This is a genomic window from Janthinobacterium sp. SUN176 (genome assembly GCF_030587335.1).
Classification (GTDB): domain Bacteria; phylum Pseudomonadota; class Gammaproteobacteria; order Burkholderiales; family Burkholderiaceae_D; genus Janthinobacterium; species Janthinobacterium kumbetense.
On the sequence record NZ_JAPWIA010000003.1, the window covers coordinates 113,527 to 171,197 of the forward strand.

Sequence of the window (57,671 nt, forward strand, 5' to 3'; positions counted from 1 at the left end):
GCACGACCAGGTTGTTGGCGCGCACGTTGTAGCCGCCCGACTTGAAGCCGCGCGACAGGTTGCTGTAGAAATTCGTCGTCTTCGACGCTTCATAGCGCACGGACAGTTTTGGCGAGGTATTGCTGACCGACAAAGACTTGTCGAAATCGGCCGCCGTCTGGATCGGCCGCGTAAAGCTCACGTCGGCAAAAGCACGGTTGAGCACGATGGCGCGCTTTTCCTCGCGCGTGTGGCGCAAGCCCGCATTGATGCTCCATGCCTTGCCCACGGGCCAGGTCCAGTCCGTGTACAGCGCCGTGCTGTCCGTCTCCACCGTGCTGACGGCGGCCTGGAACTGGCGGCCCAGGAAATTGTTGTAGATGCCGCCGCCGGCCGTGCCTTCGAAACGGTACAGGCCGATCACGCCGGCGCCATAGTCGCCGCTGTAGGACGCCTGCAATTCCAGGCTTTTCTGCTCGTCGCGCGAATCGCCGAACACGTCGGCGATGGGCTGCGGCAAGCCGTCGAAGTCGATGGTTTGCTCGGACGTGCTGCGCCGCTTGGCGCCGATCACTTTCACGGACCAGTCGTTCGACAAGGTGTAGTTGGCCACCAGCGAACCGCCCCGGTTGTGCGTGAAGTTATTGCCCGGCATGCCGCTCTGGATGTCATACGCATCCGTGCTGGCGGGCCGCTTGAGCGGGTCGAAGGCGCTCACGCCCATGCGCTGGAAACCGCGCACGCCCGATTTGTCGTCCGTGGCGTCCAGGCTCAGCACGACGGTCAAGGGGATGTCCTGCGGGAAGTAACCGACGGACAGGCGCGCGGCCGTGCTGTCCTGGTCGCTGACCTGTTCGCCGTTAAACGTGTTGCGGCCGAAACCGTCACGGTCCAGCTTGGCAGCCGCCAGGCGCGCGCGCCACGTGCCGTTCCCATTGGCTACATTGAAGGCGGCCTTGAAGTTGCGCTGGTTGTAATTGCCGATGCCCACTTCCGCCGAAGCGCCGTTTTCCTTCGCCAGCGGACGCGAAATGTATTTGATGGCGCCGCCGATGGTGTTCTTGCCGTACAGGGTACCTTGCGGACCGCGCAGCACTTCGATGCGCTGCACGTCGAACACGTCGAGCAGCGCGCCTTGCGGACGGGCCATGTAGACGTCGTCGAAATAAATGCCCACGCCCGGGTCCACGCCCCAGACGGGGTCGGCCTGGCCGACGCCGCGGATAAACGCCGTCAGGGTGGTATTCGTGCCGCGCGAAGCGTACACGGTCAGGTTCGGCACGCGTTCCTGCAAGTCGGCCAGGTTCTGGATATTCGCCCGTTCCAGGGCCTTGGCGGAGAACGCCGTGACGGCCAGCGGCACGTCCTGCAGGCGCTCTTCGCGGCGGCGGGCGGAGACCGTCACGGTTTCCATGCGTTCCTTCGCATCGCTGGCTTCCTGGGCGCTGACGGCAGTTGCCGGGTTGGCTTCCTGCGCCTGGGCCTGGGTGGCAAACGCGCCGGCAACGGCGAGGGCGGCGGGCATCAATTTCAAAGCAAGTTTCATAGCGTCTCCAATGTCAGGCTTGCTTACCGCCAGGAAAAACGGCCGGATTCCAGAATCGCAAGACGTAACGGTACCCGCGCGCAAAAAGCGTGCACCTGCCCTGCGATGACTGTGTTCCGGCCCTCGGCCCGTGCGGCGAGTGGCCTGTTTATTTTGAATTTATGGTAAGGAAGGACTGCAACAAGGTATTCACACGCTGCGCCTGGTCCAGGGGCGTGGCGTGGCGCGAGTTCGCGATGATCTCGATCTCGCACTGCTGAAACTGTGCGGCAAAAGCCCGCTTGCTGGCGACCGGCGTGTAATCCTGGTCCGCCGCCATGATCAGGACGGGCATGGCCAGGGCCTGGAAATGGATGTCGATATCCCAGTGGAAAATGGCGTCCAGCGCGGCCAGGTAGGCGCGCTTGTCCATGCCCGCCATCTGCGTGGCAAAGCGCTCGACGAGGGCTTGCTGTTCAGGATCGGGAAACAGTTTTTTGCCGATGATCTTGCCCATGGCTTTCAAGCCGAAGGTGGCGATCACCGTGCGGCGCAGCCAGTAGGCAAACAGCAGCGCGGCCGGTTTGCTGCCCTGGAACGGCTGGGAATTGATCAGGCACAAACTGGCGACCCGGCCGGGGGCGCGGTTGGCCATTTCCAGGCCCACCATGCCGCCCAGCGAAAAGCCGACGATGTGCGCGCGCGCCACGTCGAGCTGGTCCATCAGGTTGAAGAGGTCGTTGGCGAAGTCGCCGATCTGCCAGTCGCCGTTGGGCGCGGGACTGGCGCCATGGCCGCGCAGGTCGGGCACGATCAGGCGATGGCTGCTGCCGAGGGCGTCGATTTGCGGGCGCCAGTCTTCGGCGCAGGAACCGAGGCCGTGCAACAAAAACACGGGATCGCCCTGCCCTGCCTGTGTGCCGGGACCGAGGTCGAGATAATGCAATGGAACATCGGATGTCGTGTGACGCCGCATTCTGTCTCCTTGCTGTTGAACATGCTTTGTGTTCAGGTGCAGGAATATATTTTCCTGCTGTTGGAAAACATAATACGGAATCCGAATTCCGATTTCAAGTTAAATCGGTAAATATCTCAAGTCAGGTAATTTAAAGCAACACGTACCAGCTCGTCTTCCAGCGCGGCCGCCGACAGGAAGGACAGCGAACCCGACAACACGTGCTGGTTCAGGATGCCCAGCAGCACGGGCGGCACCACCATCATCGCCTGCGTGGGATTCGGATGGCGGATGCTGGCCGACTTGCTGGCCAGCACGGCGACCGTGCGCTGCGAGATCAGATGGTTGATCTGGTGCACCTTGTCGCGGAACTGCGCATCCTGCGAGCAGCGCGTGATCAGGGCGCGCAGCACGCCGCGCCGGCCCATGTTGACGGCCACGAACATGGCCACCATGGCGCGGATGAAGTCTTCCAGGCTGCGCCCTTCCCACTGGCGCAGCTCCGTCAGGGTTTCGACCTTTTCCACCATGTCGGAAAAAAAGCGCTGCAGCAGCAAGCGGCTCAAGGTGTCCTTGTCGCCCAATAAACGGTAAAACGTGCCCACCGAGGTTTCCGCCAGTTTTGCCAGGTCGGCCACGCCGATTTCATCGAAACGGTTTTCCGCCAGCAACTGTTCCCCTACCAGCAGCAAGCGCTCGAAGGCCAGCTTGCTGCGCGCCTGGGTGGGCTCGGGTGGAACGATCAACTGCGGGAAGGGCATCGGGAAGGAAGGCATGCGGCGTCGGCGTCTCGGAATAGTGGAACCTAAGTTCCGTTATGGATGCGCGTATTGTAACGCGGGAGACGGCCGATGGGGAGCGCCGCGTGACGCCCTGGCGTGCGCTAGCGGCCCTGCCACTCCATGTAGACGTCGGCGCGCTGGTAATGGGCGTCGCCGGCCGGCCGCGCCACGTGCGTAAAACCGCTGCTTTCATACAGGCGGATGGCGGGCGCCAGCTTGCTGTTCGATTCCAGGAACAGCAATTGCGCGCCGCTGGCCTCGAAGGCGTCGAAGGCCCGTTCGATCAGGCGGCGCGCGATGCCCAGGCCCTGGCACTCGGGGGTGACGGCCATCTTCGACAGCTCGATACTGGCGTCGCCGGCGCGGATCAGGGCGCAGGTGCCGACGATGCGGCCATCGAGGCGCGCAAGGAATATCTGCCCGCCAGCGTCGAGAATCGAGCGTTGCGGATCGGACAGCACCTTGTCGTCCAGCGCCTCGACATAGAAATACCGCTCCAGCCAGGCGATGTTCAGCCGCTTGAAGTCTGCCGCGTATTGCGGCTGGTAATCGATGATTTCCACGGCCGCCCGCTCGCGCTGGCGCCGGCAGGCGGCGATCGTTTCGCCGAAGCCTTGCGCCTGCAGGCGCGCTTCGGCCCGGTCCAGGCTGGCCATCAGCTGCGGCGTACCGTGCTCGAAGACGCTATCGACGGCCGCGCGTACATCGTCCCACAGGGGCGCCATGTTGCGCAGCAACGCTTGCCCGGCGTCGGACAGCGCCAGCAGCCGGCGCCGCTCATCCTTGGCGTCCGGCATCTCCGCCACCACGCCGGCATCGAGCAGCTTGCGCCCCAGCTGCACCACCACCGGATGCGTCTGCCCGATCTGCGCGGCCAGGGCCGTGATCGCCGTCGGGCCGTTGTCGCGCAGCAGCAATAACAAAGGGAAACAGCGCGACGTCAGCTCGACGCCGGCGGCCAGATAGCTGGTGTCGACGCCCGCATACAGTTGATCGGAAAGACGGCGCAGGCGGCTGGCCAGCATCAGGGAGCCGTAGGTTTGCAAGTTCGAAGACATGTTGGGCGGGATATATGTAAGTAGTTACGTATACCCTAACGTAAACGGGCTTTCCAAGTCAAGGGCAGGCTTGCTTAGTCCTCATCTTCCGCCAGCGCCTCCTGCAGCCTGGCTTGAAACACGGTCTCGACCAGCTCTTCCAGTCCCGGCCACACCTGCGTCAGCCAGCGCTTGCCCTCTGCGCTCACCGCCACATACGGCGCGTCGCGCGTGGCGCAGGCCAGGCCGATGGCGATGACTTGCCCCGCATCGTCCAGGCCGCCCGCGATCATGGCGTCGATCGGCAAGGCGATCAGCTCGGCGGTCAGATGCGGACGCAGCAGGCAGGCGGGCGCGATGATGGCGAACGATGCTTCCACGTAACTCCAGCAGTTGGTGGGCCAGTGGGCGGCTTTGACGGCGCCGAGGAAGGCCGCGTCGCCGATGGCATCCGGATGGGCTTGCGCCTGCGCATAAAAGGCGGCCAGGGCGACGAGTTGGGGCGGGGAAGTCCAGGTGGGCATGGGGTAGGAGGCAAGGTGGGCTGGCGAACGCGGAACCGAAGCCCGGCATTCGCCATATTACATCACTGGGTTACATCATTTAGTTACATCACTGAGTTACATCACTTAGTTTGACGTGAAGTCGGCGTTATAAACGAAAGACTGGCCCGTTTCCGCCACAAAGAACTTGTAGCTCAGTTTAGCCGTTGCGCCATTCGTCTTGGGCGACACCAGCGAGAAGGTGGCGCTGCTGCCGGCAGGAATGACCTGGCCCGACACCAGACCGACGATGGCCGGAACGACCTTGCCGGTACTGTCGACGGCCGTCACATTGGTAATCATGAAGCTCGTCCCGGCGGCGGCCACCTTGAAGGTATCGACCGTAAAGTTGGCCGCACACGATCCCGAGCACGACCTCTGTACCGTCGCATTGGCGAGGTAAGGCAAGCCGGTCTTCGTCTCGACCGGACCGGCCCCATTGTCCTGCACCTGGTATAAATTGAGCAGATTCGGCGTCGCCGTTACCGTGACATTATCTTCGCCACTATTGACCGAGCCATCGTTGACGATTAATGTCGCGACATAATCACCGGCCATATCTGCGACAAATGTCGGCTGCGCGTCAGTCAGCGACGACAGCACGGCCGCACTGCCAGCAGGCTTGCTCTTCAACTGCCAGCGGTATGTCAAGACATCGCGTTCTACATCTGTACTGCCAAGTCCCGTCAAACGCACGGTCGTTCCTGGCGCGACAACCTGGTCCATGCCCGCATTGGCCATCGGCTCCGCATTGGTCGAGCTTGCAGTCGCAATAATGGTGGCGGTTGATGGTGCACTGTCGACCGTACCGTCATTGACGACAAGGCTGACGACATAGGTTCCCGGCACATTCGCCCAAAATCTGCTGACTGCCTGGCTGCGGTACAATTCGCCGGGAAACGGTTGCAGCATGCTATTTGGCGGCACGGAGATGAACGTCCATTTATAGCTGAGATTGTCGCCGTCCGCATCCGAACTGCCCCTGCCATCGAGGGTCACGATATCCGCACCTGCCAGCACACGCTGATCCACCCCGGCATTCGCCACCGGAGCGGCATTCGTGGACGTCGCCGTAATCGTGACGCTCATTGAATCGCTCGATGTCGTTGCGTCCCACACACGCAACGTGGCGACGTACGTGCCAGCCTTGTCGGCGATAAAAGAGGGTTTCACCAGCGTTGCGGACGACAACGTGGCAGTACTCCCCGCAGGACGGTAAGTCAGGGTCCAGTAATACGTCAGGGCATCGCCATTCGCATCGGAACTTGCGCTGCCATCAAGAATGACGGTGTTCCCCTTGAGCACGTTCTGCGCCACGCCCGCATTGGCCAATGGCCGGGCATTGCCGACAACCGCCGTCGTCGTCACGAAAGCCGGCGCACTATCGACCTTGCCATCGTTGACAACCAGGCTCAGTTCATAGGCACCCGGCAAATCCACGCCGACATACGGACGCACGGAGTTTGCATCCACGATCCGTACAGTACTGCCGGCAGGTTTCGATACCAGGCTCCATTTATAGGTGAGGATATCGCCATTCGCATCGCTGCTTGCGCTACCATCCAACATGATACCCATACCCGCAACAATGGTCATCGACTGCCCCGCGTTAGCGACAGGCGGGGCATTGGCTACCGACGCGGCAACCGTCACCGACGACAGCTCGCTGCTGATCTTGCCATCATTGACCATCAGCGTGGCCACGTACACGCCCTCCACATCAGCGGTAAAAGTCGGTTTCACGGCAGATAAGGAATCCAGGACAGCGGCGCTGGATGCAGGTTTGGAGCTGATCACCCATTTGTAGGTCAAGGCATCGCCATTCGCATCGGAGCTGGTACTCGCATCCAAGGTCACGACGCTGCCGACCACCACGCTTTGGGCCGGCCCGGCCTGCGCGACGGGCGCCGTATTCGCCACCGGAATGGAAGGGGTAACGGGTGGCACGACTGCGCCGCCATTGTCCGCCGAGTTATTACTTCCGCCGCCACAGGCCGACAAGGCAGCAAAAGCCAGCGCACAAAATAAAATTCTACTATTCACGTGATATTCCGATCAGGTTAATGATATTTCACTCGACCCGAATTATTCACGATAAGTAAAAAATATGATAGGCAACCGCTGAATTGAACGGCATAAAAATATATTAATTCCAGCGCCGCCTTCGTATTGTCCATTTCAAGCAGAGGAAAATATCGCACCACAACCATCTAATAAAATTCATTTGTAACGATGAGTCACCACAGGAAGCCGAATTAATAAACACGAAAACAAGGACGATGCATTTTGATCGAAAAGAAATCTGCCACCATCAATAAAATCACGGGCGGCACAGGTCATAATGGCAGCTCGTCGCGATCATTTCATTCATTCCATGCCATCCTCATTCGAACACTGGAAAGCCGAACTTTTAATTTTGGGCAACATCATCCAGGACGACGACAGCACCACGCCGCCCGATGAAGCCCAGCAGCGCTTCCAGCGCTATTGCGCCATGCTCGATGCGCTGACGGGCAAGGAAGGCGCGCAATACGCACTGGCCATCTTTCAATCCGTGCAAGCCGAACACGATTACGGCGCCTACCAGATAGCCAACCGCGCCGCCTGGCGCTACGGCGAGACGGCGTATTGCATGGCACTGCTGCATGAACTGCCGCGCCTGATCGCCACCTTGCCCGACTGGGCGGGCGAGTTTCTCGTCGGTATCGCCAATGGCGCCGGCACGCCCCACGCCTCGGCCATCAATTGCTTCAACTCCCTGCTGGCCGGCGCGCCGCCCGCGCCTCAGGCGCTGATCGCGGCCTTTATTGCCGAGGAAGAAGACGATGGCTGGTTCGAGCATTGCCCTGGCGTGCTGGGCGCCGTTGCCGGCGAGCGCTACGCGGGCATCATGCCTGGCCACGCTGGCGCCCCCGGCTACCAGCTGTTCCTGCTGCCCGGCGAAGGCGGCGCCCTGCCCTGGCAAGCCGCGCTCGACTGGGCCGCGGCGCGCGGCGCCTGCCTGCCCACGCGCAGCGAACTGGCCTTGCTGCACGCCAACTTGCGCGACGCCTTTCCGGATGCCTGGTACTGGTCGTCGGAAGCGGACGCCATCCTGCCCCGCCTGGCCTGGAGCCACGATTTCGATAACGGCACCCAATACAACTTTCGCAAGACCTATAGCGGCCGCGCCTGCGCCGTGCGCCGGGTCGAATTGGCGCCAGCGGCGGCCGCCCCCGTCCCCTTGCGGCAGGGCGAGCGCTATGCCGGCCTGATTCTCGGCAAGGATGGCGCGCCCGACTACCATCTGCTATTGCAGCCGGACAAGCTCGAGCCGGAGTACGACTCGTGGCAAGCCACGTCGGACTGGGCCGCCAGCCTCGGCCACAGCTTGCCGAATCGACGCGAGCAGACCTTGCTGTATGCGACATTGAAAGAGGCATTCCGGCCAAACTGGCACTGGTCGAGCGAGCCGGGCGACATCGAGGACGAAGCCTGGTGCAAGGACTTTGACACGGGCGTCGCCTATCAGACTTTGCGCGAGTTCGACGGCTACGCGCTCTGCGTGCGCCGGGTGCTTGTATAGTGCGCGTTTGCTCAGCCGAGCTGTCCCATCAAGGAAAACCATGCTGTTATCACTCGACGATCCCCTCTGGCCCACCCTGGAAGGCGGCTACCGCGTACCTTACGACGTGGCCGAGGCGCTCAAGGCCATGCAGGCGGGCGAAGACGTCTGGCATGAGCTGTGGGAAGAGCTGCACCACCAGGGCGACGTGGGCGTCGCCTCGTATGCGGCCGTACCCCAGCTCGTCGCCATGCTGGGCGGCGCGCAAGCGCGCGAAGAAGATTTCTATGCGCTCATCGCCCTGATTGAAATCGAGCGCCACCGCAAACACAATCCGCCTCTGCCGGACTGGCTGGCCGACAGCTACCGCGATGCCTGGGCGCAACTGCCCGCCATCGCCGCGCGCGACTTGCAGGGCCAGCTCGACCCCGTCATGCTGCAATCCGTGTTCGCCGTGCTGGCCCTGGCCAAGGGCAACTTGCGCCTGGGCGCCCTGCTGCTGCAGATGGACTCATCCGAAGCGGACGAGTGGCTGGAAGAGCGTCTCGGCTGGTCCGAGGTCTACGGCAAGGACGCGTAAGAGTCAGAAACGCTCGTCGCGCAGCGCGGGCATCACCAGTTCGCGCACGAACGAGGCGTTCGACAGGTTCAGCAGCATGCGCACGACGGCAACGACGTCATGCACGGGTATCAGCTCGCCTTCGCCGCGCGCGCTAGCGTCCGCCAGCGGCACGGACAAGCCATCGTAGGTATTCAGGTAACCCAGCTGCAGCGCCGTCACGGCCAACCCCTGTTCGCGGAAACCTTCGCGCAAGGCGTCGGCGATGCCGTTCAGGGCGAATTTCGACGCGCTGAACGTCACCTCCGGGCGGCCGCTCTGGCGCAGGCCGGACGTCGACCCCGTGAGTATCAGCTGCGGCTTGTTGCTGGTCAGCAAGCGTGGCACCAGGCGCTTGAGCAGCAAGATCGTCGCCGTGATATTCGTATTGACCATGTCGACGATGGCGTCGTCCGCATCGCCGAGAAAAGCGTAGTCATCGCTGAACGCCTTTTCTTCCCACACGCCCAGGTTGTAGATCACCGCGTCCAGCGCGGCCGGCGCTGCACGCGCGATGCGTTCGACCGCCTCGGCGGGTGCGGCCAGGTCCGCCGCGATCCATTGCAGCTGCGTGCCCTGGCCGGCGGGCAAGTCGGCAGGTTGCTGGCGCGATACGCCGATGACGGCATGCCCGTCAGCGAGCAAACCGTCCACCAGCGCGCGTCCCAGGCCCCGGCTGGCGCCCACGATCATGATGTGCATACTGTGTCCTTTGCAATGAAGTCAACGCCGATGATAGCGGCGTTGTATTAAGCACAGCTGAGGCGGCTCCCCCTCCCCCCCGCATTTACTCACGCGGCGGAAATGCGTATGCTAGGTCTGGCAATCTCCCATAACACACAAGAACGAGACACATGCCTACCTCCGACACCGCCGCAAGCAACGCCGCAAGCCGTCCCCTCACCCAGCAAGACTACAAGACCCTGTCGCTGGCCGCCCTGGGCGGCGCGCTGGAATTCTACGACTTCATCATCTTCGTCTTCTTTGCCAACGCCATCGGCCAATTGTTCTTCCCGCCGGAAATGCCGGAATGGCTGCGCCTGCTGCAAACCTTCGGCATCTTCGCCGCCGGCTACGTCGTGCGCCCGCTGGGCGGCATCGTCATGGCCCACTTCGGCGACTTGCTCGGCCGCAAGCGCATGTTCACCCTCTCCATCCTGATGATGGCCGTGCCGACCTTGCTGATCGGCCTGCTGCCCACGTATGCCACCATCGGCCTGGCCGCCCCGCTGCTGCTGCTGTTGATGCGCATCTTCCAGGGCGCGGCCGTGGGCGGCGAAGTGCCGGGCGCCTGGGTGTTTGTGTCCGAACATGTGCCCAGCCGTTTCACGGGCTTTGCCTGCGGCGTGCTGACGGCCGGCCTGACTGTCGGTATTTTGTTGGGTTCGCTCGTGGCGACGGGCTTGAACACTGCCTACACGCCGGCGGAAATCACCGATGGCGCCTGGCGCTATCCGTTCTTGCTGGGTGGTATCTTCGGCTTCGGCGCCATGTATCTGCGCCGTTGGCTGCATGAAACGCCCGTCTTCGCGGAAATGCAGCAGCGCAAGGCGCTGGCGACGGAAATGCCCTTGAAATCCGTGCTGCGCAACCACCGCGGCGCCGTCGTCGTGTCGATGCTGCTGACGTGGATGTTGTCGGCCGGCATCGTCGTCGTCATCCTGATGACGCCTGCCCTGCTGCAAAAGATCCACCACATCGCGCCGCGCACCACGTTGGTGGCCAATACCGTGGCGACCCTGTGCCTGGCTTTCGGTTGCATCATCGCCGGCATGCTGGCCGACCGCCTGGGCGGCAAGCGCGTGATCTTCGTCGGTTCCGTGCTGCTGGCCATTTCCACGTACCTCTTCTACACCACCGTCGGCACCCGCCCCGACCTGCTGCTGCCCCTGTACGCCATGACGGGTTTATTTGTCGGCGTCGTCGGCGCCGTGCCCTACGTGCTGGTGCAAGCGTTTCCGGCCCAGGTACGCTTCTCGGGACTGTCGTTTTCCTACAACTTGTCGTATGCGATTTTCGGCGGCCTGACGCCCGTGGTCGTGACCCTGATGCTGAAGAACAACGTGCTGGGCCCCGCCTATTACGTGATCGGCGTGTGCGTGGTCGGCATGCTGACGGCCCTGTTCATCAAGGACCAGCGGCAGACGGTGGGACGCTAGATTTGGGCAGCGCACGGGCTTGCCTCGTGCGCTGCAGCAGTTGCCCCGGCAAGCGATCAGGAAAATAGCGATAGAAAGTCTGCAAAGGAGTTTGAAATCTTCCGCCAGTAATCATCGTCCCACAAGATGACGGATGGTGCGCCCCGGGCGCCCCTGAAATCGAGACAGAATGGACTCCCGTCACCGGCCATGCCGAAACAAATGACTTCTGTAAAATCAACGATGTCCGGCATGGCTCCCGGGCCAGCACTGCCGCTTCCAGGCTCCCCATAGCAGCCATCGCCGACGAAATACGCCCCAAGCTGCACTGTCCGGGCAGTCAATTCGACGGCATCCGTATAGATGTGCGCCAATTCCGTCTGCAGGACGCGACCGAAAGAATCGAGTTCCTCCTTCAGCCTCAAATTGCAGAATCCTGCCGCATCCCGATATCTTGCCGCAAAAGCAATATACTCGACGGGTAAATCCATACCGTTAATCTGCATCGCTGACGTTACCTTTCACAAGCGGAGCATGATATTAAAACAAATGTACCGCTACGCCACCTTCGGGTGGCTCCTTTCGCCCCGATTTGTCGCGCTGCACCAAAATCTGAAAAGGCGTTTCACATCGCGGGATTTCAAACGGCAGACTCATCCATTAATGCTCTCACTTTTTGAAAATTCATTTCACATCCTGAAAAATCATAATTAAGTCGTTGAAAAAGAACGATTAAATTTAAGTTATATGTCTTATATAAGACTTGAAGATCGGCGCGAATCGGCCTACTATTTAGTCATGCAGTTTGCTTCGACAAGACGTTGTGGCGCACTCGGCGATTTTCTCAAACATAGCTTTTCTTTTTAGGAGATTCACATGTCCCAATATCAAGACGACATCAAGGCTGTTGCTGGTTTGAAAGACCAACAAGGTAGCGCCTGGAACGCCATCAATCCCGAGTCCGCCGCCCGCATGCGCGCCCAGAACAAGTTCAAGACTGGCCTGGACATCGCCAAGTACACGGCGAAGATCATGCGCAACGACATGGCCGCCTACGATGCGGACCCATCGAAGTACACCCAGTCGCTCGGTTGCTGGCATGGTTTCATCGGTCAACAGAAGATGATCTCGATCAAGAAGCACTTCAACAGCACCGACCGCCGCTACCTCTACCTGTCCGGCTGGATGGTCGCCGCCCTGCGCTCCGAGTTCGGCCCGCTGCCGGACCAGTCGATGCATGAAAAAACCGCCGTCTCCGCCCTGATCAAGGAACTGTACACCTTCCTGCGCCAGGCCGATGCGCGCGAACTGGGCGGCCTGTTCCGCCAATTGGACGCGGCCCAGGGCGATGCCAAGCAAGCCATCCAGGCCAAGATCGACGGCCACGTGACCCACGTCGTGCCCATCATCGCCGACATCGACGCCGGTTTCGGCAATGCGGAAGCGACTTACCTGCTGGCGAAGCAGTTCATCGAAGCGGGCGCCTGCTGCATCCAGATCGAAAACCAGGTATCCGACGAGAAACAATGCGGCCACCAGGACGGTAAAGTCACGGTGCCGCACGAAGACTTCCTGGCCAAGATCCGCGCCATCCGCTACGCCTTCCTGGAACTGGGCGTGGACGACGGCATCATCGTCGCCCGCACGGACTCGCTGGGCGCCGGCCTGACCAAGCAGATCGCCGTCACCAACGAACCAGGCGACCTGGGCGACCAATACAATTCCTTCCTCGACTGCGAAGAAGTGTCGGCTGACGCGCTGGGCAATGGCGACGTCATCATCAAGCGCGAAGGCAAGCTGCTGCGTCCGAAACGCCTGCCGAGCAACCTGTTCCAGTTCCGCGCCGGTTCCGGCGAAGAGCGTTGCGTGCTCGACTGCATCACCTCCTTGCAAAACGGCGCCGACCTGCTGTGGATCGAAACGGAAAAACCGCATATCGCGCAAATCGGCGGCATGGTCAGCGAAATCCGCAAGGTCATCCCGAATGCCAAGCTGGTGTACAACAACAGCCCGTCGTTCAACTGGACCCTGAACTTCCGCCAGCAAATCTTCGACGGCATGAAAGCGGCAGGCAAGGACGTGTCCGCCTACGACCGCGCCCAGCTGATGAGCGTGGAATACGACCAGACGGAACTGGCGATCGCCGCCGACGAGAAGATCCGCACCTTCCAGGCCGACTCGGCCCGCGAAGCCGGCATCTTCCACCACCTGATCACCCTGCCGACCTACCACACGGCAGCCTTGTCGACGGACAACCTGGCCAAGGAATACTTCGGCGACCAGGGCATGCTGGGCTACGTGGCCGGCGTGCAGCGCAAGGAAATCCGCCAGGGCATCGCCTGCGTGAAACATCAAAACATGTCCGGCTCGGACATCGGCGACGACCACAAGGATTACTTCAGCGGCGAAGCGGCGCTGAAGGCGGCTGGTAAAGACAACACCATGAATCAGTTCTGAGCTTTTGGTTTGGTTGTAGAGTAAGAAGGCCCGCTTTGGCGGGCTTTTTTGCGTCTGAAGGTTGCGTAGCGTCAGACCAGGAATACACACTGATACACATTATGCGTATGCTTGCAGAGAGCAACATTTCTCCTCCGCGTTGCCGAGTTCAACAGATAGTGCATGAGGGAACAGCCATGAATATCCCCGTTATCATTTTTAAAGATGCCGATAGTGTGTACGGTGTGAATGTCCCCGACATCAAAGGCGTCCACTCGTGGGGAGATAGCGTGGAAGACGCGCTCAACAACGTCCGCTCAGCCATCACCAGCCACATCGAGACACTGCTGGAGCTGGACGAGCCAGTGGAAATCACGCAAAGCAAGATCGAAGCCCTGCAGGCCAATCTTGAGCATGCGGGTGGCATCTGGGCATTGGTCCACCTCGACCTTGAAAAGCTCGACAGCAAGCCCGAACGCATCAACATCAGCCTGCCGCGTTTTGTGTTGAGCAAGATCGACCGCTATGCGGCGGCGCGGCACGAGACGCGCAGCGGCCTGCTGTCGCGTGCGGCGCTCAGCTTGATCGAGGCCGAAGCCAAGGGCGGTGGAGTGCGGTGATGCCAATGACTTAACGGCAATCGATATCGATCTCGTTCTGCCCGGCCTTGCTACCCTTCCTGTAGGTGAATTCACAAAGGCTGACGCTGTCGTCCATTCTCCGAGACAGCGTGACTTCGCCATGCGCGCCGTAACTGCATTGCAACCACTTGCCGTCTGGATAGGGGCCTTCCAGGCGGTAGCTGAGTATCGTACGCCCTTTCTTCGTGCGCTCCCCGCCGGGCACGAGCTGCCCCCTGCGCTCCGGTGCGCCGTCGATCGGCGCTGCGGCACTGAGGTAGAGCGAGCTGCCGATATATGGCGTCCAGCCGGCAGGCACGGCGTTCAGGCTGATCGAAGTCGCAGGCACGCTCTGCGGGCAGGCATATGAGGCGGTCACGGCAGCCTGCGTGAACACAGGGAAAATGCAGCCGGCGGCGCAAATCGACAAACGTTTATGTCGCATGGATGCTCCTCTATTCGATGACAAAAAAAGCATCGGCATTGTTGCTGGGATCGATATGCAAGCCATTTTTGTACTGGCCTTTGGAACGCAAGGTTCGCGAAGTCACGATGCCCAGGCGCTTGCCCGTCCACTGATCCATGACAATGATGCCGTCCAGCGTCTGCCCCATATACAAGGCCGCGTGATTGCCTTGTTGATGATTCGCATACTTCCCGTTGATAAACGTGGCAATGGCCGTGCCCTTGCGCAGCAAACGATTTCCCAGCACGGCTTCCCCCTGCTTCCAGGCCAATGTGGCAGGCGCACCCGCGTAGTGGCGGACCAGCGCAACGCATTGATGGTTGCCGACCATGGTGGTTTTTTCCAGGTCGTCGACTTTGCTGTAGGTGTAGGACATGGGACTCTCCGGTGTTAGTGGGAGAGGATTACGATACATGGGGGAATCTGTGGGGGAGTTGAGAAGCGACAAGGTTTGCGGGGGAATAAGGCTTATGCAAAGTTGATTGCGTATCTGTATTCAAATGAATACAGTTATCTCAGAAGATGATCACAAAAAGCCAAACACTTCAGCAACTGGTTGTCCCAGATCAAGGACGACAAGACAAATGCAATCATCGCTCAGCACATCGTCCGCCTGGAAAACGGGCTGGGTGACGTGAAGGCAGTTAGCCGCGGCACAAGTTTGTGTTCAGCGGCTGAAACCCAACGGGCGGTAGAAATTGGATACAAAAAAGCCCGCAATACGGCGGGCTCATTTCGACATAAAAATCTTCTTACAAATCTAACGGAGCAATCCAGGTGCCGGTAATTACGATTCCTTGCGCCCCTGGTATAGGGGCAGGTGCCGCAAGATGGAAGTTGGCGTCACTTGCAGTTCCTTTTGCATGCAACACAAACTTACCACCAGTGCCCCCAAAGACTGATTTAGCAGCGCCTGACAGCGCGGAAACAGTGATCGTTGACGCTACAGCTGAAGAATCCCCAGTTGCCTTACCACTGTAAAGAAACTGGCTATCACCACCATAAACCGCATCATCCTTTGCAACGACAAGGCCGCCCTCGCCAGGAAGTCCAGCCGCGAAAGCAACTTTGTAGAAACCGTCTTTAATAATCGACATAAAGGCTCCAATACATTGCCTGGCATTATTGCCATAGCTCGACGGATAGTAGCCGGATTAATTCCAATAGTCGATAAAAACCCGCGTCAAGAAAAAGGCTGGCTTTCATGCAGGCGCGACAAGACATCAACACTGCGACGCGGGATCATGTTCGTCATTTGGGCACGGATTGATGCTTTGGGTGCAGTGGAAGCCTTTAGGTCTTCGCCGGCATGTTCATAGCCTATCGAAGATTCGAAGGGTCGGACCTGCCCATCGAATCGACCAGTTGCTGCCCGCTACGCGGGCGCGAGCAGCTTCGCGCGCCGAGGGCGTATGTTCGTAGCTCTGACTGAGCTGGCTTCTGCTGTGTTCAATGCATCAGCCCGTGCCGGATAGCAGACCTGACCCCACGTCGCTAGCGAGAGCGAGCGTAATTGGTTAGGAATATATTTTTCCGTTGGCGGTACACAACATGCACCTAAGCAACAGCACTAACATCGCAGGCGTTCTGGTTGACGTGGCATAACGGACAGATGACTTGGGTGCCCCATATTTTCTCAATAGTGCAATTTAACAACATATATTATCCATTGGCAACATCTTCATTTGAACCAAAAGTCTCTAGATCTTTTGGCTCTTATCGATTGAGCCTAGTTCCTCACGAACAGCGGTGTGCAACGAGAAACTTACCGTGTCTACACTTTTTCGCTTCGTACATCCATCAGACCATACTTGCTCTCCTATTGCTGCTAGTGGAATAATCGGTTAAAACATTCACAGACTAGATAACCCAGTGAATAAACGAAATTTATAACGCTATCGCTAGACAATCTGATTGCAGTGCTGCATCCTAGGTGTGTAAATACAGTGTTGTATCCTAGTTGCATATAATTTTTTGCATGAAGGCCGATCGATGTATCGAAAAAGAACCTCAAATGACACTAACATTTCAGACGCAAACAGTGGATGCAACCTGGGGATGCGCATACCAACAGGTGGTCGATACGCCTGGTTTGCAAAACGTGAAATTATGCTTTGTGGAAGTCACTAATCTTGCTACCTTCGCTGCAGTCATCACCCGAGGGGTTCTAGACAAGTCATGGATGACAAGTCTAGATCCAATCGACTACATGTCCTACGACATGACCGTAACTGAGACTGCAAACAAACTCGTCGGAATTTTCCAAGCTACTAGCGCCACAGGAACGCTTGGCGCAGACTTTGGCGAGTTGATGGTGACGATGAGTTCTGCATATGCGCTGGAAAAAATATTCTCACATCTGAGGCTTCCCATCGCCGAATTATGGAAGCCAAAACTGAGTGGAAACGAAGGGTTTGATTTTCACACAACCTGCCCTGCCGATCTTGTTAATTTTGGTGAGGCAAAATATTCTAGTAACACGAATCCATATACATTGGCGATATCGCAAGCAGAAGACTTTATCGACCACGAGAAACATTTCCGTGATGGAGTTCATCTCAAGAGCCTCGTTAGTCCGAATTGCGTAAAAAACCTAACAGGCAAACAGTTTGGGATGGTTGCAGCATTTTCTATCCAAGGAAAAAACCCAGATTTGATTTTTGCAAACGCAGCCAAATCTGCCGCCGCATTAGCAGCAAAAAATAAAGTGAATAGTATTTATTTGGTTGGGGTGAAATAATGGCGAAATCGAAAATCACTTCGATTAAGGAGTCAAAAACCGTCTTGCGTGATCTTTCAAACCTTTTAGAGCAGCTTCACATTAATGGACCAATAAGCTCTAACATACTTGAAGACGTTGCGTTATACAAAGAATTTCACCCAAAATTATTTTCCTCTGTCGAACAGCGGATTATTTCCACAATGGGTCTTTTTTATAAAATTCAGAAACCAGAAGACCTATATTCGCTGATGATGTCTGCGGTTGGTGATGGCTACAAAAAACAGTATGGGAAATCGTTAACTCCTGTCCAAGTCAGCGTGCGCAGAGCTGTCGATGACAATCAGTTCATTTCTATCTCAGCGCCAACTAGCGCTGGCAAGTCATATTCCATACGGGACTTTATTTCACAACAGAATGGCGACGCTGTAGTGATTGTGCCATCTAGAGCGTTGATAGCGGAGTATATTTCGTCAATCCGCCGTGGCTTTGGAGCATCAAAGAATGTGTTCGTTTCTCCTTTCGTTGACAAGGTATTTAAAAAAAGAAATTTGCGATATATTTTTGTTCTTACACCAGAGCGTGCGCGTGAACTTTTTCTGCAAAGTGATGCTTTTAATATTTCTGTATTTTTCCTTGACGAAGCTCAGATCTCAGAGGAAAAGGATCGAGGTGTTATTTTTGATATCCTAGTCAGACGGGTACAGAAGCATTTTCCAAAAGCAAAAATAATTTTCGCCCATCCATTTGTGGACAATCCAGAAGCTCAATTAAAAAAGCACAATATTGATGAGTCAAAAAGCTATGCCAGATCATATACTCACGGCACCGTCGGAAAAATAAGTGTTTACAAACACAGTAACGGACGCGATTTTTATTTCTCTCCGTTTATTAAGAAGGGGCACCTTCTATCAAATTGCGCAGAATTCGATGGGGGTTTCGCGCGCTTCGCATTTAATGGCACGCACTCAATACTAATTTTTGTTTCTAAAGCCTCAATCTACAATGGAAATTTTTTACATCCATTCAAAGAGTATATCGATGCGTTCCCGGATGTCATCGATACACATGCATTAAACATAATAAAGGAAGTTGAGCACGCGTTAGGTGCGGATCAAAGCGGCCACCGTTCAAAACTAGTCGCACTACTCAAGAAAGGCGTCGTTATCCATCACGGTTAAGTACCGTTGGACGTGCGGTTCCTGGTCGAAGAATTTATCAGGCAGAAATACGCTCGCGTATGCTTTGCAACGAACACTTTGGCACAAGGTGTAAATATGCCATTTGACATCGTCTGGCTACATAGCATGCGAATTAACGGCGACGAGTCAGCTGATAAATCGTTATCATTCAAAAATTTGACTGGTCGTGCAGGGCGATTGTCATCAGAACAGATATTTGACTTCGGCTACGTTTTTACCTCTAATCCGATTCTTTACACGGATAGAATTAACGACACATATATTTTAAGCGAAATTTCAGTGCTCGATGAAGATTTCTCGGAAGCGTCTTATGATTTCCAAGAATTGATTGAGTCAATTCGCACTGATTCCTTCGATGATGAACACAACCTCCCCCGAACAAAAGTTGAGCGCCTTTCCCAGCCACACATTTTTACCGCTTGCCGCCAAATCCTAGATTTGCTTTACACTAAAGAAACGATTCGCGCAAGCATTGAGGGTGAAGAAAAACGTGAAATTCGCGAAACTATCAAGAATCAGTTAAAGACTATATTCGAAGAGGCAATAAATCGTGAGCTTTTTTATGGAGAAGAAGCAGTCTTCCGTACAGCTATTACAATTTTCTTGTTAGCGATTGGAGGCCGCACCTTCCGGGAGATCGCCGGCATTCGGTATAGTAAGATTTCGCGGAGGAATTTCGGTCATCAAGGAGAAGCTGAATTCGCTCAACCAGCGGAAAGTCTTCCAAACAGTCAGCTAAAACGACGATTCCCCTTATTTGCGGGAGTGCAAGCAAATGACGTTAGTTACGATGCTGTCGTGTTTGACACGTATGACTATATGGACAAAGTTGTGTCTTTCTCGCTGTCTGATGTGTTTATGGCGGCCTTTAAACTCTATGGCGACGTAACCCACGACTCTCGATCAATCAAGATGTCAGGCCTGCTACGCTACGGGACCGATAATGTAGAGCATATTTTGTTAATGCGATATGGTTTCGCACCAGAAAGCGTTGCCGAAATTATTCCCTATATTCGGCTTGTTACTGAGAATGAGATTGTATTTTTACCTGGGATTTACTCAGCACCTCAGAACATTCGCGATATTGTGGAATGGTATCTCCCTGAAACGACTGGAATTTAGGCGTAGTGTAAGGACTTTCGAGAATATCGGGAGCTGAATGCTGTCCAGTTAGCATTCTTCTCAAATCGCTCAGCAACGATTTTCAAAAATCGCCCTAATTAATCAATGAAGGGCATGAAGCAGCGCCTTCTCCTAAGATAGGCAACCGTCTTTCCTGCTCGATATTTCAGCAGTTGATGCAAACGACAAGCCCAGTTTGACCACTCGTTCCATCTCCGTTGATAACATTCGGCCAAGGTTCGCACGCACCGGTGTCAGGTCTGCCATTCTGACACGGACTGATACATTGGGCGTCGTAGAGGCTGGCTCAGTCAAAAACCTGATTAGAACCACGAACGCGCGCCGCAGGCGCGCGGGGCTGCCGCGCAGCGGCAGCAGTTGGTCGATTCGGAGAGGGCCGGGCCGTTAGGCCCGACCCTTCGAATCCCCCGCGCAGGGCGCGCAGGCGCCCTGCTTCTCTCCGCGTACAGACGAAAAAAAAGCTACCCGAGGGTAGCTTTTTCTTTTTCGTCTGTGGCGGAGAGAGGGGGATTCGAACCCCCGATAGGCTATGAACCTATACACGCTTTCCAGGCGTGCGACTTCAACCACTCATCCACCTCTCCTGCAGGCAATGCGTCTACTGGCTCGCATTGCGTACTATTTCTCGCTTGTCGCGAAGCCGCAGATTATAGCAAAGATTCTACGGACTGCCAAAGTTATTTACCGTGGGGTAAAAGTTAAAGCTGGCAACGACAAGCAGCAGCCCAATACAGGCCGTGGTCGGCCCCCGCAGGGACCGACCTTTCATTACGACGCTTCCTTCAACTGCTCCAGGATGGCCGGGTTTTCCAGGGTCGAGACGTCTTGCGTGATCGTCTCGCCCTTGGCCAGCACGCGCAGCAGGCGGCGCATGATTTTGCCGGAGCGGGTTTTCGGCAGGTTGTCGCCGAAACGGATTTCCTTCGGTTTGGCGATCGGGCCGATTTCCTTGCCGACCCAGTTGCGCAGCTCCAGGGCCAGTTTCTTCGCTTCCTCGCCTGTCGGACGCGCTTGCTTGAGCACGACGAAGGCGCAGATCGATTCACCCGTCGTGTCGTCCGGACGGCCCACCACGGCCGCTTCGGCCACCAGCGGGTTGGCCACCAGGGCCGATTCGATTTCCATCGTGCCCATGCGGTGGCCCGACACGTTCAGCACGTCATCGATGCGGCCCGTGATGGTGAAGTAGCCCGTATCCTTGTTGCGGATGGCGCCGTCGCCTGCCAGGTACATCTTGCCGCCCAGTTCTTCCGGGAAATAGCTGGACTTGAAACGCTCGGGGTTGTTCCAGATCGTGCGGATCATCGATGGCCATGGGCGCTTCACGACCAGGATGCCGCCCTGGCCGTTCGGCACGTCCTGGCCCGCTTCGTCGACGATGGCGGCCATGATGCCCGGCAATGGCAGGGTGCAGGAACCGGGGACCATCGGCGTCGCGCCCGGCAACGGGGTGATCATGTGGCCGCCCGTCTCCGTTTGCCAGAAGGTATCGACGATCGGGCATTTCTCGCCGCCGATATGCTTGTAGTACCACATCCACGCTTCCGGATTGATCGGCTCGCCGACCGTGCCCAGCAAACGCAGGCTGGTCAGGTCGTAGTTGCCTGGATGGACTTTCGGGTCCACGTCGGCCGCCTTGATCAGCGAACGGATGGCCGTTGGCGCCGTGTAGAAGATGCTGACGTTGTGCTTCTTGATGGTTTCCCAGAAACGGCCCGCGTTCGGGTAGGTCGGGATGCCTTCGAACACCACTTGCGTGGCGCCTACGGCCATCGGGCCATACGCGATGTAGCTGTGGCCCGTCACCCAGCCGATGTCGGCCGTGCACCAGAACACGTCGTCGGGCTTGATGTCGAAGCTCCACTTCATCGTCAGCGCGGCCCACAGCAGGTAGCCGCCGCTCGAATGCTGCACGCCCTTCGGCGTGCCCGTCGAACCGGATGTGTACAAGATGAACAGTGGATGCTCGGCATCGACCCATTCCGGTTCGCATTGCGCCGACTGGCCTGCGACCAGGTCGTGCAGCCACGTGTCACGGCCCGCCACCATCGGCAAGTCGCTGCCCGTGCGCTTGTAGACGATGACGTTTTTCACGGTATCGCAGCCGCCCAGCGCCAGCGCTTCGTCGACGATGGATTTCAATGGCAGCTTCTTGCCCCCGCGCAATTGCTCGTCGCCCGTGATGACGGCCACGGCGCCCGCGTCGATGATGCGCTCCTGCAAGGATTTCGCGGAAAAGCCGCCGAACACGACGGAGTGGGTGGCGCCGATGCGCGCGCAGGCTTGCATGGCGGCAACGCCTTCGACGGACATCGACATATAGATGATGACGCGGTCGCCCTTGGCGATGCCCTTGGATTTCAGGCCGTTGGCGAGCTTGCAGACTTTTTCGTGCAGTTCTTTATAGGTGGCCTTGGTAACGGTGCCGTCGTCCGCTTCGAAAATGATGGCCGTCTTGTCGCCCAGGCCGTTTTCGATGTTGCGGTCCAGGCAGTTGTACGACACGTTCAGCTGGCCGTCTTCGAACCATTTGTAGAACGGGGCATTGTCTTCGTTCAGGGTGCGGGTGAACGGCTTTTTCCAGCTCAGGTTTTCGCGCGCCAGCCTGGCCCAGAAGCCTTCGTAATCGGTTTCCGCCTCTTTCACCATGGCCTGGTACGCGGCCATGCCGGAAATGGTGGCTTGTGCGGCAAAGGCCGCCGATGGTTCAAATACGCGCGACTCTTCTGGTCCTTGCTGCTGCGTGCCCTGTCCTTGGTTTTCTGTAGCGGCCATGCTTGTCTCCAGTGTAGTAATTGTTTGCTAACACGATAAGCGCCATGTCTTACGGACGCCTTACATTGCGCATTTTCTGCAGCGTTTTCCTCCGTCAAGGCTAACCATAAGCGCCTTCGGCGATGGGCGTCAAGGGGACGCCGTACAGTATTTTCACTGGGAAAATGCCTGGCGCGCCGAAGCTTCAATACCACTTTGTGTTTCATCAAACCCAATAATACAGAGCAAGGCCATGCGCAGTAATCGACAGCAAGTGTAAAATGTCGGGCATGCCAAAAATTGGTATTTACTCCCCCCAGGAACCCCTACATGATCGACCACCTACCACCGTCTGCCAAACATACCAAGCTGCATCCATTGTCCGCCTTCATCTTCATGTCGCGCTGGCTGCAGTTGCCGCTGTACCTGGGCCTGATCCTCGCACAATGCGTGTATGTCTTCCATTTCTGGGTGGAATTATCCGACCTGATCGGCGCCGTGTTCGGCAATGATGCAGCCTTGCAGCACGTACTGACGGCCGTCGCCGTGCCCGGCAGCGCCCTGCCGACCAAGCTGAACGAAGCGACCATCATGCTGGTGGTATTAGGCCTGATCGACGTGGTCATGATTTCGAACCTGTTGATCATGGTCATTATTGGCGGCTACGAAACCTTCGTTTCGCGCATGCATCTCGATGACCACCCAGACCAGCCGGAATGGTTGTCGCATGTAAATGCTTCCGTACTGAAGACGAAATTGGCGATGGCCATCATCGGTATCTCGTCCATCCACCTGCTGAAGACTTTCATCAATGCCAACTCCTACAAGATGGAAGTGATCATTGCGCAGACGGTGATCCACATGGTCTTCATCATTTCCGCCATGGCGATCGCGTACACGGACCGCATCATGACGGTGACACAGAACCAGGCACGACCGCATTAAACCCGAAGCCCATGGCTGCCAGCAGCGGCCATGGGCTTTGTCATTCCAATGCAGTAACTAGTATTAGTAAAGAGTCTTACCCTTCTTATCTACCGCGAGAACACCATGACTGTCATAAAGCAAGAAGACCTGATCGAATCCGTCGCCGCAGCGTTGCAGTACATTAGCTACTACCACCCTGCTGATTACATCGAACACCTGGCGCGCGCCTATGCGGCCGAGCAAAGCCCGGCGGCAAAAGATGCGATCGCGCAAATCCTGACCAACTCGCGCATGTGCGCGGAAGGCAAACGTCCGATTTGCCAGGACACGGGTATCGTCAACGTCTTCCTGAAAATCGGCATGGGTGTGCGCTTCGAAGGCTTCAGCGGCACGGTTACCGACGCCGTCAACGAAGGCGTGCGCCGCGCGTACAACTTCGACGACAACAAGCTGCGCGCCTCCATCGTGGCCGACCCGCATTTCGACCGCAAGAACACCAAGGACAACACGCCAGCCGTCGTGCACATGGAATTGGTTGAAGGCAATACCGTCGACGTGAAAGTGGCTGCCAAGGGCGGCGGTTCGGAAAACAAGTCGAAGATGATCATGATGAACCCATCCGACTCGCTGGTGGACTGGGTCATGAAGACCGTGCCGACCATGGGCGCCGGCTGGTGCCCGCCTGGCATGCTGGGCATCGGCATCGGCGGCACGGCCGAAAAAGCCATGCTGATGGCAAAAGAAGTGTTAATGGAAGACATCGACATGTTTGAGCTGAAACAACGCGGCCCGCAAAATAAACTGGAAGAATTGCGTATCGAGCTGTGCGACAAGATCAACTCGCTGGGCATCGGCGCGCAGGGCCTGGGCGGCCTGACGACCGTGCTCGACGTCAAGATCATGATGCACCCGACGCACGCCGCGTCGAAGCCTGTCGCCATGATCCCGAACTGCGCCGCCACGCGCCACGGCCACTTCGTGCTCGACGGCTCGGGCCCTGCCTACATGGAACCGCCATCGCTGTCGTCGTGGCCGGAAGTGCACTGGACGCCGGACACGGAAAAATCCAAGCGCGTCGACCTGAACACCCTGACGAAGGAAGAAGTCGCTTCGTGGACGCCGGGCCAGACCTTGCTGTTGAACGGCAAGATGCTGACGGGCCGCGACGCCGCGCACAAGCGCATCCAGGACATGCTGGCCAAGGGCGAAGAGTTGCCGGTCGACTTCAAGAACCGCGTGATCTATTACGTCGGCCCGGTCGACCCGGTGCGCGACGAAGTGGTCGGCCCGGCCGGCCCGACGACCGCCACCCGCATGGACAAGTTCACCGACATGATGCTGGAACAGACGGGCTTGATCGCCATGATCGGCAAGGCCGAACGCGGTCCCATCGCCATCGAATCGATCCAGAAACACCAGTCGGCCTACCTGATGGCCGTGGGCGGTTCCGCCTACCTGGTGTCGAAAGCCATCAAGGGCGCGAAAGTGCTGGGCTTTGCCGACATGGGCATGGAAGCCATCTACGAATTCGACGTCGTCGACATGCCGGTGACGGTGGCCGTGGACTCGAAAGGCACCTCCGTGCACAACACGGGCCCGAAAGAGTGGCAGGCGAAGATCGAGCAACTCAATAGCGTCAGCAAGATTCCCGTGACGGTCGCTTAAACAAGCACTACCATTAACGCCGCGCGGCAACACAGCGCGGCGTTTTTTTATCTTCTTCGGCTTTATATGACTTCTATTGCAAGCAATGCCCGCCCGGACGCCCCCATCGGCATTTTTGACTCCGGCGTGGGCGGCCTGTCGGTACTGCGCCATATCCGCGCGCAGCTGCCGCAGGAAGACCTGATCTACTTTGCCGATTCCGGCTATGCGCCGTATGGCGACAAGACGGAACAGCAAGTGATCGACCGTTCGCTGGCGATCACCGCCTTTTTATTGCAGCAAGGCGCGAAGGCGCTGGTCGTGGCCTGCAACACGGCCACCATCGCCGCCATCAAGGCGCTGCGCGCGCGCTACCCCGACCTGCCCATCGTCGGCGTCGAACCGGGCTTGAAACCGGCGGCAGGCATCAGCCGCAACGGCAAGATCGCCGTGCTGGCCACGGAACGCGCCTTGCGCGGCGACAAACTGCTGGCCTTGCGCGAGCAGGTGAGCGCCGCCACGGGCGCCACGTTCATCTTGCAGCCCTGCATCGGCCTGGCCGACCGCATCGAGCAATGCGAGCTGGGCACCGATCCGCTGGACGCCACCAGCGCCATGCTGGAACGCTACATCGCCCCCATGCTGGAACAAGGCGTCGACACGCTGGTGCTGGGCTGCACGCACTACCTGTTCGTGCAGGACGCCATCGAACGCACGGTGCGCGCCCACACGCAGGAACAGATCACCCTGGTGGACACGGGCGACGCCGTGGCGCGCCAGCTGGCCCGCCTGCTCGATGCGGCAAGCTTGCGCCGCATCAACAACGACGCGCCACGACTGCAAGGCTACACGACGGCCAAGGTCGAGTCCCTGGCGAAAGCCTTCGCCGGTTTGCTGGACTTGCACCCGCCCGTCGAACACCTGTCCGTGTGAGCTGGGTGAGCAAAAGCGACCGTTTTCATGCAATCTTTCGATTCTTTAAAAAAGACTGCATTTAGATTTGCCACTTTGCCGAGTTCTTTGTATAATTCGGCACCTGTTCAGCAAAACAGCTAAACAGGTAAGTAAGACAGTGGTGGCTGTAGCTCAGTTGGTAGAGTCCAGGATTGTGATTCCTGTTGTCGTGGGTTCGAGCCCCATCAGCCACCCCACAGAATAAAGAAGAGCCCGGTTTTCGAACCGGGCTTTTTCTATTCCGGCGCCGCTTTCTGCCTTCACCGATATCGGCCCCGGTATCGCTTCCTGCAAAAAATTCATTAGTGCAAATTTGACCATCGCCCTACTCTGGGGTGCGGCCTGGACCGCCCCATAAAAACAGTACGGAGACAACGATGAAGCAAATCCTGGCAGCACTCTGCCTGATGTTCTGCGCCCATGCGCAGGCGATCACCCTGACGGGCGTACCGAATGCGCACGACCCCGGTACCCTGACAAAAGACGGCGACACGTATTTCAATTTCACCACGGGCGACGGCATCTGGTATTCCACCTCGACGGACCTGCTGAAATGGTCGGCCGGCCCTGCGCCCGTGTTCAGCACGCCGCCGGCCTGGATCGCCAATAAAATCCCCAACTTCAGCGGCTCGTACTGGGCGCCGGACGTGATCCACATGAATGGCTACTATTATCTGTATTACTCGGTGTCCACCTTCGGCACCTCCGTGTCGGCCATCGGCGTGGCCCGCTCGGCTTCGCTGAAAAATCCCAGCTGGACGGACCTGGGCATCGTCGTGCAATCGTATGGGGGCGGTGCGGAAATCAATGCCATCGACCCGGCCCTGTTCCGCGACTACGACGGCAAGGTCTATATGTCCTACGGCTCGTTTTTCGGCGGCATCGGCGTGACGGAAATCAACCAGGCGACAGGCAAGACGAGCGGCAACGTCACCACCATCCTCGGTGGCAGCGGCAAGGATATCGAAGCGCCCTACATCACGCGCGACGGCGAGTATTACTATCTGTTCGTCAACCGCGGCAAATGCTGCCAGGGCGCCGCCAGCACATACTATGTGGAAGTGCAACGCGCCAGCAGCGTGACGGGGCCGTACAGCGGCACGCGCACGGTGCTGCCCAACCTCGACGGCAAGTACAAGGGACCGGGCCATATCGGCGTGCTCAAGCAGGATGGCTGCAACTACACCTCGGTCCACTACTACGACGTCAACGACAATGGCGCGGCCAAGCTCGACATATTAAAGATGACGTACGGCGATGGCTGGCCCAGCCTGACGCGCAATTTTACGGTCGCCAGCTGCGGCGGCATCTCGGACGGCCCCACGGTGCTGCGCTCGCGCCTGAGCGGCAAAGCGCTGGCCGTGGCCGGCGCCGGCACGGCGAATGGCGCGCTGGTGCAGCAGCAAACCTATACGGGAGGGAAACACCAGCAATGGTATGTGGTGGGGCATGGCGACGGGTACTATAGCCTGATCAATGCGAACAGCCTGCTGGGCCTGGACGACTACAACAACTCGACCACGGCGGGCACGAATATCGCCCAATGGAGCTACTGGGGCGGACTGGGCCAGCAATGGCGCTTCGCCAGCCCCGCGTCCGGCTACCAGACAATTACCAACCGCTACAGCAACCTGACCCTGGACGTCCTGAACCTGAGCACGTTGGAAAACGCGCAAATTATCCAGTGGAACCTGACCAATGCGAATAATCAGCAGTGGTCGCTGAGCCGGCCCTAACAGACGAACGGTATCCCGGCGGCATGGCACTGCCGGGGCGTCCTCTCAGCGGGCGGGGAGCAGGCCCAGCAAAAACTCGCGCGCCCGCGCTGAACTTGGCGAGCGCGACGAAGGATGCTGGATGCGGTAGCAATCCCTGTGATCCAGCGGGAACTGCCACAATTGCGCATTCGGTATGCCATCCTCGACGTAATCGCAACCCAGCGCCTTGTCCTGCGCATCGCGGGCCAGCGGAAAGAAATCGCGCCGGTGCCCGGCGGTGGCGCTGCCATTGGCAAAGATGATGATCTCGGGCTGGAAGAAATCGATTTGTACATCCAGCAGCAGTTTGGAGTACTTCTTGATGACCTCAAAATGCCGACATTTGACGGGACTACCTTTATTCCACGCCATGCACAGCAGATTGGCATAGATCAAGCCATCGCTGCCGGAACGCCGGGCCACCGCGCGCGTGAAATTATGAAAGGCACGGCCCTTGATATCCGCGCGTGACAATTGCTGCGCAAAGTAAGCCTGGTGCACGGCCATCGACCGCTCAACATAGTACTCCAGGGAACTAAAACGCTCCCCTACCGGCAACACATTCCATTGCCGCGTTTCGCAGCCCACGATCATGATGCGCTGCCGGGCGCCAAGCCAGTTGGGCGGCACGCTGGGGAGAAAGAGACCCGAGAGCTTTTCCGCATCGGCATGCGGCGCATGGCGGTCCAGCAAGGCCGTATCAAAATCGGCCAGTACGCCCAGATAGCGGCTGGCCAGGTCGGTACTTGCAGCTTGCTGCGGGGAATGCATGGTCATTGCGTGCCTGTATCCGGATGCCCGGGGATGGGCCGCAAACCATAGCACACATTTCAGCCCGCCAGCACCGACTGCACCGTCGTCGCCAGGTCGTCCAGACGCACAGGTTTCACGAGGAAGTGGCGAAAGCCCACGGCCAGCGCGTCGTCCATGTACATGGGCAGGCTGTGGCCGGTGACGGCGATCAGCACGGCGTTGGCCGTTTCGGGGTTGTGGTGCAGGCGGCGGCCGATTTCGATGCCGCTGATGCCGGGCATTTCGATGTCGAGGTAGACGGCGTCGGGCACGCACAGCTTGACTTGCTCGACGGCCATCTGCCAGTTGCGCACCACCACCGCGTGGTGACCCAGCGCTTCGAGCAGCATGGCCAGCGATTCGCCCACTTCCTGGTTGTCGTCGACCACCAGCAGATTCAATTTGCGCGCAGCACTTGCCGGCTGGTCGCCCTGGCGGCGTTCCACGGGGGGATTGCCTGGTGTCGTTTCAGTTGTCTGGCTCATTGTACGTTCACGTCTGACGGCTGCAAAAACGGGAGTATACAAGAAGCGCGCACAATGCCGCCGCACCCGAGCACTGGTGCCAAGCGGCAATCAAGACCGCCCGCTGTACCGCGCCAGCAACACTTCCCCACCCTGCGGGCAGGCATACCGCCACTACGCAATATTCGCAATTGACGGATAAAATGAGAATCATTATCATTCTTATCCCCTTGCGCAGGATGCCCACGCCACGATGTTGTCGCGCCGCCAAAAATGCCCGCGCAACCATTGTCCCTACGGAGATCCATGCATGGCCGCCACACTTTCCCCACTGCCTTTTTCGCTGCGCCCGTGCGCGCTGGCCATCGCCCTCGCTTGCCTGGGCGCGTCCCTTGCCGCGCAGGCACAGGACGCCAATACGGCCAGTACCGCCAATGACGCCGGTCCCATCCTGGAATCCATCCAGGTCAGCAGCAACCTGCTGGGCACCAGCATGGCCGCCAGCACGAAAAATTTCGCGGGCGCCCGCACGGTGGTGCAAAAGGATGACATCGAAAACTCGGGCGCGACCAGCCTCAGCGACGTGATGCGCCGCATTCCCGGCGTGCAGATCAGCGACAACTCGGGCAGCGCCGGCAGCGCCATTTCCCTGAATATCGGCGTGCGCGGCCTGGCCGGACGCTATTCGCCGCGCAGCACGGTCTTGCTCGATGGCATTCCGATGTCGGTCGCGCCGTATGGCCAGCCGCAACTGTCGTTCGCACCCGTCAGCCTGGCCAATGTCGAAACGGTCGACGTGGTGCGCGGCGGCGGCGCCGTGCGCTTCGGCCCGCAAAACGTGGGCGGCATCATCAACTTCAAGACGCGCCGCGTGCCCACCACGCCAGGCATCACGGGCGACGCCACCGTGCGCTACAACTCATACAGCGAAGTGGGCCACAACACGCAGGCCAGCGTGTTTGCCGGTACCCAGCTCGACAGCGGCCTGGGCCTGGCCGTGCTGTATTCCGGCATCCGCGGCAGCGACTGGCGCGTGGGCAGCGATGAGAAGGTCAACGACTTCGCCCTCAAATTCCGCTACGACCTGAGCCCGACGGCCGAGGTGTACGGCAAGCTGTCCTACTATGACGTGACGTCGCGCACGCCGGGCGGCCTGACTGCCGCGCAATACAAGCAGGACCCGTTCCAGAACACGCGCCCCACCGACTTCTGGAGCGGCGAGCGCAAGGCCTTCGACATCGGCTACCTGAATGCCATTTCCGGCACGCAAGAATTCGAGGTGCGCGCCTATTACAATAAGAGCTCGCGCGAAAGCACGCTGATCAGCGGAAACAACCTGGGCCACCAGCCGCGCAACTATGAAACGACGGCCATCGAACCGCGCTACACGCAGCGCTTCACGACCGGCAAGGTGTCGCAGGACGTCACCGTCGGCTACCGCTACCTGGTTGAACGGGCCGATGAAAGCATCTACAGCGTCGCCATCGCCAGCGGCGTGCAACAAACGACGAACTTCGCCAACAACTCCACCGATGCGCAAGCCGTGTATATCGACGACAAGATCGCCATCGACGCCTGGCGCATCACGCCGGGCGTGCGCTACGAGCACATCAAGACGGTGCGCTTCAACCACTTGCCGACCGACCAAAAGATCGAGTTGCTCAACAACAAAGCCCTGCCCTCGCTGAACGTGGCCTATTTGCTCAACAACAACGTCACCCTGTTCGGCAACTACAACAGCTCGTTTGGCGCCGTGCAAAATACGCAGCTCAATGCACAGTCGAGCAAGAACGCGCTGCAGCCGGAACTGGCGAAAACCGCCGAGCTGGGCGCGCGCTGGAAGAGCGGCCAGCTGTCGGCCGAGGCGACCTTGTTCAACATCAAGTTCGACAACCAGATCCAGTCCGTCGGCAGCGGCAAGAACGCTATTTTCTACAACGTGGGCGCCACGCATCACCGGGGCCTGGAATCGGCCGTCGACTACCACTTCGACCAGTCCGGCCCGCTGGCCGGCTTAAACGCCTACGCCACCTACACCTACACCAAGGCCACCTTGCAGGATGGCGTGAACGCGGGCAATGACGTGCCCTTCTATTCGCGCACCACGGACACCGTCGGCGCCCACTACCAGCTGGGCGCCTGGGGCTTCGACCTGTCGAGCAGCCACCAGAGCCGCCAGTTCGCCGACGAGGCCAACACCGTGGCGGAAAACCTGGCCGGCAGCGTGGGCGTCATTCCCGGCTTCCGTACGTGGAACACGCAAGTGAAATGGAAAGTACCGGGCCAGAACGGCCTGGAACTGGTTGCCGGCGTCAACAACCTCACCGACAAGCGCTACTTCACGCGCACCTCGGACGGCAACCTGGGCAAGCTGGTGGGCGCGCCGCGCATGGTTTACCTGCAAGGACGGCTGGCGTTCTAGTCCCGCGCACGTCCCGGCTATGGCATCAATAGCCGGGCGCGCACGCGGGCGGCACGCAAAAAACCTGCATCGTTGTTGTTTCGATGCAGGTTTTTTTACGTCCCGATGTCACAAAAATACTCCGGGGCAAGCAGCCTCAGGGCCGCGCTCACCCTGCGCCAGCACTGCAATTGGTTCACCATGGAAATTAATGCAATTTTGAACATGAATGATTTCACAATTACAAATATTTTTATCGTGCAGCAGTTTTTTTCGTGAGTTTTAGTGATATTCTTTAAATGTCATTTAGGAAATGAAATTAACTTTTAAATAATAGAACGGACCCACATGAAAATGCCTGCTACCCTCTTCAAGATCGCCGCACTGGCCTCCCTGATCACTGCCGGCGGCGCCAACGCCGCGACCGAACTGGTCGTCAACGGCAGCTTCGAAAGCAACGCCATCACCACCCCATTCGCACAATTGAGCGCCGTGACGGGCTGGACCTCATCCGTCAGCGGCAATACGGCCTTTGAAATCCAGAAGGGCGCCACGCAAGGCGGCCAGAGCGGCTTCAACCCCGTCGCTGCCGCCGGCACGCAATACCTGGAACTCAACGCCGAGCGCCTGACGTCCGTGTCGCAATCGCTCGCCACCACGGCCGGCGGCACGTATGCGCTGTCGTTTGCCTACTCGGGCCGCCCGAATACGCCAGGCGGCGCAAGCAGCCTGATGAACGTCTACTGGGGTTCGACCCTGCTGACGCCAACGGCCCTGGTCGGCAACACCACCGGCGTGTGGCAAACCTACAGCCAGAACGTGACCGCGCTCGGTTCGTCCACCTTGCTGCGTTTCGAATCGATCGGCCCGGCCTCCGCGCCAACCTATGGTTCCTACCTGGACAACGTCTCGGTGACGACGGCCGTGCCGGAACCGGAAAGCTACGCCATGATGCTGCTGGGCCTGGGCTTGCTGGGTTTCATGGCACGCCGCAAGACTGCCGCCTGAGTCTGAAGTCGTCGTGCAACAGCCGCTCCGCCACCAGGCCGGGCGGCTTTTTTTATGGCCCAAACGGAAGCATAATTCCCAGGAAATGTTGCCAAAAAGAATTAAATTGACGCTACAATAGCGGGGTATCAAGCAATGCCAAGCATCGCTCCGCCAGGGCCACTACCCCGCCCTGATCATCAGCACGCATTTTTTGAACAGGATGACTGGCGCTGCCGGGCCCGATCGCGCTCCCGGCACGGCCACCACACGCACCATGTCTGCAGAAAAAACCATTACCGAAACGAGTTCCTACGGCAAGGAAACGCCCGTGGGACGTCCCGACATCGATGGCCGCGCCGGCATTTTCGTGCCCACGGCGGAATTTGACATCGACAACACCACCACCATCCGCAAGGGCGCGGGCATTGTCGGCTTCGGCAACCTCGATGGCACCCTGACCGTGTATTTCGAAGCGAACCGCTTCGACGAAAGCAATCTGCACAAGTGGGAACACAAGGCGCGCAAGGCATATGACCGCATGGTCATGGGCGCGCCCACGGTGTCGAAGGCGAAAATCGATGCGCGCATGCTGGAACAGGTCGGCATCATCGATGGCATGGGCATCAATCTCAAGCATCCGGAACGCCTGACGCACTGGCTGGCGATCTCGAACGTGCCGGACACGGCGCCGGAAGAGCCTGTAGTGCGCTGGAAAAACCGCTAAACGGCCGGAGAGCGAGGCGGGGCGCCAGGCACGAGGTATTGTCCTACATCGTGGCGGACGTTCATCCGATGCCCAAAGGCATCGAGTCATCCTATGATGAAAGCCTGACCACACCTCACACTACTCAGGAGTACGACATGTCCCGCCTCATCCCGATCAGCTTTGGCGCCTTGCAAATAGGTCTGGCAGCGGCGGCGATGTACATCCTGTGCTCGGCGGACGTGCTGCACCAGAGTTCCGTATATTTCCACTGAGTTCATATTACGTCACAACTCTCACCAAATTGTAGCGAGCGGCAGTGAGTCGTGGGGGAGAAGCGCAGCTGTACTTTAGTACAGCGAGCATCGCAGCCCGCGAATCGCGACGCGCAGTAAATTTAGTGGGATGTTGACTAGCGGCGGCCGTAATAACGTCCGTGCCCACCCCAACCGCCGCGGTGTCCACCGTAGCGCCCAAAGCCAAACACGAAGTCCAGCCCGATCGATACGGGCGGATTGTAATAATACGGTTGCGGCGCGTACACGGGCGCCGGCACATACACGGGCTGTTGCACGTACACCGGTTGCTGCTGCACATACACGGGTTCATTCGTGTATTCCACGCGCGGCGCGCTCACCACGCGCGATGACTGCACCGGCTCGGACGAGACCGTATGCCATTCATAGGGATTGTAAGCCCCCTGTGGCGCGCGCGAACCGTAATACGCGGGACCAGGCGGCGCCACGACGCAGCCCCCCAGGGCGGCCAGCGAAATTACTGCCAACAGGGTTTTCATTGCAATTCTCCTCGGGTACCAATACTGGTGTACTACCTTAATTAAGTACTATAAGAAATTACGCCGCGCTTTGCTGTGCTTTTACCGATTGTTACACCCCGACGCACGCCGCAACATGAAGTGTCGCAAAGCCGCCACAAACGGCGCGCGCGGCATGTTTCCTCAAATAAACGGTATCGCGCAAGTATCGATGGCCTTGCCGGCCGCATCGTAGCGCTGCACGCACACCTGGTAGCGCACGCCGTAATCGAGCTCGACCTGCTCGACCTTTCCATACTTCAATTTCCAGCTAGGCTGCACCTGTTGCCGGCCAGCCAGCGCTGCCACATCCTGCGGAATCGCCATTGCCGTCTGCGTTTCGCCCTGGCGCGCATCCTGGCGCCGCGCCATGTCGATAGCCACGCTCACGGCCAGGTCGACGCCGCCGTCCGCATACTGCAAAGCGGGCGAGCCGCGCTGCGCCCGCATCACGCCCCAGGCGCAAGGCTTGCCGCCCGCCTCGCATTGCTTCAGCTGCGCCAGCGGAAAATACTCAGGGGCAATCTTGCCATCCTTGATGGGCCAGCTGGTGCGCACGCCGTCGCGCTTGCCCGTCAGGGGATTGTCCCAGCTCAGGCTATTGACGACGGCCACGGTCTGCCCCGCCTGCAAGCCCACGGGCGTGCCCAGCGAGGCGCAGGCAGAAAGCAGCATGCCGCTGGCGGCGAGAAGGGAAAGTGTCAGGATGCGCTGCATGGTAGGCCTCTTGTGGTGGGAGATCCCGAAGGTATGTTTCGAGGGTAACAGAATCGGCGGCGACAGTGCCGTTGGCTGGCGCACATAACACTACGGGCGGCACCCTTGCAGGCGCCGCCCGTAGCGGAAAACTCATGCCGGGAGCCAGGCTCCCGGCGATAGGTGGATCAGTCCAGCTTCCAGGCGTAGTCGACCTTGGTCCAGGTCTGCGCTGCGGCGCCATCCTTGGTGCCCGGCTTGAACTTGCACGCGGACAGGGCCTTGATGGCGGCCTTGTCCAGGTTCTTGAAGCCGCTGCTCTTCTCGACTTTCGAATCGGCAACGCTACCATCGGCATTGACCAGGAAGGACATCGTCACGGTGCCCTGCTCTTCGTTCATCAACGAAGCTTTCGGATAGTCGGCCTTGCAGTTCTTGGCATCGAACGACGCCGGCACCTCGGCAGCGAAGGCTGCGGAAGAAACGGACACCAGCAAGGCTGCTGCAACACTCATCAAACGCTTATTCTCAAACATGTGCTTCCCCATGATTATCAGATACGGTAATTACAACTTCCTGTGCGCTGTTGGCCGCGCTTAAAACTCTTCCCACTCGTCATTACTGCCGGCGCTTGCCGCCTTGCGCGGCGCCGGAGCAGCCACGGGAGCTGCCGCTTCCGCCTTGCGTGCCAGCGATTTCACCGGGCGCAATGCCGGCGCCGGCTTGCGCGCGGCAACGGGCGCAGCCACAGCCGCTACGGGGGCCGGTACATACGCTGCCGGCTTTTCTTCGCCTTCGACCAGTTTGAAGATGCTGACCACGTGGGCCAGTTCGGCCGCCTGGTCTTGCAAGCTTTGCGCCGCGGCAGCTGCCTGCTCCACCAGGGCCGCATTTTGCTGCGTCATGCCATCCATCTCGATGATCGACAGGTTGACCTGTTCGATGCCGGCGCTTTGTTCCTGGCTGGCACTGGCGATCTCGCTCATGATGTCGGTGACGCGGCGCACACTGTCGACCACTTCGCCCATCGTCACGCCAGCCTGGCCGACCAGACGCGTACCGCGTTCCGTCTTCTCGGCCGAATCGTCGATGAGGATCTTGATTTCTTTCGCCGCGCCAGCGGAGCGCTGGGCCAGGTTGCGCACTTCCGACGCCACCACGGCAAAGCCGCGGCCTTGTTCGCCGGCGCGTGCCGCTTCCACGGCCGCGTTCAGCGCCAGGATGTTGGTCTGGAAGGCGATGCCATCGATGACGCCGATGATGTCGACAATTTTCTTCGCCGATTCATTGATCGAGCTCATGGTGTCAACCACTTGCGACACCACGGAGCCGCCCTTCAGGGCCACGTCCGAGGCGGTGGCGGCCAGCTTGTTGGCTTCGCGCGCATTGTCCGCATTCTGTTTCACGGTCGAGGTCAGCTCTTCCATGGCCGACGCCGTTTTTTCCAGCGCGCTGGCCTGCATTTCCGTGCGCGACGACAGGTCGATATTGCCGTCGGCAATTTCACGCGACGCCGTGCCGATGGTTTCCGTGCCGACACGTACCTGGCCGACGATGCCCACCAGGCTGTTGCGCATTTCCTTCATTTCCGCCAGCAGGCTGGAATTGTCCGATGGCTGCGTGTGGATGCCGATCGACAGGTCGCCATTGGCGATGCTGCCGGCGATCGATGCCGTGTAGTCAGGTTCGCCGCCCAGCTGTTTCAGCAAGCCGCGGGTAATCACCAGTGCCGCCGCCACGCCCATCGCCACGGCCAGTACGCCGAGGATGATCATGAACAGGCGCGCGCTGTCGAAGGCCTTGCGGGCGTCCGACTGCATCTGCTCATTGAGCTTGTCTTCCAGCACGGCCAGTTGCTCCAGCGCTTCCATCCATTTTTTCTGTACCGGGCGGATTTCCTTGATCATCACGCGCGTGGCGCCTTCCGCATCGTTGGCCATCCACAGCGCGGACGCCTTGGCGATGGCCGGCATGGCGGCGGCTTCGTATTCCTTGATCGAGGTCAGCAGGGCTTTTTCTTCAGAAGTCGACTCGACGGCGAATTTCTCTTCGAGCTTCTTCTGCGTTTCCTGATAGGTGGTCGTTTGCGTCTTGATACGCGCCATTTCCGGCTCCATATCGCTCGCGTCGGTCATCAGGGTCAGGATGCGCAGCGAGGTGATGCGGTCGCTGACGTTGCCACGCATGTCGATCACCAGGCGGGTGACGACGTTGTTGACATTGATCACGTGATCGAGACGTTCCTGGATTTGCGCCATGCGCGCGATGCCGAGGACGGTCACGGCCACCAGCAGAACCAGTACCAGGGCGAAACCCAGGCCCAGGCGGGTACCAACCTTCATTTTTGCTAAATTCATTTCGGCTCTTCGTAAATGAAACTATTGATAAGGATTTTTGCCCGGCACGACAAGACGAAGGCTGCGCAACACCGGCATCCGCCCTTACCCATTGGTATGCTGGCGGTATCCGGCCGCACGCAGCCTGGGGTACTTCCTGGTCTACAACAGCCCTGAAAACCACCAGTGACTGCGAATGCAAATTTGTTCCACGGACTGAATTTTTGACACCGATGATGTGAGATCAACATCAAACATTCATATGAGAAATATTTGTCTATAATCAATTATAGGTGTAAATTTTGCCTCAAAGCAAGCAATAAGTACCTGAATAAATGGCTGATTAACTTTCTTCGGGGAAATGGCAACAACGCCGTTTCTTGCCCCATAGAAATGCCCCACGACAGTGCGGCCGTGCGCCGAAACAGCGCATTTACAACACATGGCATAGCCATATGACATCGTTTCGGAAGTGGTATTCAGAGGAGGGGGTGGTGCGGACAATACCAGTGCGCCGGGGCACCAGTATAGACAAGTTTGCTCAGCGGTCCCAGCTGCAATGCATCACATAGGCGTGACGCTCTGTGCCAAAGACAAAGACGCTCCAGACGGCGCCCAATTGACTGGCCAGGCTGCGCTGGCCGGACGATACCAGTTGATACCAGCGGGGCGCACTGCCCAGCAGTTCGGCCAGTTCGTTCTCGAAACCATCGAACAGGCGCGCATCGAGCGGCTGGCGGTCAACCTCGCTCGACGGGTGCAAGCGCTCGAGCAGCCACTGGCGCGGCGTGCACAGGACGCCGCTGCACACCACGCTCTCGATCGGCTGCAGACTCAAGCCGTCCGGCGCGATCTCCAGCGCGCGGCACAGCGCATCGAACGCCGCCTGCGGTGCGACGGGGCCCAGACAGGAGCATGCGAAAAGGCTGCCATCGTCCTTCAGCGCGCTGACGGCTTGCAGGTAGCCGTCAATCTGGCGCGCAAGGCCGTGGCAATCGCCGCTCATCAGGCAGGCAACGACAGGCGCGCCGCCGCTTCCAGCAGCAAACGCGGGTCGCCCGAGGCCAGCTTCTTCGAATCGGACAGGGTCTGGCGGAAGCCGCGCGCACCGGGCAGGTTTTGCATCAGGCCCAGCATGTGACGCGTAACGCTGTTCAGTTTCAAGCGCCCCGCCTCTTTCTCCAGCTGCGCACTAATATAAGGAATCATCGCTTCGAGCACCTGTTCGCGCGTCTTGACGGGAGCGTCGTCGCCGTAATAGCGCTGGTCGAATTGCGCCATCACGTACGGGTTGTGATACGCCTCGCGGCCCAGCATCACGCCGTCGAGGTGCTGCAGGTGCAGGTCGATTTCCTCGAGCGTCTTGATGCCGCCATTGATAATGAACTCGAATTGCGGAAAATCACGCTTCAAACGGTAGGCATAGTCATACTTGAGGGGCGGCACTTCACGGTTTTCCTTCGGACTCAGCCCTTTCAGGATGGCGTTACGCGCATGCACGATAAACGTCTTGCAGCCGGCGTCGGCCACGGTGCCGACGAAGTCGCGCACGAAGTCGTACGACTCGCTGTCGTCGATGCCGATGCGGTGTTTCACCGTGACGTCGATATCGACCACGTCGCGCATGGCTTTCACGCAGTCGGCCACCAGTTGCGGCTCGGCCATCAGGCAGGCGCCGAACGCGCCCTTTTGCACGCGCTCGGACGGGCAGCCGCAGTTCAGGTTGACCTCGTCGTAACCCCACTGCTGGCCCAGCTTGGCGCTGGTGGCCAGGTCCGTCGGGTCGCTGCCGCCCAGCTGCAGCGCCACCGGATGCTCTTCTTCGTTGAAGCGCAGATGGCGCTCCACGTCGCCGTACACGAGCGCGCCCGTCGTCACCATCTCGGTATAGAGCCAGGTGTGGCGCGTGATTTCGCGGTGGAACTTGCGGCAATGGCGGTCGGTCCAGTCCATCATCGGGGCAACGGACAGGCGGCGGGAAGGCAAAGAAGAGGAAGTCATGGTGTCTACAAAAAACAGGAGCTGCAAATGACAAACCCGCTGCGCGCCTCACCAGTGACGGTGACGCGGCGCAGCGGGCCGGAGCGGCATGGCCCACAGGCCATGCTCTACAACAGATTACGAATCACGCGACGCTTTTTTACGCTCGTGCTCTTTCAGGAAGCGCTTGCGCAGACGGATCGATTTAGGGGTGATTTCCACCAGTTCGTCGTCCTCGATGAATTCGACTGCGTATTCCAGCGACATCTGAATAGGCGGTACCAGGCGCACCGCTTCGTCGGTACCCGACGAACGCACGTTGGTCAGCTGCTTGCCCTTGATCGGGTTGACGACCAGGTCGTTGTCGCGCGAGTGGATACCGATGACCATGCCTTCGTAGACCGGGTCATTGTGCGACACGAACATGCGGCCGCGGTCTTGCAGTTTCCAGATGGCGTAAGCAACAGCGGCACCGTCGTCTTGCGAGATCAGCACGCCGTTACGACGGCCAGCCATTTCGCCACGGGTGTTGTCGACTGGTGCGTATTCATGGAATACATGGCTCATCAGGCCGGTGCCGCGGGTCAGGGTCATGAATTCGCCCTGGAAGCCGATCAGGCCACGTGCCGGGATCAGGTACTCGAGACGCACGCGGCCCTTGCCATCCGATTCCATGTTTTGCAGGTCGCCACGACGACGGCCCAGTTCTTCCATGACGCCGCCCTGGTTCGCTTCTTCCACGTCGACCGACAGGTTTTCAAACGGCTCGTGGCGCACGCCATCGACCATTTTGAAGACCACGCGTGGACGCGAAACGGCCAGCTCGAAGCCTTCGCGACGCATGTTTTCGATCAGAATCGTCAGGTGCAGCTCGCCGCGGCCCGATACTTCAAAGATCGTGTCGTCGTCGGTTGGTGCCACGCGCAGAGCAACGTTGGCTTTCAATTCTTTTTCCAGACGGTCACGCAGTTGACGCGAGGTAACGAACTTGCCTTCGCGGCCAGCCAGTGGCGAGTTGTTGACCATGAAGTTCATGGTCAGGGTCGGCTCGTCGACGGTCAGCATAGGCAGCGCTTCTGGGGTGTCCACTGCGCACAGGGTCGAACCGATGCCGATTTCGTCGATACCGTTGATCAGGCAGATGTCGCCGGCGACGGCTTCGTCCACCAGCACGCGCTCCAGGCCCTTGAAGTTCAGCACCTGGTTGATGCGGCCCTTGATCGGGGTCGCGCCTGGGCCATTGATGACCAGCACGTCCTGGCCGACTTTGACGGTACCGCGGTTGACGCGGCCAATGCCGATCTTGCCGACGTACGACGAGTAGTCCAGCGAGGTGATCTGCATTTGCAGCGGGCCTTCCGGATTGTCGTCACGTACTGGAACGTGTTCCAGGATGGCGTCGAACATCGGCTTCATGTCGCCGCCGCGCACGTCTTCGGTCAGGCCGGCATAGCCGTTCAGGCCCGAAGCGTAAACGATAGGGAAGTCCAGTTGTTCGTCGGTAGCGCCCAGCTTGTCGAACAGTTCGAACGTCTGGTTGATGGCCCAGTCCGGACGTGCGCCCGGACGGTCGATCTTGTTGACGATAACGATAGGCTTCAGACCCAGTGCCAGCGCCTTGCGCGTGACGAAACGGGTTTGCGGCATCGGGCCTTCTTGTGCATCGATCAGCAGCAGAACCGAGTCCACCATCGACAGAACACGTTCCACTTCGCCGCCGAAGTCGGCGTGGCCTGGGGTGTCGACGATGTTGATGTGGGTGCCTTCGTACTCAACGGCGCAGTTCTTCGACAGAATCGTAATGCCGCGCTCCTTTTCCAGGTCGTTCGAGTCCATGACTCGGGTGTCGACCGCTTGGTTTTCACGGAAGGTGCCGGACTGGCGCAGCAGCTGATCCACCAGCGTGGTTTTGCCGTGGTCAACGTGGGCGATAATGGCGATATTACGAATTGCGCGTTTTGTATTTGACATGGTCGTAGTAGTTACTGAAAAACTGCGGAGTGCGTACAAGATGTACGAGATACCCGAATGCTAATCTATTTCCGGAACCGCGTAGTATAGCATGTTGCGTTGCAACGCTATCTAAAAATGCTGGCGGCTCCCGCAGTCGGGGACGGTTTGTTTAAAAAAGCGACACTGTTTGACGAGTGTCGCTGGGTAATATGACGTTGCTGTGACTTATTGATGCGCCGTGGCAATGAGACGCTCCGGGGCCAGGATGCTGTATTCCTGCAACTGGCCCGTGCCCAGCAGTTTGCTGTCGTGATACACGCGCACCCTGCCCGGCTCGGCTGGCACGGCGACGTCTTCCTTGCCCAGCGCAATGCGCTGGCCGTGCAGGAAACGCTTGGCCAATTCTTCCGTCAGCTGGACGGCGGGAAAGCTCGACAATAATGCATCGACGGGCGCCAGCAAGCTCAACGGCGCGGCGTGCGCCGTCAATTCATCGAGCGTGACGACGCCGTCAAGGGTCAGGTTGCCCACGTGGGTGCGGCGCAAGGCGTTCAAATGGCCGCCGCAACCCAAGGCATGGCCGATGTCTTCGCCCAGCACGCGGATATACGTGCCCTTGCTGCACATCACGGACAATTTCAGGAACGGGGCTTCGTAGCCGAGGAACTCAAGCTTGTGGATGGTCACCGGGCGCGCTTCGCGCTCCAGGGTGATGCCGGCCCTTGCATACTCATATAAGGGCTTGCCGTCTCTTTTCAAGGCCGAGTACATGGGCGGCGTCTGCAGGATAGGCCCGCGGAACTGCGCCAGCACGGCTTCGATCTGCTCTTCGGTGACGTTGACGTCGCGCGTTTCCAGCACTTCGCCTTCCGTGTCGCCCGTATCCGTCGTCTGCCCCAGGTGCACCAGGGTTTCGTAGGTTTTATCCGCTTCCAGCAAGTCCTGCGAGAATTTCGTCGCCTCGCCAAAGCACAGCGGCAATAGGCCCGTGGCGAACGGATCCAGCGTGCCCGTATGGCCCGCCTTCTTCGCGTTCAGCACGCGCTTGGCCTTGATCAAGGCGTCGTTGCTGGACCAGCCGACAGGCTTATCCAGCAGCAAGACGCCATCGACCAGGTCGCGCACCCGCTTGATGCCCGGTGGTTTCTTCGGACCCGCCACTGTTATTGCTCGTCCGTCTCGGGTTTCGCGTCCGGCTCGGCGTCAGCCGCGCGCGTGGCGTTGGCCTTGTCGATCAGCAAGGACATTTCCATGCCGCGCGACGTCGAGCTGTCGTGCACGAAATGCAACATCGGCAAGGTGTGGATGTGCAGGCGCTTGCCCAGCAAGCCACGGATGAAGCCGGCCGCGGCCATCAAGCCTTCGGTGGTGTTCTTGATGGCTTCCTTGCTGTCTTTCAACATCGTGAAAAACACCTTGGCGTGCGCGTAATCGGGCGTGATCTGCACTTCGGTGATGGTGATCATCGTGCCGACGCGCGGGTCCTTCAATTCGTAGGCGACGATTTCTGCCAGATCGCGCTGGATCTGGTCGGCCACGCGCAAGCCGCGCGCTGGCATGGTTTTGCTATGTTTAGCCATGATTTTATGCTGTCCTAAGTGCCGCAGGGCGCATGGGTCAAACGGTTGCCCGTTGACCAATGCGCCCCACGTGTTTGCGCGGACAAAGATATGTCCGCGCCATTACTGCTGTGATTACAGGGTACGAGCGATTTCCTGGACTTCGAACACTTCCAGCGTGTCGCCAACCTGAATGTCGTTGTAGTTCTTCAGCGACAGGCCGCACTCCAGACCGGCGCGAACTTCTTTCGCATCGTCCTTGAAGCGTTTCAGGGAGTCGATCTCGCCGCTCCACACCACGATGTTGTTGCGCAACAGGCGGACGGAAGAAGCACGCTTGACCACGCCATCGGTGACCAGGCAACCGGCAATCGCGCCCACTTTCGAGACCAGGATAACCTGGCGGATCTCGACCTGGCCGATGACCGTTTCGCGTTTCTCTGGTGCCAACATGCCCGACAACGCCGATTTGATCTCGTCGATCGCATCGTAAATGATGTTGTAGTAGCGAATGTCCACGCCATTCGACTCGGCCAGCTTGCGTGCCTGGGCATCAGCACGGGCGTTGAAGCCGATGATGACCGCTTTCGAGGCGACTGCCAGGTTGACGTCCGATTCCGTGATGCCGCCGACGGCAGCGTGTACCACTTGTACGCGCACTTCGGAGGTCGACAGCTTCTGCAGCGAACCGACCAGCGCTTCTTGCGAACCTTGCACGTCGGTTTTGATGATCAGTGGCAAGTTTTTCACTTCCCCTTCGGCCATCTGGTCGAACATGTTTTCCAGTTTCGCAGCTTGCTGTTTCGCCAGTTTCACGTCGCGGAACTTACCTTGACGGAACAGACCGATTTCACGCGCCTTGCGCTCGTCAGCCATGACGACGACTTCTTCACCGGCAACCGGCACTTCCGTCAGACCCTGGATTTCGACCGGAATCGAAGGACCCGCTTCAGCGATGGCTTTGCCGTTCTCGTCCAGCATGGCGCGAACACGGCCATACGAAGAGCCAGCCAGGATCACGTCGCCGCGGCGCAAGGTACCGGACTGCACCAGGATCGTCGCGACAGGACCACGGCCCTTGTCCAGACGCGCCTCGACTACCAGGCCGCGCGCAGGCGCTTCGACCGGTGCCGTCAGTTCCAGCACTTCGGCTTGCAACAGCACTTGTTCCAGCAGGTCGTCGATACCTTGACCCGTTTTGGCCGACACCGGCACGAATGGCGATTCGCCACCGTATTCTTCCGGCACGACTTGTTCGGCGACCAGTTCCTGCGTCACGCGGTCAACGTTGCCGCCTGGTTTGTCGACCTTGTTGATCGCCACCACCAGCGGTACGCCGGCTGCTTTCGCATGGGCAATCGCTTCTTTCGTTTGCGGCATCACGCCATCGTCGGCGGCAACCACCAGAATGACGATGTCGGTTGCCTTGGCGCCACGGGCACGCATGGCGGTAAACGCTTCGTGACCCGGGGTGTCGAGGAAGGTGATCATGCCGCGTGGCGTATCGACGTGGTAAGCGCCGATATGCTGCGTAATGCCACCCGCTTCGCCGGAAGCAACCTTGGCGCGACGAATATAGTCCAGCAGCGAGGTCTTGCCGTGGTCGACGTGACCCATGACGGTGACCACCGGTGCGCGTGGCTTGGTTTCGAAGTGCGCGTGTTCGCCCACATCGGCCAGCAGCGCTTCCGGATCGTCCAGTTCGGCGGCGAACGCCTTGTGGCCCATTTCTTCCACCAGAATCATGGCGGTTTCCTGGTCCAGCACCTGGTTGATCGTGCACATCTGGCCCAATTTCATCAAATGCTTGATGACTTCGGATGCCTTGACGGACATTTTGTGCGCCAGTTCGGCCACGGTGATCGTTTCCGGTACGTGCACGTCCTTGACGACGGCTTCCGTAGGCGCCTGGAAGTTCGATTCACGGTCGTCATGGTGCGTCGGGCGACGGCCCTTCGCGCCACCGCGCCAGCTGTCACGGCCGCCTGGGCCGCTGTTGCCGCGTGGTTTAGGACCACCGGTGGTGCCGCGTTTTTTCGCGTCATCGGACCAGGTGGACGACACATTCGCCGACTTGATGGATTTCTTGTCTGCAACAGCAGGCTTCTTGTCGCCCGGCTTGTCGCCAGGTTTCTTGTCAGCAGGCTTGTGCAGCGTGCCTTCCGGCGCCTTCGGCTTGACCGGTACCGGTGCAGGCTCAGGAGCCTTGATGGCGCGACGTGGCGCGTTCATCATGGCCTTGATCTGGGCGACTTCGTCGGCCACGGCCTTGCGTGCACGCTCGGTGGCTTCCGCTTTGTCAGCGGCTTCCTTGGCGGCAACAGCAGCGGCGGCGGCTTTCTTCTTCGCTTCTTCAGCGGCAGCAGCTTTTTTCGCTTCGGCGGCGGCGTCGTCAACGACAGGCGCAGCGGCGCTGGCGGCAGGAGCGGCGGCAGCCTTGGCGGCCGCTTTCTTCGCTTCCGCTTCCGCTTCTTTCTTCGCAGCCAATTCAGCCTGTTGCGTGGCTTTCGCCTGGGCTTCCTTTTCCGCGTCGAGCTTGGCCAGACGTTCTTGCTTTTCGCGCAGATCGGCTTCCTGGCGGGCGATCAGTTCAGCCTGTTTACGGGCTTCTTCTTCACGGCGCGCCACGTCGGCGGGATCGATCACCGGTGCGGCAGGCGCGACCGGTTCAGCCGCGACCGGCGCAGCTTCGTCACGCTGGACGAAAGTGCGTTTCTTGCGCACTTCCACCTGGATGGTGCGCGATTTGCCGGTGGCGTCAGCTTGCTTGATTTCAGTCGTTTCCTTGCGGGTCACGGTGATTTTCTTCTTTTCTGTGTCAGCCGCTGCGCCGTGTGTGCGGCGCAGATGATCCAAAAGCTTGTCCTTATCATCTTTCGACAATGGATCTGACGTCGAACTTTTCTCGACGCCGGCAGAACGCAGCTGCGTCAGCAGCAAATCTGCAGGCATCTTCAGTTCGGTGGCAAATTGGGCTACGTTGTTACTCGCCATTCAGTCCTCTTTTCTATGTGTCGCGGAGATGATAAAGATACTCAAATTAAGCCTTTGCGGATTCGGCCAGACTCCATGCCTTGGCTTGCAACGCCTTGGCACGATCGTCGTATTTCGAGTCAACCAACTTCATCTCATCGTCGGTCACATCTTTAAATTCACTTGTAATCAGTTCACGCGCACGGTCCGCAGACAAGGCCAGGATTGCGCCAAATTCGTCGTATGCCAGTGCTGCAAATGCTTCAACGGTCTTGATACCAGCCAGACCCAGCTTGCCGGCGGTAATGCGGTCCATGCCTTCCAGACCGACCAACGCCTCGTCCATGCCTTCCAGACCCTCTTCCGAAGCAATCGCTTCGGTCACGAGCGCATCACGCGCACGGGTACGGAGTTCATTGACGGTATCTTCGTCAAACGATTCGATTTCCAGCATTTCGGAAATTGGCACGTAAGCGATTTCTTCCAGACTGGCGAAACCTTCTTCCACCAGAATATCGGCCACTTCCTGGTCGACATCGAGCTTTTCCATGAACAGGATGCGCACGGCAGCCGTTTCCTGGGCAGCTTTGTCAGCCGATTCTTCGGCCGTCATGATGTTGATCTTCCAGCCGGTCAGGTCCGAGGCCAGGCGCACGTTCTGGCCGGAACGGCCGATCGCGATTGCCAGGTTTTCTTCATCCACGACGACATCCATCGCGTGTTTTTCTTCATCGACCATGATCGACGACACGTTCGCCGGCGCCAGGGCGCCGATGACGAACTGCGCCGGATCTTCCGACCACAGCACGATATCGACACGTTCGCCGCCGAGTTCGCCGGTCACGGCCTGCACGCGCGAACCGCGCATGCCGACGCAAGTACCGATCGGGTCGATGCGCTTGTCGGCCGTGTAGACGGCGATCTTGGCGCGGACGCCGGCATCGCGGGCTGCGGATTTGATTTCCAGCATGCCTTGCTCGATTTCCGGCACTTCCAGTTCAAACAGCTTCATGATGAAGTCTGGCGCGGTACGCGACAAAATCACTTGCGGGCCGCGCATGTTGCGGTCGATGCGCAAGATGAAAGCACGCACGCGGTCGCCGATACGCAGATTCTCTTTCGGGATCATCTGGTCGCGTGGCAAACGTGCTTCGATCTTGCCCGATTCGACGATGGCGTCGCCGCGTTCCATGCGCTTGATGGTGCCGGTGACGAGCGAGTCGCCGCGTTCCAGGAAGTCGACCAGGATCTGTTCGCGCTCGGCGTCACGCACGCGCTGCAGGACGACCTGTTTGGTATCCTGGGCGAAACGGCGGCCGAATTCGACGGATTCGATCGGTTCTTCGATGTGGTCATCGACTTCGATATCCGGAATCTGTTCTTTTGCCTCGAAATGCAGGATCTCCTGATCCGGCAATTGCAGGCCCGCTTCATCGGGCACCACGTGCCAGCGGCGGAACGATTCGAATTCGCCCGTTTCGCGGTCGATCGAAACGCGGATGTCTACCTCACCCTCATACCGTTTCTTCGTGGCTTGCGCCAACGCGAATTCGAGGGCGCCGAAGACGACATCTTTATCGACGTTTTTTTCGCGCGCCAGCGCGTCAACCAATAATAAAACTTCGCGGCTCATGCTTTGCGTCCCTTAAAAACCACCTGCGGCACCAAGCGTGCCTTATCCACATCCGCGAGCGTAAACTCCAACATCGCCGGACCATCCTTACCTTCAAATTCCAACGACAATTTATCGCCCACGGGTTCTTGCAAGATCCCCTGGAACGATTTCCGGTTGTTCGTACCCGGCATCGCCACCATCAGCTTGACGATGATTTCCTGACCTGCGAAACGGACAAAGTCTTCCAGCTTGCGCACCGGACGATCCAGACCCGGGGAAGAAATCTCGAGGCGCTCGTAAGGAACGTTCTCTACCGTCAACACATGCGATAACTGGTGACTCACCGTGGCACAGTCTTCGACCGTGATCGGACCTTTTTCAGCGGCATCGGCGGCGCTGAAATCAATAAAGACGCGCAGCAGTCCGCGCTCGGCACGTTCGACATCAACGAGCTCATAGCCCAGACCTGTAACTGTCTTTTCAATTAATCCCAACTGCTGCAAGAAATTCTCCAGAAATAAGGCCCGTTTTCGGCATGACAGCGCCACATCGGGCGCCTACAACATGCAAAAACACGCATTCAAGTCATATATGGCCCCTTGCGGAGCCATTACAAACGGTTCAACAAAAAAAAAATGGGCATCTGCCCATCTTCTTGTATTTCCCCAACCAGATGAAAGCACTCCCCACCAAACAACCCTGCGGAGAACTTTTATTAGGCTGCAGATTATAACCTCTTATTAACTTCGCCGCAATGCCGCACACGCGGAGCGGCCCGGCTTACAACAGTTACAAGAGCGCGCACCCGCGGCAGATCGGCGGGCGCGCAAGAAGAAACTCTTCCCGATTAACCTTTGCTGCGGCGGCGCGGCATGCCATCCATGCCGCCACGATCCATGCCGCCACGCGGCTGACCACCGGAACGTTGCCCACCAGCACCACCGCCACCCGTATTGCGGCGCGGACCCGTGTTGGCGAAGCCGAACGCCGTTTGCAGCGGATCGGGCTGGCGCGGACCGCGCTGCGGCGCGCGGCCTTCGCCACCCGGACGGCCTTGACCCTGGCCTGCCGCACGCGGCGGACGGCCCTGGCCTTGCGGCGCGCCTTCGAACGATGCCGACGAGCGGGGCTGACCACCCTGGAACGGACCTTGCGGCTGACCACGACCAGGACCACGCGCGTCGCCTGGACGGCCGGCGCCGCCTGGGCGACCCTGGCCTTGCGGACGGGCAAACTGGCCTTGCGGCTGGCCACGGCGCGGCGCGACCGGGAAAGGATCGGCGTTGCGGTTGCTCACATCGATGCGGTTGCCATTCGGCTCGTCATCGCGGCTGGCCTTGCGCGCTTCGCGGCCCTTGGCGGCGCCAGCGGCACGGGGGTCGCCCGATGCCGGCATTTTCTTTTCGATGCCGTAGGCCGTCAACAGGTCGCGCACGGTGTTTTCATCCATCTCTTCCCAGCGGCCGCGTTTCAGGCCGCTCGGCAGGGTCATGGCGCCGTAGCGGGTACGGATCAGGCGCGAAACGGTCAGGCCGATGGCTTCGAACATGCGGCGCACTTCGCGGTTACGGCCTTCGCCGATCACCACGCGGTACCACTTGTTGATGCCTTCGCCGCCGCCATCGGCGATCTTCGAGAACTGCGCCAGGCCGTCTTCCAGCTCGACGCCGGCCAGCAGTTTCTGGCGCATGCCCTCTTCCAGCTCGCCCAGGGTACGCACGGCGTACTCGCGGTCGATACCGTAGCGCGGGTGCATCAGGCGGTTGGCCAAATCACCGGAGGTGGTAAACAGCAGCAAGCCTTCCGTGTTGAAGTCGAGGCGGCCAACGGCCAGCCACTTGCCGGCTTTCATGGTCGGCAAGCGGTCGAATACGGATGGACGGCCGTCCGGGTCATTATGGCTGACGATTTCGCCGGCCGGCTTGTGGTAGACCAATACACGTGGCGGCTTCTTGCTGACGCGGCGCTGGATCAACTTGCCATTGATGCGCACGTGATCGCTCGGCAAGATGCGCTGGCCGATGTGGGCTGGCTCGCCATTGACGGATACGCGGCCAGAAATGATCAGGTCTTCCATGTCGCGGCGCGAACCGAGACCGGCTTCGGCCAGCACCTTGTGCAGCTTCGGCGCATCGTCGTCGGACGTCAGGTCGCGGCGCACGACGGCTTTCTGTACGCGGCCCGTGCCGCCTTCTTCGCTGTCGAACGCGTCGGAGGTGACGAACGAGAAGACAGCATCAGCGTCGCTGAGCTTGCCCGGCGCAGCCTGGCGGCCCTTGCCCTTCTTGCGGCTCTTGCCGGCATTCTTGCCGGCGCCCGGCACGTCGTTGCGCGGACCGCGCGGCAGGCGCGGGCCGGATACGAGGTTGCCTTCGGCATCGAACACATCGGCGACAGGCGCGGCAGCTTGCTCGGCGACAGGTGCGGCTTCGGCTGCCTGCGGCGCTTCGGCGCGCGGCGGCTGGCGCAGCGCGCGCTCAGCCTGTACACCACGCATCTGGCGCGGACCGCGCGTCGGACGCGCTTCGGCCGGCTTGTCGGCAGCAACTTCCGGCGCCGTTTCAGCGACGGCGGCAGCGGCCTTGGCGGCGGCGCGGGCGCGCGGCGGACGCGGTGCCGGAGCGGCAACCGCCTCGGCAGCCGCTTCGGCGGCGTCGGCCACGGCCTTCAAGGCTGGCTTGGCGCGGGTTTTCTTGGCGGCTGGCGCCGCTTCAGTTTCAGCAGCGGCGACGACGACGGGCGCATCGGCAGCCACGTCGGCTTTCGTGCGGCGCTTCGGCTTGGCAGCGGCGGTGTCGCCTGCAGCGGCGGCAGCGGCCGTATCGGCTTCGATCTGAGCCTTGGTGCGGCGCTTGGGCTTGGCAACGATGGCTTCGTCGCTGGCGGTTACTGTCTCGGGTGTGTTCGGATTATTCATTCTTCGTTTCTTGGCTGTGCTGACCTGGCGCAGCGTCAACCGTTAGTTCTGGCGCAGGGTCGTGAGTGTAGGCTTCGTCCGTGGGCGAAGCATCGGGGCCGGCATCAAGGCTTGCTGTCACATCTACATCTGTCACAGCCGTATTGCTACCTGCACCAAGCTGGGGGACAAGCTCATTGCTTGCCTTGTCAAAATTCTCTTGCAGGGCCGCTTCCAGGGCTTCCAGCCCATTGCCCTGCATTTCACTGATTTGCTGCAACGGCGGCAGCTGGGACAGCGAATGCAAACCCAGGTCATCCAAAAACTGCTTGGTGGTGGCCAGCAAGGCCGGCCGTCCCACCACGTCGCGGTAACCGATGGCATCGACCCAGCCACGGTCTTCCAGCATCTTGATCGTCTGCGAATTGACGGCAACGCCGCGAATCTCCTCGATATCGCCGCGCGTCACCGGCTGGCGATAGGCGATGATGGCCAGGGTTTCCAGGGTCGCCCGCGAATACTTGGGCGGCCGCTCGGGCGTCAGACGGTCCAGATACATCTTCATTTCCGGGCGGCTTTGAAAGCGCCAGCCCGAAGCGAGACTGACGATCTCGATGCCGCGCCCTTCCCACTCATCGCGCAACTCTTCCAGCAATTGCTTGATCGTGTCGGCACCGACGCCGACGCCACGCACGCGACCATTCTCGTCCGCATCGACGAACAGCTTCTTCAAGCTGTGGATCGTCAGCGATTCACGAGCGCACAGCAACGCGGTTTCGAGGACTTTTTTAGCCTCAATTGTATTCATAGCAATTCTGTGCGGATGTGTGTTGCAATTCGTATGCAGAGAAAGAAATCAAAAACGTTCATTTCAACGTAACAGAGGGCAGACATCGATGATGACGCCGTGCTGGGTTACTAGTTGAGGCTGTTTTTCCGACGCCTTGGCCGATGCGCGCAAAGCGGGACTAAAGCGGATGCAGTGAAAGTCCTGCCATCCATGGTGCTGGCCTTAAATAACCAGCAATGAAACGAACTCCGGAGCAGCTGCTTTTCCTGTGGCGACGATGCAGCCAGACGGGAAAGCGACAGTCGTCGTTTCATCCAACGATGCCAATTGTACCTGATAAAAAGCGGAAAAGCGCAAAACCGGGTAAAACACGCGTTTTACCCGGCTCTGGCGCGACATCCCGCCCGCTGCCAACATCACAGGGAGGCGAGTTTCTCCGAGAGAATGGCCGATGCGCCCAGGAAAGCTGGGTACTGCGCCGTGATGACGAAGGTCGGCACTTGCGAGACATAATTGGCGAAGCGGCCCTTGCGCTCGAAGCGGGCGCGGAAGCCGGAGCGGTCGAAACGCGCGCCCAGGCGCGGCACAATGCCGCCGCCGATATAGATGCCGCCCAGCGCGCCCAGGGTGACGGCGACGTTGCCCGCCACGGTGCCCAGCATGCAGCAGAACGCTTCGATGACGTCGTCGCACAGCTGCGATTCGCCAGCCAGCGCGCGGCGCGTGATTTCCGCCGCCGGCAAGTCTTCCGCCGGCACGCCCGCGCGGTCGGCCAAGGCGCGGTAGATCAATTCCAGGCCATCGCCGGAAATCAGGCGCTCGGCCGAGACATGCTCGTATTCGCGCCAGGCAAATTGCAGAATGCTCACTTCCACTTCATTGAACGGCGCGAAGCTGACGTGGCCGCCTTCGCTTTGCAGGGCGATCCAGCCGCCGTGCGAAGGAATCAGGCCCGATACGCCCAGGCCCGTGCCGGCGCCGATCAGGCCGATGGCCGTGTTCGGACGGGCCGTGCCCGCGCCCACCTGGTGCTTTTGCTCGTTGGACAGTTGCGGCAAGGCGCGCGCCAGGGCCGTGAAATCGTTGACCACGTCCAGGGTCGTGAAACCGCACTCTTCGCGCATGGCGCGGATCGAGAACGACCAGTGGTGGTTCGTCATGCTGAGGAAATCGCCGTCGACGGGATTGGCGATGGCAATCACGGCATGGCGCACGGCTTGCCCGCCGGCCGCGGCAATGTGCGGCAGGGCCAGGTAGGCTTGCAGGGCGGCGGACAGGCTCGGGTAATCGGCACAGGGCAACACTTCCACCAGGGTGATGTGGCCGGCGGCCACTTCCAGGGCGAAACGGGCATTAGTGCCGCCCACGTCGGCCAGCAGGCGCGGTCCATCGGCGAAGGCGGAAGTCGGCAGTACGGAAGAAGACGAAGCGCTCATGATTTTAAATGATGAAGTGGGACGCATGGGACGCCAAGCTTAAAGGATGAATGCGCCCGGAGGCAAGCAAAGTTTGTAGTTTAAGTACATCAAAACAAGCCTTTATTGGTAGTTCCACTCCAAATGCAACAGACAGCGCCAAAATTGCTTAGAAACAATGATTTATAGTAAGTACTTGCACTCGCCAGGCACGCGAAAAGCATGCTGCACAGCAGCAGGAATCACCTTGAAAACAGAGTATGCCGGAGTTTGCGCAAAGCCGCTTGGGACGCGGCGGCACTGGTGCGGCGCTACCGTCCTGGCCGGGCCGCAAAGGTGTTTTCGTATTATTACTACCGGTTTTTACTGTGGGTTTTACTGCCAGCCTGGCGTGCCGGCGGCAGCCCGGATCAGGAAGGCAAGCCTTCGCCCAGCAGGCTGGGGGGCGCCGGCTGGTCCGAGCGGTAGGCGGCATTCCAGGCATCGAGGCCGCCATGCAGGGGCTTGGCCCGGTGGAAGCCGTGCTGGTGCAGCAGCTTGGCCACTTGCGCGGCCGTCACGTCGTTGGGGCAGCTGCAATACACGATGATGTGGCGGTCCTTGTCCATGGCGATCATGGCGGGCACCGGTTCCTTGCCATTGAAAAACAAGGCGCCCGGCACGGCCGGTTCCAGCGCCTGCGCCGTGGCGCTGCGCGCGTCGACCATCAGCGGCTCTTCGCCCTGCTCTATGAGTTCAAGCAATTCATCGATGCCGATGCGCTCGATCTGCAAGGCCTGGCGGAAACGCCGGCGTTCGAGGAATTTGTACAGCAGGAACAAGCCCAGCAAGGTGGCCAGCATCAGCAAGGCCGTGCTGCCCATGGTGCTGAGCAAGTCGAGCACTTGCTGCACGCTGGCATGGAAAATCACGCCGACGACGATGCCCGTGCCGGTCCACAGCAAGGCGCCCAGGCCCGCGTATAGGAAGAACAGGCCCGGCGGCGTGCCCAGCGCGCCCGACATGGGCGCGGCCACGGTATTGAATCCCGGCACGAACTTGGAGACGATCAGGGCTTTCGGGCCCCAGCGCTTGAATTTGTCTTCCGTCTGGCTGACGCAGTAATCGGGCGACAGCGAGATGCGGCACAGCAGCCGCAGGATGCGCTTGCCGAAATGGCGGCCCGCGCGGAACCACGTGAAGTCGCTGATCAGGCAAGCGCTGAGCGCGGCGGCCAGCACCAGTCCCCCATTCATGTCGCCATCGACGGCCAGCGCCCCCGCCACCACGAGGATGGGAAAGGCGGGAATCGGCAGGCCGAGCTGCTCCACCAGCACGATGCCAAAGACAATCAGGACACCGTAATGTTCGAGCAGGTAAATGAGGTTGGGCATGGCCGCTATCTTACCGTAAAAGCGTGTTTATATTTGCACGCCCTTCGGTATGGCGCTTAGTAACGTGCGCGTGTACGGATGCACGGGATTGCGGTACAGCTCATCCGAATCGGCCAGTTCCACCACCTGCCCCTTGTGCATCACCATCACCTGGTCGGCGATGTATTTGACGACGGACAAATCGTGCGAGATGAAGATGTACGACAATCCAAATTCATCCTGCAAATCCTGCAGCAAGTTCAATACCTGCGCCTGCACCGACACGTCCAGCGCCGACACGGATTCGTCGCAGACGAGAATTTCCGGCTGCATCGTCAGGCAGCGGGCAATGGCGATGCGCTGGCGTTGTCCACCGGAAAACTCGTGCGGATAGCGGTGGAAAGCCTGCTCCGGCAAGCCGACTTTATCGAGCAGCCAGTAGGCCTTGGCGATGCGTTCCTGGTCCGTCGCGCCGATCTTGTGGATGCGCATGGGTTCCAGCAGGATCTGTCCCACCGTGAAGCGGGGGTTCAGCGAGGCATATGGATTCTGGAAGATGATCTGGATGCGGCGTTTATACGGCAAATACTCCTTGTTCGGCATGGCGATCAGGTCCTTGCCGTGGAACATGGCCGTGCCGCCCGTCGCCTGGTGCAGGCGCAGCAGGGTCAGGCCCACCGTCGTCTTGCCGGAACCGGACTCGCCCACCACGCCCAGCGTTTTTCCGCGGGGCAAAGTGAACGACACATCCTTGACGGCCTGGAATTCGCGCTTGCCGAACAAGCCTACACGCGTATAAAAGCTTTTGCTCAGATTATTCACCACCAGCACGGGCTCGTCGCCCGGCGTGTAGCCGCGCGTGCGCTGCTTCACCTCGATGCCGGGGCCCGCCTTGCCATCCATATAATCGGCGATGACGGGCAGGCGCCAAGGGCGCTCGTCCAGGGACGGACGGCAATGCAGCAGCGCCTTGGTATAACTGTCTTGCGGCGCTTCAAACACTTGCCGCACGTCCCCCGTCTCGCGCACTTCGCCGTGGCGCATGACGATCACCTGGTCGGCGATCTCTCCCACCAGGCCCAGGTCATGGGTAATGAACAGCACGGACATCTGGTGTTTCTTTTGCAACGCCGCGATGAGGTCCATGATCTGCTTCTGGATCGTCACGTCCAGCGCCGTCGTCGGCTCGTCCGCGATCAAGAGCTTCGGTTCGCAGGCGATGGCCATGGCGATCATCACGCGCTGCTGCTGGCCGCCCGACATCTGGCTCGGGTAGGCGTCGATTTTCGTGGCAGAGTCGGGTATGCCCACTTCCTCGAGCAATTCCAGGGTGCGCGCCCGCGCCTGCTTGCGGTTCATGCCCATGTGCTGGCGCAACACTTCGGCGATCTGGAAACCCACCGTAAACACGGGGTTCAGGGACGACATCGGCTCCTGGAAGATCATCGAGATATCCTTGCCGCACATGGTGCGCCGCTCGGCGATCGATAATTTGAGCAGATCGCGCCCGCCGAAATGAATGCTGGAGGCGGGATCGATGATGGTGTTATCCGGCGGCAACAAGCCCATCACGGCCAGGGAGCTGACGGACTTGCCGCTGCCCGATTCGCCCACCAGCGCGACGGTGCTGTTGCGCGGCACGTTGAACGAGATGCCCTTGACGGCTTCGAACGTGGTCTTCTTGTCCAGGCGGAAAGTGACGCGCAGGTCGCGCACTTCCAACAGGTTATTCTGGTCCATGAGCAACTCCTATTTCACTTTGGGGTCGAGCGCATCGCGCAAGGCATCGGTAAACAGCGAGAACGCCGTCACCAGCACGGCCATCGCCGTGGCGGCGGCTGTCAACTGCCACCATTTGCCCAGGATCAGTTCATTTTGTGCCTCGTTGAGCATGCTGCCCCACGAGACGGTGCCCACCGGCACGCCAAAGCCGAGGAAACTCAGGATCACTTCCGCCTTGATGAAGCCCACCACGAGGATGGACATTTGCACCAAGGCAACATGACTGACGTTCGGGAAGATGTGGGAAAACATCTTGCGCCAGTGCGAGGCGCCGATGGCGTCGGCCGCCATCACGTACTCGCGCGCCTTGTGCTTGATGTATTCGGCGCGGATCAAGCGGTACGGCCCCGTCCAGCCCGTCAAGCCCAGGATCAGCACAATGGTCAGCACGCCCTTCTGTTGCAGCACCGCCGCCACCGTCAAAATCATCAGGATCGAAGGAATCGACGTAAAAATGCTGTAGAACCAGTTGAAGAAGTCATCGACGATGCCGCCGAAGTAACCGGACACGGCGCCAAAGATGGTGCCCAGCACGACGGCCAGCAAGGCGGCCACCAGGCCCACGACGATCGACGTCTCGCCGCCCTTGACGGTTTTCTGCAGGATGTCGTGGCCCCACTTGTCGGCGCCGAACGGCAAGGTTGCCGCCTTGTGCGTGACGAGTTTCTTGGCCTTGCCCATGCCGGCGCGCAAGGCCGTCAAGTCGTCGGCCAGCGGGTCCGCGACGCCGTACATTTCCACGCCAGCCGATGGGTTGCTGCCCATCTGGGCGCGCAGTTCGGCGATATCATCGGCCAGCGGGTCGAGCACGTTGACGGGTGTGGGTGAGCTGCGCTCGTCGGCCAGGGGAATGGCCCCGTCGCCGGCCGCGGCGACGTCCTTGTCGGCGCCGACAAACGTGGGCGGCGCGTAGCTGACGGCCACTTCGTCTTCCCAGTTCGAAGCCACCAGGCCGCTGGCGGAAGCCAGTACCAGCAGGAAAAAGGCGCCGACCACGGCCAGCGATACCATTGCAATCTTGTCGCCGCGCAAACGGCGCCACGCCAGGGCCCACAGGCCGGGCGATGTATGAGGTTTCGACATCGTCTCTTTCTACTTCAGTTGTACGCGAGGATCGACCGCCTGGTACAGCAGGTCGGTGAGCAGGTTGAAGAGCATGGTGGCGGCGGCGACATACACGGTGATCGCCTTGATCACCGGAAAGTCGCTGCGCTCGACAGCCAAAATCACTTCACGCCCGATGCCGGGGATGCCGAAGAAGCGCTCGAGCAGGAAAGCGCCGATCAGCAGGGCCGGCAAGTTCGACATCACATAGGTAATGATGGGGATGCCGGCATTGCGCAGCACGTGCACCCACATGATGCGGCCTTCCTTCAAGCCCTTGGCGCGCGCCGTGCGCACGTAATCCTGGTTGGCCTCGTCCAGCACGAAAGTGCGGAACAAGCGCAGGGTCGGCGCAATCGACACGGCCAGGCCGATCAGGATAGGCAAGGTCGAATAGCGCAGCAGGTTTTCCCAGAAGCTGTCGCCCCAGCCTTGCACGGGGAACAGGCCCAGCTTGTAGGCAAAGCCGTACTGGAAGACGATGATGTAGACGAGGATGGAAATCGACATGCCCACCGTGCAGGCGATCATGACGGCGCGGTCCGTCAGCGAGCCGCGCACGAAAGCGATGGCCAGCGCCAGCGCCACGCCAAAAAACGTTTCCAGCACGGTCAGCGGGATCAGCACCATCATCGACGGCCCCAGGCGCGACGTGATGATGTGCGACACGGATTCCCCCGTCGCCCAGCTCTGGCCGAAGTCAAACGTGACGATCTGCTTGATGAAGATCCACAGTTGCACGTAGTACGGCTGGTCGACGCCCAGCTGGCGGCGGATGTTGGCGATGCTTTCCGCACTGGACATCTTGCCGGCCAGGATGTAGGCGGGGTCGCCGCCCACCCAGTTGAACAGGATAAACACCAGCAGGACGACGCCCAGCATGGTGGGCAGCATCTGCCACAAGCGGCGCAGGATATAAGCAAACATAATGATTCCTTGTCGTTATAAGCTGCGCTTATTTTTTAGCGGAATCGGCAACGGGCGCCATTGGCGTGCCCGTGCTGTCGATATCCATGTACGCCCATTCCTGGAACAGGATCGGGTGCTTCTTGTAGCCTTGCACCGACTTTTGCGCCAGCATGTTGCGGTAGCGCGCGTAGCCGATCAGGGCGCCCGCATTGACTTCCAGGCGACGCGCCATCTTGTGAAACAGCTCGTCGCGCTCGGGGCTGGCCGGCATGGCCTGGCTGGCGGCGTACCATTTATCGTACTCGGGGTCCTGGTAGCAGCCATTGTTGTTCTGGTGCGTGTTCGGGCCATAGAACAGCTGCATGAAGTTGTCGCCGTCCGGATAATCGGCCAGCCACGGCGCCGTGCGCGTCTGCATCTTGCAC

49 protein-coding genes and 2 tRNA genes (2 of these 51 only partly in view) are annotated in these 57,671 nt (G+C 59.4%); 16 read left to right on the forward strand and 35 right to left on the reverse strand.

What is annotated here, in order from left to right:
- From O3299_RS21860 to O3299_RS21885, 6 genes are all read right to left on the reverse strand, one after another.
- Positions 1 to 1,525: the 5' portion of a TonB-dependent receptor gene (locus O3299_RS21860; protein ID WP_305063193.1), read on the reverse strand. The gene continues 680 nt to the left of window position 1, outside the view; only the first 1,525 of its 2,205 coding nucleotides appear in the window; the start codon lies at positions 1,523 to 1,525; its stop codon lies beyond the left edge, outside the window.
- A 148-nt stretch (positions 1,526 to 1,673) separates the two neighbouring features.
- Complete coding sequence (locus O3299_RS21865; RefSeq protein ID WP_099665259.1) at positions 1,674 to 2,480, reverse strand: alpha/beta fold hydrolase; 807 nt, start codon at positions 2,478 to 2,480, stop codon at positions 1,674 to 1,676.
- A 116-nt stretch (positions 2,481 to 2,596) separates the two neighbouring features.
- Positions 2,597 to 3,235: a TetR/AcrR family transcriptional regulator gene (locus O3299_RS21870; RefSeq protein WP_218965280.1), complete on the reverse strand. Its 639-nt coding sequence runs from the start codon at positions 3,233 to 3,235 to the stop codon at positions 2,597 to 2,599.
- A gap of 107 nt (positions 3,236 to 3,342) precedes the next feature.
- Positions 3,343 to 4,299, reverse strand: a complete 957-nt coding sequence (locus tag O3299_RS21875) for a bifunctional helix-turn-helix transcriptional regulator/GNAT family N-acetyltransferase (RefSeq protein WP_305063194.1) — start codon at positions 4,297 to 4,299, stop codon at positions 3,343 to 3,345.
- Between the two features lie 74 nt (positions 4,300 to 4,373).
- Positions 4,374 to 4,802 (reverse strand): hypothetical protein, encoded by a 429-nt coding sequence (locus tag O3299_RS21880; protein WP_305054347.1) that lies wholly within the window; start codon positions 4,800 to 4,802, stop codon positions 4,374 to 4,376.
- Between the two features lie 105 nt (positions 4,803 to 4,907).
- On the reverse strand, positions 4,908 to 6,863 hold the full coding sequence (locus O3299_RS21885; protein ID WP_305063195.1) for a PKD domain-containing protein: 1,956 nt from the start codon (positions 6,861 to 6,863) through the stop codon (positions 4,908 to 4,910).
- 331 nt (positions 6,864 to 7,194) lie between these two features.
- Here O3299_RS21885 and O3299_RS21890 point away from each other — a divergent pair, with 331 nt between their 5' ends.
- The gene (locus O3299_RS21890) at positions 7,195 to 8,385 is read left to right on the forward strand and encodes a hypothetical protein (protein WP_305063196.1); all 1,191 of its coding nucleotides are present in this window, start codon (positions 7,195 to 7,197) and stop codon (positions 8,383 to 8,385) included.
- 40 nt (positions 8,386 to 8,425) lie between these two features.
- Positions 8,426 to 8,944 (forward strand): hypothetical protein, encoded by a 519-nt coding sequence (locus O3299_RS21895; RefSeq protein WP_305063197.1) that lies wholly within the window; start codon positions 8,426 to 8,428, stop codon positions 8,942 to 8,944.
- A gap of 3 nt (positions 8,945 to 8,947) precedes the next feature.
- On the opposite strand, the gene O3299_RS21900 is transcribed toward O3299_RS21895, so the two are convergent.
- Positions 8,948 to 9,664, reverse strand: coding sequence for an SDR family oxidoreductase (locus O3299_RS21900; protein ID WP_305063198.1), 717 nt, complete (start codon positions 9,662 to 9,664; stop codon positions 8,948 to 8,950).
- Positions 9,665 to 9,816: 152 nt separating this feature from the next.
- Between O3299_RS21900 and O3299_RS21905 the strand changes: the two genes are divergently transcribed.
- Positions 9,817 to 11,121, forward strand: a complete 1,305-nt coding sequence (locus O3299_RS21905; RefSeq protein WP_305063199.1) for an MFS transporter — start codon at positions 9,817 to 9,819, stop codon at positions 11,119 to 11,121.
- Positions 11,122 to 11,177: 56 nt separating this feature from the next.
- Here the strand turns inward: O3299_RS21905 and O3299_RS21910 are convergent, their stop codons facing one another.
- The gene (locus O3299_RS21910) at positions 11,178 to 11,591 is read right to left on the reverse strand and encodes an SMI1/KNR4 family protein (protein ID WP_305063200.1); all 414 of its coding nucleotides are present in this window, start codon (positions 11,589 to 11,591) and stop codon (positions 11,178 to 11,180) included.
- A gap of 385 nt (positions 11,592 to 11,976) precedes the next feature.
- On the opposite strand from O3299_RS21910, the gene O3299_RS21915 reads away from it, so the two are divergent.
- Both O3299_RS21915 and O3299_RS21920 read left to right on the forward strand, forming a co-directional pair.
- Positions 11,977 to 13,557: an isocitrate lyase gene (locus O3299_RS21915; protein ID WP_034784508.1), complete on the forward strand. Its 1,581-nt coding sequence runs from the start codon at positions 11,977 to 11,979 to the stop codon at positions 13,555 to 13,557.
- Between the two features lie 176 nt (positions 13,558 to 13,733).
- Positions 13,734 to 14,156 (forward strand): type II toxin-antitoxin system HicB family antitoxin, encoded by a 423-nt coding sequence (locus O3299_RS21920; RefSeq protein ID WP_305063201.1) that lies wholly within the window; start codon positions 13,734 to 13,736, stop codon positions 14,154 to 14,156.
- 10 nt (positions 14,157 to 14,166) lie between these two features.
- On the opposite strand, the gene O3299_RS21925 is transcribed toward O3299_RS21920, so the two are convergent.
- From O3299_RS21925 to O3299_RS21935, 3 genes are all read right to left on the reverse strand, one after another.
- A complete protein-coding gene (locus O3299_RS21925) occupies positions 14,167 to 14,601 on the reverse strand; it encodes an STY0301 family protein (protein WP_305063202.1) in 435 nt (144 codons plus the stop codon).
- 10 nt (positions 14,602 to 14,611) lie between these two features.
- Positions 14,612 to 15,037, reverse strand: coding sequence for a BPSL0067 family protein (locus O3299_RS21930; RefSeq protein WP_305063203.1), 426 nt, complete (start codon positions 15,035 to 15,037; stop codon positions 14,612 to 14,614).
- A gap of 337 nt (positions 15,038 to 15,374) precedes the next feature.
- The gene (locus tag O3299_RS21935; RefSeq protein ID WP_305063204.1) at positions 15,375 to 15,719 is read right to left on the reverse strand and encodes a GrlR family regulatory protein; all 345 of its coding nucleotides are present in this window, start codon (positions 15,717 to 15,719) and stop codon (positions 15,375 to 15,377) included.
- Between the two features lie 881 nt (positions 15,720 to 16,600).
- Between O3299_RS21935 and O3299_RS21940 the strand changes: the two genes are divergently transcribed.
- The 3 genes from O3299_RS21940 (at position 16,601) to O3299_RS21950 (ending at position 19,665) form a co-directional block, all read left to right on the forward strand.
- A complete protein-coding gene (locus O3299_RS21940) occupies positions 16,601 to 17,362 on the forward strand; it encodes a hypothetical protein (protein WP_305063205.1) in 762 nt (253 codons plus the stop codon).
- Entirely contained in the window at positions 17,362 to 18,522 is a 1,161-nt protein-coding gene (locus O3299_RS21945) for a DEAD/DEAH box helicase (protein ID WP_305063206.1), read from the forward strand. Before O3299_RS21940 ends, O3299_RS21945 begins: the two co-directional genes overlap by 1 nt.
- Positions 18,523 to 18,618: 96 nt before the next feature.
- Positions 18,619 to 19,665 carry a hypothetical protein gene (locus tag O3299_RS21950; protein ID WP_305063207.1) on the forward strand — a complete coding sequence of 349 codons (1,047 nt, stop codon included), beginning with the start codon at positions 18,619 to 18,621 and terminating at the stop codon, positions 19,663 to 19,665.
- Between the two features lie 514 nt (positions 19,666 to 20,179).
- Here O3299_RS21950 and O3299_RS21955 read toward each other — a convergent pair.
- A tRNA-Ser gene (locus O3299_RS21955) sits at positions 20,180 to 20,270 on the reverse strand.
- Between the two features lie 184 nt (positions 20,271 to 20,454).
- Positions 20,455 to 22,461, reverse strand: a complete 2,007-nt coding sequence (gene acs, locus O3299_RS21960; RefSeq protein ID WP_305063208.1) for an acetate--CoA ligase — start codon at positions 22,459 to 22,461, stop codon at positions 20,455 to 20,457.
- Positions 22,462 to 22,770: 309 nt separating this feature from the next.
- On the opposite strand from acs, the gene O3299_RS21965 reads away from it, so the two are divergent.
- The 5 genes from O3299_RS21965 to O3299_RS21985 all read left to right on the forward strand — a co-directional run bounded on the left by O3299_RS21965 (position 22,771) and on the right by O3299_RS21985 (position 27,701).
- Entirely contained in the window at positions 22,771 to 23,385 is a 615-nt protein-coding gene (locus O3299_RS21965; protein ID WP_077400355.1) for a YqhA family protein, read from the forward strand.
- Positions 23,386 to 23,490: 105 nt separating this feature from the next.
- The gene (locus O3299_RS21970; protein ID WP_251349829.1) at positions 23,491 to 25,032 is read left to right on the forward strand and encodes a fumarate hydratase; all 1,542 of its coding nucleotides are present in this window, start codon (positions 23,491 to 23,493) and stop codon (positions 25,030 to 25,032) included.
- 66 nt (positions 25,033 to 25,098) lie between these two features.
- The gene (gene murI, locus O3299_RS21975; RefSeq protein ID WP_099665279.1) at positions 25,099 to 25,944 is read left to right on the forward strand and encodes a glutamate racemase; all 846 of its coding nucleotides are present in this window, start codon (positions 25,099 to 25,101) and stop codon (positions 25,942 to 25,944) included.
- A 142-nt stretch (positions 25,945 to 26,086) separates the two neighbouring features.
- Positions 26,087 to 26,162: transfer RNA gene (locus O3299_RS21980), tRNA-His, on the forward strand.
- A gap of 180 nt (positions 26,163 to 26,342) precedes the next feature.
- Positions 26,343 to 27,701 carry a family 43 glycosylhydrolase gene (locus O3299_RS21985; RefSeq protein ID WP_305063209.1) on the forward strand — a complete coding sequence of 453 codons (1,359 nt, stop codon included), beginning with the start codon at positions 26,343 to 26,345 and terminating at the stop codon, positions 27,699 to 27,701.
- A 45-nt stretch (positions 27,702 to 27,746) separates the two neighbouring features.
- On the opposite strand, the gene O3299_RS21990 is transcribed toward O3299_RS21985, so the two are convergent.
- A complete protein-coding gene (locus O3299_RS21990) occupies positions 27,747 to 28,547 on the reverse strand; it encodes a hypothetical protein (protein WP_305063210.1) in 801 nt (266 codons plus the stop codon).
- 5 nt (positions 28,548 to 28,552) lie between these two features.
- Positions 28,553 to 28,999 (reverse strand): response regulator, encoded by a 447-nt coding sequence (locus tag O3299_RS21995; RefSeq protein WP_161789566.1) that lies wholly within the window; start codon positions 28,997 to 28,999, stop codon positions 28,553 to 28,555.
- 289 nt (positions 29,000 to 29,288) lie between these two features.
- Here O3299_RS21995 and O3299_RS22000 point away from each other — a divergent pair, with 289 nt between their 5' ends.
- The 3 genes from O3299_RS22000 (at position 29,289) to O3299_RS22010 (ending at position 33,093) form a co-directional block, all read left to right on the forward strand.
- Complete coding sequence (locus O3299_RS22000) at positions 29,289 to 31,400, forward strand: TonB-dependent siderophore receptor (RefSeq protein WP_305063211.1); 2,112 nt, start codon at positions 29,289 to 29,291, stop codon at positions 31,398 to 31,400.
- 327 nt (positions 31,401 to 31,727) lie between these two features.
- Positions 31,728 to 32,387 (forward strand): PEP-CTERM sorting domain-containing protein, encoded by a 660-nt coding sequence (locus O3299_RS22005; protein WP_099665284.1) that lies wholly within the window; start codon positions 31,728 to 31,730, stop codon positions 32,385 to 32,387.
- A gap of 256 nt (positions 32,388 to 32,643) precedes the next feature.
- A complete protein-coding gene (locus O3299_RS22010) occupies positions 32,644 to 33,093 on the forward strand; it encodes a hypothetical protein (RefSeq protein ID WP_035825219.1) in 450 nt (149 codons plus the stop codon).
- A gap of 391 nt (positions 33,094 to 33,484) precedes the next feature.
- On the opposite strand, the gene O3299_RS22015 is transcribed toward O3299_RS22010, so the two are convergent.
- From O3299_RS22015 to O3299_RS22110, 20 genes are all read right to left on the reverse strand, one after another.
- Entirely contained in the window at positions 33,485 to 33,868 is a 384-nt protein-coding gene (locus O3299_RS22015; RefSeq protein ID WP_077400334.1) for a hypothetical protein, read from the reverse strand.
- 162 nt (positions 33,869 to 34,030) lie between these two features.
- On the reverse strand, positions 34,031 to 34,603 hold the full coding sequence (locus O3299_RS22020; RefSeq protein WP_305063212.1) for a hypothetical protein: 573 nt from the start codon (positions 34,601 to 34,603) through the stop codon (positions 34,031 to 34,033).
- A 167-nt stretch (positions 34,604 to 34,770) separates the two neighbouring features.
- Complete coding sequence (locus tag O3299_RS22025; RefSeq protein ID WP_077408994.1) at positions 34,771 to 35,118, reverse strand: energy transducer TonB; 348 nt, start codon at positions 35,116 to 35,118, stop codon at positions 34,771 to 34,773.
- A gap of 60 nt (positions 35,119 to 35,178) precedes the next feature.
- Positions 35,179 to 36,939, reverse strand: coding sequence for a methyl-accepting chemotaxis protein (locus O3299_RS22030; RefSeq protein WP_251349822.1), 1,761 nt, complete (start codon positions 36,937 to 36,939; stop codon positions 35,179 to 35,181).
- A gap of 520 nt (positions 36,940 to 37,459) precedes the next feature.
- Positions 37,460 to 37,924 (reverse strand): hypothetical protein, encoded by a 465-nt coding sequence (locus O3299_RS22035; protein ID WP_305063213.1) that lies wholly within the window; start codon positions 37,922 to 37,924, stop codon positions 37,460 to 37,462.
- On the reverse strand, positions 37,924 to 38,919 hold the full coding sequence (gene dusA / locus O3299_RS22040) for a tRNA dihydrouridine(20/20a) synthase DusA (RefSeq protein WP_251349820.1): 996 nt from the start codon (positions 38,917 to 38,919) through the stop codon (positions 37,924 to 37,926). Before dusA ends, O3299_RS22035 begins: the two co-directional genes overlap by 1 nt.
- Positions 38,920 to 39,036: 117 nt before the next feature.
- The gene (typA, locus tag O3299_RS22045) at positions 39,037 to 40,869 is read right to left on the reverse strand and encodes a translational GTPase TypA (protein WP_076569139.1); all 1,833 of its coding nucleotides are present in this window, start codon (positions 40,867 to 40,869) and stop codon (positions 39,037 to 39,039) included.
- Between the two features lie 207 nt (positions 40,870 to 41,076).
- Positions 41,077 to 42,012, reverse strand: a complete 936-nt coding sequence (gene truB, locus O3299_RS22050) for a tRNA pseudouridine(55) synthase TruB (RefSeq protein ID WP_166449563.1) — start codon at positions 42,010 to 42,012, stop codon at positions 41,077 to 41,079.
- Between the two features lie 2 nt (positions 42,013 to 42,014).
- Complete coding sequence (gene rbfA, locus O3299_RS22055; protein ID WP_099665290.1) at positions 42,015 to 42,431, reverse strand: 30S ribosome-binding factor RbfA; 417 nt, start codon at positions 42,429 to 42,431, stop codon at positions 42,015 to 42,017.
- Between the two features lie 114 nt (positions 42,432 to 42,545).
- Positions 42,546 to 45,404: a translation initiation factor IF-2 gene (gene infB / locus O3299_RS22060; RefSeq protein ID WP_099665291.1), complete on the reverse strand. Its 2,859-nt coding sequence runs from the start codon at positions 45,402 to 45,404 to the stop codon at positions 42,546 to 42,548.
- 46 nt (positions 45,405 to 45,450) lie between these two features.
- On the reverse strand, positions 45,451 to 47,016 hold the full coding sequence (gene nusA / locus O3299_RS22065) for a transcription termination factor NusA (protein WP_077400312.1): 1,566 nt from the start codon (positions 47,014 to 47,016) through the stop codon (positions 45,451 to 45,453).
- Complete coding sequence (gene rimP, locus O3299_RS22070) at positions 47,013 to 47,501, reverse strand: ribosome maturation factor RimP (RefSeq protein ID WP_035828693.1); 489 nt, start codon at positions 47,499 to 47,501, stop codon at positions 47,013 to 47,015. The genes nusA and rimP overlap by 4 nt, the downstream gene beginning before the upstream one ends.
- Positions 47,502 to 47,845: 344 nt before the next feature.
- Positions 47,846 to 49,915 carry a 23S rRNA pseudouridine(2605) synthase RluB gene (gene rluB, locus O3299_RS22075; protein WP_305063214.1) on the reverse strand — a complete coding sequence of 690 codons (2,070 nt, stop codon included), beginning with the start codon at positions 49,913 to 49,915 and terminating at the stop codon, positions 47,846 to 47,848.
- Positions 49,908 to 50,702 (reverse strand): SMC-Scp complex subunit ScpB, encoded by a 795-nt coding sequence (scpB, locus tag O3299_RS22080; protein ID WP_077400306.1) that lies wholly within the window; start codon positions 50,700 to 50,702, stop codon positions 49,908 to 49,910. Before scpB ends, rluB begins: the two co-directional genes overlap by 8 nt.
- A 398-nt stretch (positions 50,703 to 51,100) precedes the next feature.
- Entirely contained in the window at positions 51,101 to 52,120 is a 1,020-nt protein-coding gene (locus O3299_RS22085) for a glucokinase (RefSeq protein ID WP_305063215.1), read from the reverse strand.
- Positions 52,121 to 52,509: 389 nt separating this feature from the next.
- Complete coding sequence (locus tag O3299_RS22090) at positions 52,510 to 53,472, reverse strand: VTT domain-containing protein (RefSeq protein WP_305063216.1); 963 nt, start codon at positions 53,470 to 53,472, stop codon at positions 52,510 to 52,512.
- A gap of 27 nt (positions 53,473 to 53,499) precedes the next feature.
- The gene (locus O3299_RS22095) at positions 53,500 to 55,191 is read right to left on the reverse strand and encodes an ABC transporter ATP-binding protein (RefSeq protein WP_305063217.1); all 1,692 of its coding nucleotides are present in this window, start codon (positions 55,189 to 55,191) and stop codon (positions 53,500 to 53,502) included.
- A 9-nt stretch (positions 55,192 to 55,200) separates the two neighbouring features.
- Positions 55,201 to 56,316 carry an ABC transporter permease gene (locus O3299_RS22100; protein ID WP_305054329.1) on the reverse strand — a complete coding sequence of 372 codons (1,116 nt, stop codon included), beginning with the start codon at positions 56,314 to 56,316 and terminating at the stop codon, positions 55,201 to 55,203.
- A gap of 9 nt (positions 56,317 to 56,325) precedes the next feature.
- Positions 56,326 to 57,264 carry an ABC transporter permease gene (locus tag O3299_RS22105; RefSeq protein ID WP_034782513.1) on the reverse strand — a complete coding sequence of 313 codons (939 nt, stop codon included), beginning with the start codon at positions 57,262 to 57,264 and terminating at the stop codon, positions 56,326 to 56,328.
- A gap of 28 nt (positions 57,265 to 57,292) precedes the next feature.
- A protein-coding gene (locus O3299_RS22110) for an ABC transporter substrate-binding protein (RefSeq protein ID WP_305063218.1) crosses the window boundary here: on the reverse strand, positions 57,293 to 57,671 show its final stretch. It continues 1,460 nt past the right edge of the window; the window shows 379 of its 1,839 coding nt (coding positions 1,461-1,839); the start codon falls outside the window, past its right edge; the stop codon is at positions 57,293 to 57,295.

What these genes read in the sequence shown, in the direction of transcription:
- O3299_RS21880 (WP_305054347.1), bottom strand. Translation starts at nt 4,802, where the DNA reads ATGCCCACCTGGACTTCCCCGCCCCAACTCGTCGCCCTGGCCGCCTTT.
- O3299_RS22025 (WP_077408994.1), bottom strand. Translation starts at nt 35,118, where the DNA reads ATGTTTGAGAATAAGCGTTTGATGAGTGTTGCAGCAGCCTTGCTGGTG.
- O3299_RS21915 (WP_034784508.1), top strand. Translation starts at nt 11,977, where the DNA reads ATGTCCCAATATCAAGACGACATCAAGGCTGTTGCTGGTTTGAAAGAC.
- O3299_RS22015 (WP_077400334.1), bottom strand. Translation starts at nt 33,868, where the DNA reads ATGAAAACCCTGTTGGCAGTAATTTCGCTGGCCGCCCTGGGGGGCTGC.
- O3299_RS22020 (WP_305063212.1), bottom strand. Translation starts at nt 34,603, where the DNA reads ATGCAGCGCATCCTGACACTTTCCCTTCTCGCCGCCAGCGGCATGCTG.
- O3299_RS21930 (WP_305063203.1), bottom strand. Translation starts at nt 15,037, where the DNA reads ATGTATCGTAATCCTCTCCCACTAACACCGGAGAGTCCCATGTCCTAC.
- scpB (WP_077400306.1), bottom strand. Translation starts at nt 50,702, where the DNA reads ATGAATACAATTGAGGCTAAAAAAGTCCTCGAAACCGCGTTGCTGTGC.
- infB (WP_099665291.1), bottom strand. Translation starts at nt 45,404, where the DNA reads ATGGCGAGTAACAACGTAGCCCAATTTGCCACCGAACTGAAGATGCCT.
- acs (WP_305063208.1), bottom strand. Translation starts at nt 22,461, where the DNA reads ATGGCCGCTACAGAAAACCAAGGACAGGGCACGCAGCAGCAAGGACCA.
- O3299_RS21935 (WP_305063204.1), bottom strand. Translation starts at nt 15,719, where the DNA reads ATGTCGATTATTAAAGACGGTTTCTACAAAGTTGCTTTCGCGGCTGGA.
- O3299_RS21995 (WP_161789566.1), bottom strand. Translation starts at nt 28,999, where the DNA reads ATGAGCCAGACAACTGAAACGACACCAGGCAATCCCCCCGTGGAACGC.
- O3299_RS21895 (WP_305063197.1), top strand. Translation starts at nt 8,426, where the DNA reads ATGCTGTTATCACTCGACGATCCCCTCTGGCCCACCCTGGAAGGCGGC.
- O3299_RS21965 (WP_077400355.1), top strand. Translation starts at nt 22,771, where the DNA reads ATGATCGACCACCTACCACCGTCTGCCAAACATACCAAGCTGCATCCA.
- O3299_RS22105 (WP_034782513.1), bottom strand. Translation starts at nt 57,264, where the DNA reads ATGTTTGCTTATATCCTGCGCCGCTTGTGGCAGATGCTGCCCACCATG.
- murI (WP_099665279.1), top strand. Translation starts at nt 25,099, where the DNA reads ATGACTTCTATTGCAAGCAATGCCCGCCCGGACGCCCCCATCGGCATT.
- O3299_RS21865 (WP_099665259.1), bottom strand. Translation starts at nt 2,480, where the DNA reads ATGCGGCGTCACACGACATCCGATGTTCCATTGCATTATCTCGACCTC.
- O3299_RS22000 (WP_305063211.1), top strand. Translation starts at nt 29,289, where the DNA reads ATGGCCGCCACACTTTCCCCACTGCCTTTTTCGCTGCGCCCGTGCGCG.
- O3299_RS22085 (WP_305063215.1), bottom strand. Translation starts at nt 52,120, where the DNA reads ATGAGCGCTTCGTCTTCTTCCGTACTGCCGACTTCCGCCTTCGCCGAT.
- typA (WP_076569139.1), bottom strand. Translation starts at nt 40,869, where the DNA reads ATGTCAAATACAAAACGCGCAATTCGTAATATCGCCATTATCGCCCAC.
- O3299_RS22010 (WP_035825219.1), top strand. Translation starts at nt 32,644, where the DNA reads ATGTCTGCAGAAAAAACCATTACCGAAACGAGTTCCTACGGCAAGGAA.
- O3299_RS21945 (WP_305063206.1), top strand. Translation starts at nt 17,362, where the DNA reads ATGGCGAAATCGAAAATCACTTCGATTAAGGAGTCAAAAACCGTCTTG.
- O3299_RS22030 (WP_251349822.1), bottom strand. Translation starts at nt 36,939, where the DNA reads ATGAATTTAGCAAAAATGAAGGTTGGTACCCGCCTGGGCCTGGGTTTC.
- O3299_RS22095 (WP_305063217.1), bottom strand. Translation starts at nt 55,191, where the DNA reads ATGGACCAGAATAACCTGTTGGAAGTGCGCGACCTGCGCGTCACTTTC.
- O3299_RS21940 (WP_305063205.1), top strand. Translation starts at nt 16,601, where the DNA reads ATGAAGGCCGATCGATGTATCGAAAAAGAACCTCAAATGACACTAACA.
- O3299_RS21875 (WP_305063194.1), bottom strand. Translation starts at nt 4,299, where the DNA reads ATGTCTTCGAACTTGCAAACCTACGGCTCCCTGATGCTGGCCAGCCGC.
- O3299_RS22005 (WP_099665284.1), top strand. Translation starts at nt 31,728, where the DNA reads ATGAAAATGCCTGCTACCCTCTTCAAGATCGCCGCACTGGCCTCCCTG.
- O3299_RS21970 (WP_251349829.1), top strand. Translation starts at nt 23,491, where the DNA reads ATGACTGTCATAAAGCAAGAAGACCTGATCGAATCCGTCGCCGCAGCG.
- O3299_RS21925 (WP_305063202.1), bottom strand. Translation starts at nt 14,601, where the DNA reads ATGCGACATAAACGTTTGTCGATTTGCGCCGCCGGCTGCATTTTCCCT.
- dusA (WP_251349820.1), bottom strand. Translation starts at nt 38,919, where the DNA reads ATGACTTCCTCTTCTTTGCCTTCCCGCCGCCTGTCCGTTGCCCCGATG.
- O3299_RS21910 (WP_305063200.1), bottom strand. Translation starts at nt 11,591, where the DNA reads ATGGATTTACCCGTCGAGTATATTGCTTTTGCGGCAAGATATCGGGAT.
- rluB (WP_305063214.1), bottom strand. Translation starts at nt 49,915, where the DNA reads ATGAATAATCCGAACACACCCGAGACAGTAACCGCCAGCGACGAAGCC.
- O3299_RS21920 (WP_305063201.1), top strand. Translation starts at nt 13,734, where the DNA reads ATGAATATCCCCGTTATCATTTTTAAAGATGCCGATAGTGTGTACGGT.
- nusA (WP_077400312.1), bottom strand. Translation starts at nt 47,016, where the DNA reads ATGAGCCGCGAAGTTTTATTATTGGTTGACGCGCTGGCGCGCGAAAAA.
- O3299_RS21870 (WP_218965280.1), bottom strand. Translation starts at nt 3,235, where the DNA reads ATGCCTTCCTTCCCGATGCCCTTCCCGCAGTTGATCGTTCCACCCGAG.
- O3299_RS22100 (WP_305054329.1), bottom strand. Translation starts at nt 56,316, where the DNA reads ATGTCGAAACCTCATACATCGCCCGGCCTGTGGGCCCTGGCGTGGCGC.
- O3299_RS21985 (WP_305063209.1), top strand. Translation starts at nt 26,343, where the DNA reads ATGAAGCAAATCCTGGCAGCACTCTGCCTGATGTTCTGCGCCCATGCG.
- O3299_RS22035 (WP_305063213.1), bottom strand. Translation starts at nt 37,924, where the DNA reads ATGAGCGGCGATTGCCACGGCCTTGCGCGCCAGATTGACGGCTACCTG.
- O3299_RS21950 (WP_305063207.1), top strand. Translation starts at nt 18,619, where the DNA reads ATGCCATTTGACATCGTCTGGCTACATAGCATGCGAATTAACGGCGAC.
- O3299_RS21905 (WP_305063199.1), top strand. Translation starts at nt 9,817, where the DNA reads ATGCCTACCTCCGACACCGCCGCAAGCAACGCCGCAAGCCGTCCCCTC.
- rbfA (WP_099665290.1), bottom strand. Translation starts at nt 42,431, where the DNA reads ATGGCTAAACATAGCAAAACCATGCCAGCGCGCGGCTTGCGCGTGGCC.
- O3299_RS22090 (WP_305063216.1), bottom strand. Translation starts at nt 53,472, where the DNA reads ATGCCCAACCTCATTTACCTGCTCGAACATTACGGTGTCCTGATTGTC.
- O3299_RS21900 (WP_305063198.1), bottom strand. Translation starts at nt 9,664, where the DNA reads ATGCACATCATGATCGTGGGCGCCAGCCGGGGCCTGGGACGCGCGCTG.
- O3299_RS21890 (WP_305063196.1), top strand. Translation starts at nt 7,195, where the DNA reads ATGCCATCCTCATTCGAACACTGGAAAGCCGAACTTTTAATTTTGGGC.